Origin of the sequence: Nonomuraea sp. AD125B (assembly GCF_041402765.1) — a bacterium.
GTDB lineage: Bacteria > Actinomycetota > Actinomycetes > Streptosporangiales > Streptosporangiaceae > Nonomuraea > Nonomuraea bangladeshensis.
This window is the reverse complement of the sequence record NZ_JBGLOU010000005.1, coordinates 450,448-506,465: the sequence shown is the minus strand read 5'-3', so window position 1 is coordinate 506,465 and position 56,018 is coordinate 450,448. Positions and strand designations below refer to the sequence as shown.

The following is a 56,018-nucleotide window of genomic DNA, read 5'->3' as shown; positions in this document are numbered from 1 at the left end:
TACCTGCGCACCTACGACGACTACGAGCACCACAGCCTCAAGCTGACCGCCCACCGCACCTCCGGCCTGCGCGCCACCGGCCTGCGCGCGAGCAGTCAGGAGGCGCTGGAGCGCCGGATCGCGGCGATCAAGGACTCCGGGCTCGGCATCGGCTGGCGCGACGGCGACGCCGGGCGCGGCCCGACGTACGCCTTCCGCGACCCCGACGGGCACGAGCTGCACCTGTACTGGGAGTCGGAGTGGTACGAGGCCCCCGAGGAGCTGCGCCCGGCGCTGAAGAACCAGCCGCAGGCGTTCCCCGGCCACGGCGTGGGCGTGCGCCGCCTCGACCACGTCAACTTCCTGGCCGCCGAGGCCGCCGCGAACGGCGCCTTCGTCCGCGACGTGCTCGGCGCCCGGGTCACCGAGCAGATCATGCTCGACAGCGGCCGCATCGCGGCGCAGTGGCTGCACTTCGGCAACAAGTCGTACGACCTGGTCTTCACCGACGACTGGTCGGGCTCCTCGGGGCGGCTGCACCACATCGCGTTCGCCACCAACGGCCGCGAGGACATCCTGCGTGCCGCCGACATCTGCCTGGAGCGGGGCGTCCACATCGAGACCGGCCCGCACAAGCACGCCATCCAGCAGACGTTCTTCCTCTACGTGTACGAACCCGGCGGCAACCGCGTCGAGCTGTGCAACCCGCTCACCCGGCTCATCCTGGCCCCCGACTGGCGCGTGGTGACCTGGACCGAGGCCGAGCGCGCCAAGGGCCAGGCGTGGGGGCTGAAGACCATCGAGTCCTTCCACACGCACGGCACGCCGCCCGTCGAGCCGAGCTGACGGGCGGCGCCCGGGGATCTCAGCCCACGAACCTGGCCACCGCCGGGATGCGCCGCAGCACCAGCCGGTCGAGCAGCAGCACCGCCGCCATCGTGACCCCGGCCAGCGGGAACAGCAGCCCGAGCACCGCCATGATGGCGATCACCCCGTACGCGCTGCGCCGGTCCGTCGGCCGCGCGGGCGCACCGGCGCGGCCCCGGGGGCGGCGCTTCCACCACATCAGCGCGCCGGTCACCACGAGCGTGATCAGCGCCAGGCAGGCGGCCAGCATGACGGCCAGGTTGGCGGGCCCGTACCTGCGGCCCTCGTGCAGCGCGATGCCCTGCTCGACGAGCTTGGCGACGGTGCCGTACTCGGCCCAGCCGTACGACGTCAGCACCTTGCCCGTGTACTGGTCCACGTGGAGCGTACGGGCGTCCGACGGGTCGCGGCGCGGCTCGGCCACGACCGTGTAGACGCCGGTCGGGCCGTCCGGCAGCAGCACCTTGACGTCGCACTCGGCGCACGAGGCGACCGAGGGCCCGGCGGCGGCCAGCGCGGCCTCCACCGGCAGCGCGCCGGGCTGCAGCACCCCGCCGCCGCCCCCGTGCCCGGCGTGCTCGCCGCCGGAGCTCGGCACGGGCAGCCGCTCGGCCGCCCACGGCACCTTCGCGTCCGGGTTCCCGGACAGCTCGCCGGACAGCGGCGGCGTCGAGGTGCTCGGGAAGTCAGCGGCGCTCGGCGCGGTCGAGCCGGTCCGCTCCTGGACGCGCTGCAGCCCGTCGCCCCACACGCCGGACCACGGCAGCCCGGACATGACCAGGAACACCACGACCGCGCCCGCGCCGACGCCGACCAGCACGTGCAGGCGGAGCAGCCGGCCGCGGGCCGACCGCGACGCCCTGCTCCGGCTCCTGCGGCCGGTCCACCACAGGTACGTGCCCGATGCCACGAGGATCAGCGCCCAGCACGCGGCCACCTCCACCACCCGGTCGCCCACGGTGCCGGACATCAGCTCGCCGTGGATCGTCCGCACCACCCGCATGAACGTGGCCGCGTCGTCGATCTGCCCGAGGACCTCGCCCGTCCCGGGATGGACGTAGACCGAGACGCCCTGCGCGAACGGACCGCTGTCCGCGCCCTGCAGGATGACCCGGGTGGTGCGGTCAGGGGACGCTGGCGGGATGACGGACATCACCGGCGCGCCGGGACGCGCCCGCTGGGCGGCGGCGATCTGCTCCGACAGCGGGCGCGGCGCGGCCACCGGCTGCGCGAGCTCCCGTACGTCCTGGTAGCGCCACGCCTCGAACGGCTCCTTGAACAGGTAGATCGAGCCCGTGACGGCGAGCACGAGCAGCACGGGGGCGACGAACAGGCCCGCGTAGAAGTGCCACCGCCAGACGGCGCGGTAACGCTGGGACGAGGTGGCGGGAGGGGCGGTGGCGCTGGCGGGACGGGCTTCGACTGAGGTCATGGGGGGACTCCGTTCCTTACGGAGGGGTTCCTCGCCCGGAGGCTCCTCGCGGGAGGTTTCGCGCGCGGAGAGCTTCCTGAGGCGAAGGGGTGGGGGCGCACGGCCGGCCTGCGCGCACGGCGGTTCCTCACGTGGGCGTGCGGGCAGGGCGGCGTGGCGGGTCCGTGCCGGGTCTCCGGGCACGGCGGAGCGGCCGCGCGGCGTCGACCTGCCGCGCGAGCTGCGGAAACGGAAAGGGCTACGTCAGCGCCGGACGGGCGGTCCCCGGCGGCACATCGCCCCCGACAGGACCTGCGGCTGCCGTACGGCGACCGCGGCGGGCACGACCGGGCGGGCCACGCCGGTCTCCGGGAGCGGGGCGCGGGCGGTCAGGCCGCGCCAGAAGCCGCACACCGCGCGGGCCAGCAGCGTCAGGAACATCCCCAGCGCCGTCTCGCCCCGGTGCAGCCACCAGGCGGACAGCGCCGCGACGACCACGTGCGCGACCAGCATGCCGAGCCCCGTGGAAAGCTCGCCGCCGCCGTGCTCGTGTGCGTGATGGGAGGAGGCGGGCGCGGTGGCGTCCATGCCGAAGAGGCGGTGCATGCCGTACTGGGCGGCGAAGGCGGCCACGACCAGCGTCCCGAGCGAGCGCCTGCGGCGGGCGAGGAGGAAGGCTCCCGCTCCGGTGGCGGCGGTGGCGGCGGCGAGCAGCCCAGGGCCGACGCCGGAGCCGCCGGCCAGCGTGTGCAGGCCGAGCGCGGCGTACACGCAGACGACGGCGAACACCATCGAGCGGGGGCCGCGCAGGCCGGCCCGGCCGGCCTGCGCGCCGTCCCTGCTGTCGGTGCCGCCGAAGCGTCCTTCCTGCTCGGGTTTCACACGCGACCACCGCTCACACCGACAGATACGGGGGCGTGTCAGGAAAAGTTCAGACAGATCCGGGTTCAGCTCCGGTGCGGCGCGTCCCCCTCGTAGACCAGGCGCGGCGGCCGGCCGTCGAACAACTGGCTCACGGTGACGAACGTGTACCCCTTCCCGGACAGCGCCTTCAGCACCCGGGGGATGGCCCGCACGGTCGTCCGGTGGATGTCGTGGAACAGGATGACGCTGCCGGGCCTGGCCGACCTGATCGCCACCCTGGCGACCCGGGCGCTGTCGCGGTGCAGCCAGTCGAGGGTGTCCACGCTCCACAGCACGAGCGGACGCTTGATCCTGACGCGGAGGGCGTCGTCGAAGGCCCCGTACGGCGGCCGGACGAGCGCCGGCACGAAGCCCGCGGCGGCCTCGATCGCCTCGTCGGCGCGGGCCAGCTCGGAGCGTACGCCGGCGGCGGACAGCTTCGTCAGGTCCTGGTGCGACCAGGTGTGGCTGCCGATCTCGTGCCCGGCCGCGGCGGTGCGGCGCAGCACGGAGGGGTAGGCGGCGACGTTCTGGCCGACGACGAAGAACGTGGCGTGCGCCTGGTGGGCGGCGAGGTGGCGCAGCAGCGTGTCGGTGTACGGGCCGGGGCCGTCGTCGAAGGTCAGCGCCACGCACTTGACCTGCCGGCAGTCGACCGACCGCCTCGTGCCCTCCGCCGCGACGGCCGCACCCGCCCCGGAGCTCGCGGTGGGGCTCGGGGCGGGGTGTTGGGCGGGGTGTTGGGTGGGGTGCTGAGTGGGGTGCTGGGTGGGGCGTGGGGTGGCGCTCGGGGCAGTGCCAGTGCCCAGGGCGGGGCTCGGGCCGGCGCTGCCGGCCGGGGCCACGCCGGTGCTCCTGGCCAGGCCCGTGGCGGTGCTCCTGGTCGGCAGCGCCGGACCGATGCCGGCGCTGCCGGCCGGGGCCGGGGCGGTGGCTTGGATCGTTCCCGCGTCCAGTCGCTGGTGGACTGTCGCGCACATCGCGGAGGCCATGGCCACCACGGCGGCCACCCGCGCCGTCCCCCGCCTCGCACCCGTGCTCATCCGATCCCCCACTCGCCGGCCCCGCCCGCCGGGACCATCCCCGATCGGTTGGACATCCGCCACTCGCACCTGGTTCGCGGTGAACCGTTCTCCCGGATGCCACACTTCCCTTCTCCTGCGGTCAGACCGACGACGGCGACCGGCACCGGCACGGCGCGGAAACTTGATCCGGCGATCCGGGGCCGAGGATCATGCGGGGAATGGACTACTACCTGATCTCCACCTCGGCACATGACCGGTCCCTGGCGGGAGTCCTCGTGGAGGAGTTCGTCCTCTGTGAGGACTTCACCGCGGCCGGCATCGACAGCGCCGAGTGGGGATCGGAGACCGGGGAGTGGCTGGCCGCGCCGGAGGTCAGCAGGCTCATCCGCTCCGACGGCGCGCTCCGCGCCCGGGTACGGCCGGCGGGCCGGCGCACGGCGCGGGAGGCGTACGCGCGGCTCGGCGGGGGAGAGCTGCCCGAGGAGGAGGAGCTGCGCGAGCATTTCCGGCGCCGCCAGCCGTTGCCCACCACGGCCCCGCTCCGGCTGAGCTCGGGGGAGGCCGGGGACCGCCGCTACCGCATCCTGTTCGCCGGCGAGCTGGGCGCGGACGGGCTCGCGGCCGCGCAGGCGGCGCTCCGGCTGGAGCCCACGAACGATCCGCGGGTGGTCGGCAAGGCGTCCGTCAGCGCCGGCGGACACGGCTTCACATGGGAGCTGCGCCGCATCGGGTCGGGGATCGCCTGGTGCGTGGACGTGACCGCCCGGCTCGGCGGCGGCTCCCTGGCCACGCTGGAGGCGCTGCTGAACTACCACCGGCAGGCCGTGCGCCGGCAGGGACTGATCCCGGTCACGGTGGAGCGCTTCGCCTGAGCGCCGCCAAGGGCATGAACCACGTCGTCCCGGTGTCCGTATTGTCGGTCGTGAGGCCGTGATCCGCATGCCCGCCGTCATCGGGGGAAGAGGCGGTGGCTCACACGCGCGACTGTCCGCTCTCCTCAGGCGGGAGGCATCATGCGGAACGGCACGACGATCGCCGGCGCCCTCGCCGCGGCGCTGCTCCTGACCGCCGGCTGCACGTCAGCCGGCGGGATCGGCGGTGAGGCGCGGCCGGGCGGCGCGGGCACGCCGGCGGAGCGAGGCCCGGTGGCCAGACTGGCGATCACGCCCGCCGACGGGACCACGAAGGTCCCGCCGGACACGGGCGTCGCCGTCAAGGTGGCGCAGGGCAAGGTCACCGGCGTGAGCGTCGCCGACGCGAAGGGCCGCCAAGTGCGCGGCACGCTCGCCGCCGACGGCACCTGGCGCCCCCGGTGGCCGTTACGGCCCTCGGCCCGCTACACCGTGAGCGCCGAGGCCACGGGCGCCGACGGCAAGCCGGTCACGGCGACCGCCACGTTCACCACCCTCAAGCCGAAGCGGGTGCTGGAGAGCGGCATGTCGCCGCTGGACGGCGAGAAGGTCGGCGTCGGGATGCCCGTGCAGCTCCTGCTGTCGCGGCCGGTGACCGCGAAGGCGGACCGGGCGCGGATCGAGCGGGCGCTTGAGTTGCGCATGTCGGAGCCGGTCGAGGGCGCGTGGAGCTGGGTGAGCGAGCGCGAGGTGCAGTTCAGGCCGCGCGAGTACTGGCCGGTGGGGGAGAAGGTCACGGTCGTGGCGCATCTGGCGGGGCTGCGCGCGGGCGAGGACGTGTGGGGCACGAAGGACCGCGAGCTGAGCTTCACGGTCGGCCCCTCGCACATCACGAAGGTCAGCGCGAGCACGCACCGCGCCGTGGTGCGGGACGGCGGCAAGGTCGTCAGGACGATCCCGGTCAGTCTCGGCAAGCCCGGCGACGACAGCTACTCCGGCGTCATGATCGCGCAGGAGAAGGCCGCCACGACCATCATGGACTCCGCGACCGTCGGCAAGCCGGGCGAATACCGCATCCGTACCAAGTGGAACGTCCGCATGACCTACAGCGGCACCTTCTTCCACGCCGCCCCGTGGTCCACGGGCGCGCAGGGCAGCCGCAACGTCAGCCACGGCTGCGTCAACGCCAGCCCGGAGGACGCGCGCTGGTTCTACGAGTTCACCCAGCGCGGCGACGTCATCGAGGTCACCGGGACCTCCAGGAAGCTGCGCTTCGGCAACGGCCCGACGCCGTGGGCCAAGGCGTGGGAGGACTGGCTGGCCGGCAGCGCGCTCGGCAAGCCGGTCAGCGGGTAGGACGACGATGAGCGGAAGGGGAAGCGAGGTGGTCCTGATGAGCGGGGACCGCACGGTGGACGGCCGGCTCGGCGCCGTCGTGCTGTGGACGCTGATCTGGGTGCTGAACGCCTATGTCCTGCTGACGGGCTGAGTCTGACAGGCTGAGTCTGACAGGCTGGGCCCGCTACGGTCGGCCGCCCGGCACGACCAGCCCCGACTCGTAGGCGAGGACGACGAGCTGCGCCCGGTCGCGCACGCCCAGCTTGGTCATCGACCGGCTCACGTGCGTCTTGGCGGTGGCCGCGCTGATCACCAGGTGCGCGGCGATCTCCTCGTTCGACATGCCGCGGCCGACCAGGGAGACGATCTCGCGCTCCCGCTCGGTCAGCCGCTCCAGCCCCTCGGGGCGGGCGGCCGGGCGGGGCGGGGTGCTGACGTACTCCTCGATGAGGCGGCGCGTCACCGACGGCGACAGCAGCGCCTCGCCCTGGGCCGCCACCCGCACCGACCGCAGCAGGTCGCCCGGCTCGATGTCCTTCAGCAGGAAGCCGGACGCCCCCGCCCGCAGCGCGGCGAAGACGTACTCGTCGAGCGCGTAGTTGGTGAGGATCACCACGCGGACGCCGTCGAGCTCGGGGTCGGCGCCGATCCTGCGGGTGGCCTGGATGCCGTCCAGCAGCGGCATCCGCACGTCGAGCAGCGCCACGTCGGGGCGCAGCCGCCGGGCCAGCTCGACCGCCCGCGCTCCGTCGCCGGCCTCGCCGACCACCCGGATGTCGTCGGTCAGCTCCAGCAGCGCCTTGAACCCGGCGCGGATGAGCGGCTGGTCGTCGGCCAGCAGGACCCGGATCACCTGGCCGCCACCGCCGGCACCGGCAGGTCGGCGCGCACGCTGAAGCCGCCGGCCGGGCCCGGCCCGGCCGTCAGCGAGCCGCCCGCCGCGACCGCGCGCTCGCGCATCCCGATCAGCCCCATCCCCGGCGTGACCGTCGCGGCCTCGCCGTCGTCGTCCACCGCCAGCGTGATCCCCGCCGGATCGTAGCCGACGGCCACCGCGACCGACGCCGCGCCCGAGTGGCGCAGCACGTTGGTCAGCGCCTCCTGCGCGATCCGGTACGCGGCCCGCCCCACCCCCGGCGGCACCGGGTACGGCTCGCCGGTCACCTCGTACGACACCCGCAGCCCCGCCCGCCCGGCCCTGGACACCAGCCCGGGCAGCCCGTCGAGCCCGGCCTCCGCCTCGCGCTCAGGACCGGCCCGCCGCAGCACGCCCAGCGTGGCCCGCAGCTCGCGCATCGCCTCGTGCCCGGAGTCCTTGACCGCCGCCAGCGCCTCCCTGGCCCGCGCCGGATCCCGGTCCATCAGCTCCATCGCCACCGCGGCCTGCACGTTGACCACGGAGATGGTGTGCGTGAGCGAGTCGTGCAGCTCCTGCGCGATCCACAGCCGCTCCTCGCCGGCCCGGCGCAGCGCCGCCTCCTCGCGGGTGCGCTCGGCCTCCTCGGCGCGCTGCTCCACCGCCCGCAGGTACGCCCGCCCGCTCCGCGTCACCTCGCCGATCACGACCATCGCGACCAGCCAGCCGCTCAGCAGCGTCATCCCGTCGCCGACCGACGGGTCCTGATCGGCCAGCGCCATGAGCCCGTACACCGGCAGCGCCAGCCCCGCCGCCAGCCAGATCGCCTGCGTCCGGCGGCCGAGCGAGGCGAGGGTGTAGATCGAGGCCAGCGCGGGCCCGGCGGCGAACACGCCCGGGTAGTGGGCGGCGTAGTACACGGCGCCCGCCGCGACGGCGACGATCCCGGCCGTCAGCGGGGCCGCGCGCCGCCAGGCCAGCGACAGCGCCGTGACGGTGATCAGGATCAGTCCCGCCGGGTCGAGCGGCCGCTCGCCGGGACCGGCCCACGACAGGTTCGCGTACGTGCCGCCGACGATCCCGGCGAGGGCGCCCGCGGCGATCAGGGCGTCTGTTCTCCGGCTGCTCATGCCCACACCGTAGAGCGTCGCCGCCGGGCCGGGCGTCGTCCGGCGGGCGTACGTCAGCGGCGGGAACGGGCCGGCGTACTCCGCGGGGAGTACGCCCCAGTGCCGTCCCCCGGGCGACGCCCGGGGGAGGCCCGGTCGCGCACGATGGCGTCCCATGACCACCCCTTCCCCGATCCCCTCGTGGGTCCTGTGGCCGCTGCGCGGTCTCGCCACCGCGCACCTGGCCGGCGTGCTGGCCCAGGCGGCGCTGGCCGGGCTCTTCGTCACCGGCGACGTGGACCTGCTGGCCTGGCACCGCGACAACGCCGGGGTCACCCACAGCCTGCTGTACCTGCAACTCCTGGCGGCGGTCCTGCTGTGGCGGCCCGCCCGCGGCCCCCTGTGGCCGGCGCTGGCCAGCCTGGGGATCGTGGCGGCCGAGACGGTCCAGGTGGCGCTCGGCCAGTGGCGGGTCATCGCGCTGCACTTCCCCCTCGGCATGGCCGTCTTCGGGCTGTCGGCCGTCTTCACCGCCTGGACCTGGCGCTTCGGCCGGGGGAGCGCGGCATGAGCGGGCTGTCGAGGAGGGCGTTCCTGGGGGCGCTCGGCGCGGCCGGGCTCGCCGCCGCCGGGTGCGGGGCGCGCTCCGGCGAGCTGCTGCCCAGCCTCGCGCCCTTGCCCAGGCCGTTCACGGTGCCGCTCCCGGTGCCCGCGCCCGCCCGGCCGGTCGGCCCCGGCCGCTACGAGGTGACCCAGCGGGCGGCCGAGGCGGAGATCCTCCCGGGCCTGCGCACCCCGATCTGGGGGTACGACGGGACCTTCCCCGGCCCCACGTTCGAGCTGCGGCGCGGCCGGCCGGTCACCGTCGCGGTACGCAACGAGCTGCCCGTCCCGACCTCCACCCACCTGCACGGCGGCGTCAACCCGCCGGACGCCGACGGCTACCCCACCGACCTCGTCGTCCCCGCCGGTTACCCGGCCCACCATCACGGACACCCCGAGACCCACCATCAGGGCGTGAAGGAGTACCGCTACCCGGTGGACCAGCCCGCCGCCACCCTCTGGTACCACGACCACCGCATGGACCACACGGCCCCGCAGGTGTGGCGCGGCCTGGCCGGCCTCGCCCTGGTACGCGACGACGAGGAGGACGCCCTGCCCCTCCCCGGGGGCGAGCGGGAGCTGCCGCTGCTCATCTGCGACCGCTCCTTCGCCGCGGACGGCTCCTTCCGCTACCCCGACCACGCGGCGGGCGGGCACTTCGGCGGCGACCACATGGAGGGCGTCGCGGGCGACGTCGTCCTCGTCAACGGCGCTCCCTGGCCGGTCGCCGAGGTCACCGCGACCCGGCACCGCCTGCGCCTGGTCAACGCCTCCAACGCCCGCCGCTACCTGCTGCGGCTCGCGCCGGGCGGCACGCCGTTCGTGCAGATCGGCAGTGACGCCGGGCTGCTGGCAGCGCCAGTGGCGCACGAGGAGATCCCGCTCGCGCCCGGCGAGCGCCAGGACGTGCTGGTCGACTTCTCCGCCTACCCCGTCGGCACCGCGGTCACCCTGGTCAACGCCTTGGGCGAGGGCTCCGCCGGGAACGTGGTGCGCTTCGTCGTCGCCCGCCGCGCCGCCGACGACAGCGCCGTGCCGAAGGCGCTCTCCCGCAGGGCGATGCGTCCCGCCGACGTGGGGCCGGCGGTCGCCACCCGCCGGTTCGACTTCCGGCGCGGCGAGACCGCCTGGACGATCAACGGCGAGCCCTACCGGCCCGGCGTCCCGCTGGCCAGGCCCCGGCTCGGCACCGCCGAAATCTGGCGCTTCACCAGCGACTTCCACCATCCCGTGCACCTGCACCTGGCCCACTTCCTGGTGCTGGCACGCAACGGGCGGCCGCCGTCGGCGACGGACGGCGGCTGGAAGGACACCGTCGACGTGCGGCCGTACGAGGTCGTGGACGTGCTGGCTCGCTTCGCCGGTCACCGCGGCAGGTACATGCTGCACTGCCACAACCTGGAGCACGAGGACATGGCGATGATGGCCGACTTCGACGTGGTCTGACGCGACGGCGAAAGGCGTGATGGGGGAGACTTGCTGTCGAACGGGACTTTCGCGCTAGGAGCAGGCATGCACATCGTACGCTTCGTCAGCCCCTTGTCCGGCGCCGACGCGGTCGGCGTCGACGACGGCGAGCACGTGACCGAGCTGTCCGGCGTCACCACCGTAGGCGAGCTGCTGCGGCTGCCGGCCGCGGAGCTGCGCGAGCGCGTCACCGCCCCCGGCGGCGCCCGGCACCCCTCGGCGGCGGTGCGCAGGCTGGCCCCGGTCGACGGGCTGATGGAGGTGTGGGCGGCGGGCGTCACCTACCGGCGCTCGCGCGAGGCGCGGGTGCTGGAGAGCGAGCGGGCCGCCGACGTGTACGAGCTGGTCTACGACGCCGAGCGGCCCGAGCTGTTCTTCAAGTCCGTCGCCTGGAAGGTGACCGGCGACGGCGGCCGCATCGCGGTGCGGGCGGACTCGGAGATCGACGTGCCGGAACCGGAGCTCGGCCTGGTACTCAACGCGGCCGGCGAGATCGTCGGCTACACGGTCGTGGACGACGTCAGCTCCCGCACCATCGAGGGCGTCAACCCGCTCTACCTGCCGCAGGCCAAGATCTACCTGGGCGCGTGCGCGGTCGGCCCGGCCATCCGGCCCGCGTGGGAGGTCGCGGACCCGTACGCGCTGGACATCACGCTCACCATCGCCCGCGGCGGCGCGACCGTGTGGGACGGCAAGTCGTCCACCTCCGACCTGCACCGCCGCCTCGACGAGCTGGCCGGCTACCTGTTCCGCGCGGACGTCTTCCCCGACGGCGCGGTGCTGGCCACGGGCACGAGCCTGGTGCCCGACCTGCCGTTCACCCTCCAGGACGGCGACACGGTGACGATCGGCATCGGCGAGGTCGGCACCCTGACCACCACCGTGGTCAGGGGCCTGGAGGGCATGCGCGGATAGCGCTCCGGGTCACCAGCGGGACGGCGGCGGTGGCGGCACCACCGGCGGGCGGTCGTCGCAGGTGATCGTGTTCGGCAGCATCCACGGCGCGAGCCAGCCGCCGTCGTTGCCGCCGAGGTCGGTCAGCGTGAACTCCGAGCCGGTGGACGGGAAGCCGAAGGAGCCGCAGTTGTTCACGCCGACCGCGCCGACGTTGCGCGCGTCCACGTTCTCGAACGTCGCCGACCCCTTGACCCGGGCGCTCACCACCGACGTCCCCGTGCCGTCCACGCGGGTGTCCTTGAAGTGCACGTTCGTGATCGCGTACAGGTCCTTCACCGACCACTCGCTGACCAGCATGATCGCGTTGTAGGTGCTGTCGAGGAAGTGGTTGCCGGTGGCCCGCACGTCGGCGGCGATGTCCCGCTCCAGGGCGTAGAGCCAGATCGCGCCGAGCCCGATGTTCCAGTTCAGCTCGTACGTCCCCGCCCGCACCGTGGTGTTGCCGGAGATCGTCAGCCGCCCCTCGAACGGCTCGGCCCCGAAGCGGGAGCCGGCGTGCAGGGCGCTGCCCTCGCGGACCGGGTCGGCCACCAGGTTGCCGGAGACCGTGTTGTCCCGGCCGCCGTAGACGGCGATGCCGTTGGCCAGCGCGGGCGACTGCACGGTGTTGCGCTCGACGCGGTTGCCCGCGTCGGCGCTCTTCTCCGACCACAGGGCGATGGCGTCGTCGCCGGTGTTACGGATGACGTTGCCCGCGATGACCGAGTCCGTGACGCCGGTGTGGAAGTTGATCGCGTCGGCGACCTGGTCGACGATCATGTTGCCGGTGATCCGCAGGTTCGTCATCGGCCCGTCGAACCACATGCCGACCTTGGTGTGACGGATGTGCAGGCCCTCGATGGTGGAGTCGCTGAGCGCGCCGCCGACGCCGTTGACCTGGTCGGTGTCCACGCGTTCGCGCACGTCGCCCTCGATGGCGAAGCCGGACAGGTGCACGTTCCTGCTGCCGCCCTCGGCGGCGGGCCTGCCGTAGAAGCCGACGCCCGTGTGGACGGAGCCGTCGGGCGCGGGGGCGGGCAGCGCGACCTCGCGGCCCTTGATGATCGTGTGCCAGCTCCCCGCGCCGGCGATGGTGACGTCGTCCACGACGATGTGCCGGTTCACCTGGTACGTCCCCGGCGGCACGTACACCTTCAGTCGGGCCCGCTTGGCGAAGGCGACGGCCCGGTCGAACGCCTCCGCCGACTCGCGCCGGCCCGTGGGGTCGGCGCCGAAGGCCACCACGTTCGCCCCCGGCACCAGCCGCGGCGGGCCGACGAGCTGGGAGTCCATCAGGTCGATGACGGTCCAGGCCGCGCCGCCGCGCGCGGGCGCGGTCAGCCGTACCCGGTCGCCCGCGCGGTAGGCGCGGCCGAGCAGCAGCCGCTGCTCGTCGTAGAAGTGGTGGGGGCGGAACGGCTTGGCGACGACCGGCGGCGGCGCGGTGGCGTTCGGCACGCACGCGCACTCGGTGATCCACCAGTCGGGGTGCAGCAGGTCCGCCTGGGGGTCGTTCGAGAACGGGTACTGGTTGTAGAGCCACGAGTACTGCGAGGTCAGCGTCATGGTCCGCCGGTCGCCGCCGTTGACCGTGACCTCCAGCGGCGCGGTGATCCCGCCGCCGCCCGGCGCGTCCGGGATGCTGTAGCGCACGGTCAGGGCGTTGGCCGCGGCCGGCAGCGTGAACTCGACGTGCTGGCCGGGCGCGAGCCGCACGGCCCGGCGGCCCGACGCCTCGGACGGCAGCGTGTACGCGGTCCGGTCGGGGCCGATGACGGTGCCGTTCGTGGCGGCGTTCTCCGCCTCCTGCTCGGCGAAGTCCACCGCCGCGCCACGGCCGGCGACCAGGGCGGGGTCCAGGCCCGCTCGCGTCACCACGGGAGCCCGTCCTGCGGCGGCCGCGGGGGTGGCCGGGGCGAGCCCGGCGACGGCGAGTAAGGCCGACACGGCCAGAAGGGGGATACGGCGCATCCGGTGCTCACTTCTCTCGGGGCGTCCGAGGGTCGGGGGGTGACGCGACAGTAGGTCCCCCGCACACCGGTCCACAAGGAGATGTGCGCAACTTTCGGTTTTTCGTCAGCCTTTTGCGTGGGAGCGCAAATGGTTGCGGATTATTGCGCGCCCTGCCAGTCGCCTTGCCGGCCGCCGGCCGCGGCGGCGTCCTCGCGCAGCCGGCGGGCCCGGCGGCGCAGGTTCTCGGCGGTGGCCAGGCAGGTGTCCTCCAGCTCGGCCAGCTCGCGGCGCAGCCCCGCGGCCCGCTCGGCGAACCGTTCGGCGGCAGGCCCGGTCCAGAACGCCTCGCACTCCTGCGGGTGCGCCGGCACGCCGTCGAGCGCGCCGGTCAGGCGGCGGGCGTAGCGGGTGAAGGTGGAGGCCAGGGACTCCTTCTCGGCGGCCTGCCGGAGGAGTTGGTGCTTGCTGGTCATACGCGCTCTCCGGCTTCGCGAAAGGTCTCCAGGTCCTGCCACAGGCGGTGGCCGGCGTCCAGGGCGCCGGTCAGGCCGGACCAGGCCCGCTCGCGCAGGCCGTCCGCGCCCGCGCCCGGCTCCAGCGCGTGCCGCAGCGCCGCGGCGAGCGCCCGTTCGTAGGCGGGGTGGGTGCCGAGGGCGTAGGCGTCCAGCAGGACGCCGGTCTCCTTCTGGTGCTCGGCCAGCAGCTCCTGCAGCGCCTCCGGGAAGGAGCGGTAGGCGTGCGCGAGGTGGTGCAGGTTCCAGTCGGGACCGGCGTCCGGGCGGCGGTTCAGCAGCTCGACCGCGACCACGTTGAGGAACGCGCCCGACGGGCGGGCCAGCGCGATCAGCGTGGTCAGCACGTCGGCCGGAGCGGTCGCGGGCAGCTCGCGCCACTCCTCTCCGAGCCTGCCGGTGCGCTCGGCGGCGGCGAAGGCCCGCGCCAGCAGACCGGGGGAGGCGGAGGCCGCCCGGACGAGCGCGGCGGGCGGCAGACCGTCGCGTTCGCCGGGCACCTCTACCTCCGACCAGCCACGCAGAACGAGAACCAGGCCGCCGGGCCCGAGCGCGCCCAGCAACGCCGCCGCATAGGCCGGATCACCCACCGCTTCGCGCGGCGTCGCGGAGGCCGCTTCGCCGGGTGCTCCGTTCGTCGCCTCGCCTCCGGTGATGGCGGCAAAGGCGCGCTCGACCTCGTCGGGGCGGCCCGTGGCGAGGGCCGCGAGAACGGCCGTGGCCGTCTCGGCGGCCGCCCGCGTGGCCTCCGCCTCACAGGCGAACGGGAACACGGCCGTGAGCAGGCCGCGCTCGCGCACCGGCACCAGCTGCTCGGCGGCGTCGATGCGCCACCTGAGCTCCCGCCGCGCGTCGTGCAGGAACTCCTGCGCCCGCCGCAGCGCGGTCGCGCGGGGGGGGGGGCCGGCCCAGTCGTCGCCGGCCTCCGCCACGGCCGCGTCCACCAGCGGACGCACGCCGCCCAGCAGCAGGCTGCCGGCTTCGAGGCGGCGGATGAGGTCGTGTGCTCGGCTGGGGTCGATCCCCACGAACTCCCCCATGGTGAAACCCTCCCAGAGGGTGTGATTACCGCGTGAGTCAAACACACTCGGCGGCGGGTCGCAGGGCTTTCGCCGTCCCATGCGCAACGGGAATCACCCGGTGGCGTCCTCCTTCTCGAAGGAGCTGAGCGTGGGGTCGTAGTCGGAGGCGCCGATGTCGTACATCGGGGTCATCCAGTGGTAGAAGTTGTCGCCGCGCTCGCGCAGCAGGTCGTACAGCCTGCGCATGAGGCGGCGGCGGACCCCCGCCAGCTCGGGGTGGGTGTAGCGGTTGCTCAGCTCGTACGGGTCCGCGTGCAGGTCGTAGAGCTCGTTGACGGACTCGGGGTTGACGACGAGCTTGTAGCGGTCGTCGCGGATCATCCGCTGGGGGTAGGGAAAATGGTGGCCGTGGTACTCGGCCAGCAGCTCGCCCGGCCACTCCGGATGCTCGCCGCGCACCAGGGGCAGGAGGCTGCGGCTGTCCACGGCGGGCTCCGGGTCGCAGCCGGCCAGTTCCAGGATCGTCGCCGTGCAGTCGGTGAGGGTGACGAACTCGTTCCTGACCTGCGGCGGCGCGCCGGGCACGCGGACGATGCCGGGGATACGGTAGATGTCCTCGTACATGGCCGGGCCCTTGTCGTGCAGCCGGTGGGCGCCGGTGAACTCGCCGTGGTCGGCGGTGAAGAAGACCGAGGTGTCGTCGCTCAGCCCCAGCTCGTCGAGGCGGTCGAGGATGCGGCCGAGCTGCTGGTCGATGAGCGTCACGTAGCCCCAGTAGACCGCGATGAGCTTGCGGGTGATCTCGATGGGCAGGGTGTCGAACGCCCAGTGGGCGCTGTAGTTGCGCTGCACCGGCGGTTTGCCCTCGAACGTCTCGGCAATCGATGGCGGCAGCTCCACCAGCTCCGGGTCGTACATGTCGAAGTACTCGTCAGGCAGCAGGTACGGCAGGTGCGGCCCGAAGAAGTGCGCGGCCAGGTAGAAGGGGCGGCCGTCGGCGGCGTACCGGTCGAGGTGCTCGATCGTCCGCGTCGCCAGGTAGTGCTCGAAGGTGGCCTCGACCGGCTGGTGCAGCCGCCCGGCCAGCAGGTTGCCCGGGTTGCCGTTCGGCGTCGTCCCCCGGATCAGGTCCGAGATCTTGTACGGCGGCAGCCCCCGCTCCTCCAGGTAGGCGAGGTAGTCGGGATGGTCCACCGGGTTGTGCCAGCCGGGCAGGTCGGGGCCGTCGAAGCCGTAGGAGGCGGCGTTGCGGCGGGTGCCGCCGTGCCACTTGCCGATCAGCCCGAGCTGGTAGCCGCGCTCCTTGAGCGCGGACGGGAAGGTGAACGCGTCGTCGCGCAGGTCCTCCAGGTAGCCGACGTTGCGCTCGTAGTTGGCCAGCAGCCGGTGCCGGAACGGGGCCTGCCCGGTGAGCAGGCTGGCCCGCGCCGGCGTGCAGATGGCCGTCGGCGTGTAGAACCGGTCGAACCGGGTGCCGCTCGCGGCCAGCCGGTCGAGGTTGGGCGTGGCCACGTGCGGGTTGCCGTAGCAGCCGAGCGTGTCCACCCGGTGCTGGTCGGTCATGAGGAACAGCAGGTTCACTTGCCGTACGCCTTCTCGTAGAGGTCGCCGGTGTAGTACGACGACGGTTCGGGCAGCGACTTGAGCTGGCCGGTGCCGACGAAGAAGTCGCCGAGGCTGTTCAGCCACTTGGCGACCGTGCCGTCCTTGGTCTTGGCGACCAGGTCGGCGGTGGACATGACCTCGACGTTCGCCGCGTCCGACTTGACCTTGGCCGGGTCGAGCTTGAGCAGGGCGGCCGTCTCGTTGATGGTCTCCTCGGGGTGCGCGGCCCGCCAGTCGTTGGCCTCCTGCAGCACCTTGATCACCTTGGTGGTCAGCTCCTGGTCGGTGTCGGTGCCGCTGACGAAGGCGTTCGGGAAGGAGTTGTCGGGGTACTCGCGGGTGCTGGCGATCTCCGTCATGTCCGGCACCTTCTCCTTGATCGTGTCGATCAGCGGGTACCAGAGGCCGGCGCCGTCGATCTGCCCGGCCGAGAACGCCGACACCACCGTCGCCGGGTCCATGGGGACCTTCTGGATGTCGGCGGCCGTCATCCCGGCCTTCTTCAGTGCCAGGTTGAGCACCATGTCGCCGGAGGTGCCCTCGGGCACGCCGACCTTCTTGCCCTTGAGGTCCTGCATGCTCTTGACGCCGGGCCGGCCGATCACCCGGTCGGCGAAGCCGAGCGTGTTGATGGAGACGACCTTGGCCTTGCCGGAGGCGGGCAGCCACATGGCGCCGGGGCCGATGTAGCCGAAGTCCAGGTCGCCGGCGCCGAGTGCCTGGATCTGGAGCGGTCCATTCGTGAAGACCTTGATCTCGGGGGTGAGCCCCTGCTTCTCCCAGAGCCCCTGCTTCTGGGCGACGGCGAGCAGGCTGGCGCCGTTGTAGTCGCCGATGTAGCCGAAGCGGACGGTGGCGCCGTCGTCTGAGCAGGAGGTGACGGAGAGCGCGAGGACGCTCACCGCGGCGGCGGTGGTGAGGGCGCGGCGAAGAGAGCGCATGTCGTGTTGATCCTTTCCAGGGGGGTTCTAAGCTGCTTTGGGCTGGTGGTAGACGCCGTGCCAGACCTCGTTGCGGATGCGCGCGAACTCCGGCGACAGCCGCATCTCCTCGGTCCTCGGATACGGCAGGTCCACCTCGACGATCTGCTGGACGCGGCCGGGCCGGGCGGCCATGACGATCACCCGCCGGGCCAGGTAGACGGCCTCGTCCACGTCGTGGGTGATGAACATGACCGTGTGCTGCTCGCGGCTCCAGGTCGCGAGGAGCTGGTCCTGGAGCTGGACCCGGGTGAGCGCGTCGAGGGCGCCGAACGGCTCGTCCATGAGCAGCACCTGCGGGTCGACCGCGTACGCGCGGGCGATGGCGCAGCGCTGCTTCATGCCGCCGGACAGGGTCTTCGGCAGCGCGTCGGCGAAGTCCGACAGCCCGACCAGCTCGATCGCGTGCTCGGCGCGCCTCCTGCGCTCGTCGGGCGGCAGGTTCATGAGCTTGAGGCCGAACTCGACGTTCTTGCGCACGGTCAGCCACGGGAACAGCGCGTACTGCTGGAAGATCACCCCGCGGTCCGGTCCAGGGCCGGGGACGGGCGCGCCGTCCACCAGCACCTCGCCCGAGGTGGGCTCGGTCAGGCCGGCGGCCATGCTCATCAGCGTGCTCTTGCCGCACCCCGACGGGCCGACGACCGTGACGAACTCGCGGTCGGCGATGTCCAGGGAGACGTGGTCGAGCGCGGTGAAGACGCCGTCCTTCATCGGATAGGTCTTGACGATGTCCCTGAAGGAGATCTTGGCGTTCATCGGCGCTCCTGCCAGTCGGTGAGGCGGCGCTCGGCGAGCAGCAGCAGGCGGTCCATCAGCAGGCCGAGCACGCCGATGGCGATGAGACCCACGAAGATCGTGGACAGGTCGTAGTAGAGCTGGGCCTGCTGCATCCGGTAGCCCAGCCCCTCCTGGGCGGCGATCAGCTCCGCGGCGACCAGCGTCCCCCAGGCCGAGCCGAGCCCGACCCGCATCCCGACCAGGATGAACGGCGTGGACGCCGGGACCACGACCTTCAGGAAGATCGTCCGGTCGGACGCGCCCAGCACGCGGGCGGCGTTGATGAGCGTCTTGTCCACGTCCACCACGCCCTGGAAGGTCGAGACGACGCTGGACAGGAACGCGGCCAGGAAGATCACGAAGACCTTCGGCACCTCGCCGATGCCGAGCAGCACGATGGCCAGCGGGATGATCGCCAGGGGCGGGATGGTGCGGAAGAACTGCACGTACGGCTCCAGCAGGCCGCGCGCGGTGGCGTACCAGCCCATGAGGAAGCCGACCGGGATCGCGAGCAGCGTGCCCATGAGGAAGCCGAGCAGCACCCGGCGGAGGCTGGCGAGCGCGTCCTGGAGCAGGGTGCCGTCCGCGACCAGCTCGCCGGTCTTGGCCGCGACCTCCAGCGGGGTCGGCAGGCCCTGGACGCCGATCGTGGCCAGCAGCGTCCAGACGAGCAGGCCGAGGACGACCGCGACCAGGTTGAGCACGAGCGTGCGCCGGGGACGCCCGGCGGCGCGCCGCGCCGTCGGGGCCGCCGGCTTGCCCAGCGTGGTGAGCTGGGTCATGAACCCTCCTTCACGAGGTTGTGGTGCCGCGGGGACGGCGGGGGAGCTCCGGCGGCGAGGTCGGGGCCGGCCGGGTAGCGGGAGAGCAGGGGCGACTCGTGCAGCACCAGCGCGATGCCGCCGAGCGCGCCCGCGGCCTCGCCGAGCGTGGCCCGGCGCAGGCTGACCCGGTGCCGGGAGATCGGCATGATCCGGGCGTCGAGCGTGCGCCCGATCGGCTCCAGCAGCGCGGCGCCGGTCTCGGCCAGCTCGCCGCCGATCACGATGACGCCGGGGCCGACCGCGTTGCACAGGGCCGCGAGCACCGCGCCGATGTCCGCGCCGACCTCCGCCAGCAGGGCGAGCGCGTCCGGCTCCGCCCGCCCCACGGCCTCGACCAGGCCGCGTACGTCGTCGGCCTGGCCGCCGCGCTCACGGTAGGCGTCGAGGACGGCCCTGACCGAGGCGACGGTCTCCAGGCAGCCGGTGCCGCCGCAGGAGCACGGCCGGCCGCCCGGATCGACCACGATGTGGCCGAACTCGCCGGACAGGCCGTACGCGCCGCGGTGCAGCGACCCGTCGATCACCAGGCCGCCGCCGACGCCGTGGGACAGGCGCAGGTAGAGCACGTCCCTGCCGCCGGCGGCCGCACCCCAGATGGCCTCGCCGAGCGCGGCCAGGCGGGTGTTGTTGTCGAGCAGCACGGGCACGCCGAACCGCTCCCGCAGCAGCACCTGCGCCCGGTGGGGGAGCGGCTCCCCGGCGTCGTCCGGCCCGCCCTCGCTGCCGGGGTCGCTGATGGGGCCGACGACGCCCGCGCCGATCGCGCTCAGCGCGCCGAGCCGCAGGTCGCCGCCGCCGAGCCGGCCGATCAGCCGCTCGGCCAGGTCCACCCGCCGCTCCCACGGCAGGTCGGCGTCGTGCGGCTCGCTGGCCGCGCCGACGATCTCGTGCGCCAGGTTGACCGCCGCCACGTGCAGCGCCCGCCGGGCGAAGTCGATGCCGATCGCCTGCCCGGCGCCGGGGTTGAGCGTCAGCGTCTCGGCCGGCCGGCCCCGGCCGCGCGGGCCGTCGTCCTGCTGCCCGGCGGGCACGACGGCGCCGGTGGCGACGAGCTCGGCGAGGATGTCGTACAGCGTGGTGCGCGACAGCCGGCACAGCTTGCCGAGCTCGCCCCGGCTCAGCGGGCCGTGCTTGCGCAGCAGGCCGAGCACGAGCTCTTCGTGCCCGCGCCGGAGCTGGGACAGGGGGCCACGGGGGAGTGACATGACGGAGAGTGTGCCGAGGTCACCTCTTTTTCGTCAATAACCCGGAAAAAAACTTGTCCTGACTTATACCGACTCCGGCGGCCAGGCGAGCCCGCCCGACCCGCGCGAGTTCACGCCGCGGGCCGGGCGGGAGCCGTTCGAGCTGTTCGCCTACGGCGACGTGTAGGAGGTAGGGCCGGGTCAGTCCTTCACGGCCATCTCGCCGAGCTCGGACCAGTCGTCCTGCGGCACCGTGGTGTTGACGATGCGCGGCGTCTCCACGAGGTACTGCGGCAGATCCCGTCGGGCCTGCTCGAAGTGCGGCGACTGCACGTGCGCCGCCCCGGCCGCGTCGTCGCGGAACGCCTCCACCAGGACGTACTCGGCCGGGTCGTCAAGGCTGCGCGACCAGTCGAACCACAGGCAGCCGGGCTCGGCGCGGGTCGCCTCGGTGAACTCCCCGGTGATCTCCGGCCAGCGGTCGGCGTGCTCCGGCTTGACGCGGAACTTCGCGGTAATGAAGATCATCGAGCCTCCCTGATCGAGTGTGTCGTACGAGATCGAGTAATTTCATGCATGTCCAGTAGGAAAAGTTGACTTTCAGAAAGGAGGGCCGTAGCTTCGTACGCATGAGCCAGGGCCTCTACCTGACCCGGCGCCCGCACGTGGACCACGGCCACGTCGCCAGCGCGCAGTGTCGCTGATCACGCACCCAGGAACCCCTCACTCCCTCCCCCCGACGAGGAACCCCACCGTGATCAAGACCAGACATGCCCTCATGGCCGCGTTGCTGCCCGCCGTCCTGGCGGGCTGCGGCGGCGCCGAGGCGACCACCGGAACGTCGGAGGTGAAGGTGCTGCGCTACCAGGGCAGCCCCGGCGCCGTCACCTACGCCGAGCTGGCCGAGGAGCTCGGCTACCTCGGCGACCTCAAGCTCAAGTGGGTGGGCAACACCACCTCCGGCCCCCAGGACATCCAGTCGGCCGCCACCGGCCAGACCGACTTCGGCGGCGCGTTCAACGGCGCGATCGTCAAGCTCAAGGCCGCCAGGGCCCCCATCAAGGCAGTGGTCGGCTACTACGGCTCCGACCAGGACACCTTCAACGGCTACTACGTCAAGGACGACAGCCCGATCAGGACCGCCCGCGACCTCATCGGCAAGAAGATCGGCGTCAACACGCTCGGCGCGCACCACGAGGCCGTCATCAAGGAATACCTCAAGCGCCAGGGCCTGACCCCCGACGAGATCAAGCAGGTCCAGCTCGTGGTGATCCCGCCGGTCAACACCGAGCAGGCCGTCCGGCAGGGACAGCTCGACGCGGGCACCCTCGGCGGCGTGCTCAGGGACAAGGCGCTCGAACGCGGCGGCCTGCGGCCGCTGTTCACCGACGTGGACCTGTTCGGCCCCTTCACCGCCGGCTCGATCGTGCTGCGCGAGGACTTCATCGCCGACAACCCGACCACCACCAGGACGTTCGTGACCGGCTTCGCCAAGGCCGTCGCCTGGGCGCAGACGCACTCGCGGGCCGAGGTCGTCGGCACGTTCGAGCGGATCATCGCCAAGCGCGGCCGGAACGAGAGCGCCGAGACCGTCCGCTTCTGGAAGAGCACCGGCATCGCCGGCAAGGGCGGCGTCATCGCCCCGAAGGAGTTCGCCACCTGGATCGACTGGCTCACCCGCGAGGGCGAGCTGCGCCCCGGCCAGGTCGAGCCGGACGACCTCTACACCAACGCGTTCAACCCCTACGCCGCCGGGAGCGCCTCATGACCGAGATCGGCATCCGCAACGTCACCAAGACCTTCCACGTCAGGGACGCCGCCGAGCCGTTCACCGCGCTGTCCGGGGTGGACCTCGACGTGCGCGCGGGCGAGTTCCTCGCGCTCGTCGGGCCGAGCGGCTGCGGCAAGTCCACCCTGCTCGACCTGGTCGCGGGGCTCACCCCGCCGACGTCCGGGCAGATCCTGATCGACGGCGACCCCGTCACCGGACCCGGCCTCGACCGGGGCGTGGTCTTCCAGCAGTACGCGCTGTTCCCGTGGCGCACCGCGCAGGCGAACGTCGAGTTCGGCCTGGAGGCCAAGGCCGTGCCGAGGCGGGAGCGGGCGGCGCGGGCGCGCGAGCACCTGGCGCTGGTGGGCCTCGCCGGGTTCGAGGACCGCTACCCGCACGAGCTGTCCGGCGGCATGCGCCAGCGCGTCGCCATCGCCCGCAGCCTCGCCTTCGACCCCGACGTGCTGCTCATGGACGAGCCGTTCGCCGCGCTCGACGCGCAGACCCGCGAGTCGCTGCAGGAGGAGCTGGTCCGCGTCTGGCAGCACACCGGCAAGACGGTCATCTTCATCACGCACGGCATCGACGAGGCCGTCTACCTGGGGCAGCGGGTCGCCGTCATGACCTCGCGGCCCGGCCGGATCAAGGAGATCGTCGAGGTCGCGTTCGACTCGCGCGAGGGCGACCTGCGCGCCGACCCGGCCTTCGGCGAGTACCGTCACCACATCTGGACGCTGCTGCGCGACGAGGTCGCCGCAGCGCAGGTGCAGGAGCGAGAGGTGGCGATCACCCATGGCTGACACCCGCGCCGCACTGCCCGGCGACCTCCACTGGTACGACCTCCCTGACGACGAGGCCGACGACGACTCCAAGGACGACGTTGCGCCGCCCACCCGGCGGCGCGGTCGGCTGCCCGCGTGGCTGCGCAGGGCCGGGGTCAACACGGTCGCCGTGCTGCTCCTCCTCGCCGCCTGGGAGATCCTGCCGAGGACCGGCGTCGTGGACCCGGTGTTCGTCCCCCCGCTCTCGGACGACCTCGCCGCCTGGTACGACCTCCTCGTCACCGGCAGCCTCCCCGAGCACCTGGGGGCGTCGCTGGGCCGCTCCCTGGCCGGCTTCGGCCTGGCCGTCGTGCTCGCCATCCCGCTCGGGCTGCTCATCGGGTGGTACCGCCCGGTCGCCGACCTGCTGACGCCCCTGCTGGAGCTGTTCCGCAACACCTCGGCGGTGGCGCTGCTGCCGGTGTTCACGCTGATCCTCGGCATCGGCGAGCCCGCCAAGGTCTCCTTCGTGCTGTACGCCTGCTCGTGGCCCATCCTGCTCAACACGATCAGCGGCGTGAAGACCGTCGAGCCCCTGCTCGTGAAGTCCGCCAGGTCCATGGGCCTCGGCCCGTTCCGGCTGTTCCAGAAGGTGATCCTGCCCGCCGCCGTGCCCGCGATCTTCACCGGCGTGCGGCTGGCCGGCGCGACCTCCATCCTCGTGCTGCTGTTCGCCGAGATGGTCGGCGCGAAGGCCGGCCTCGGCTACCTCATCCTCGACACCCAGTCCAGCTTCCGCATCCCCGACATGTACGCGGGGATCATCACCATCTCCGTCCTCGGCCTGCTGCTGAACCTGCTCCTGGTCGCCGCCGAGCGCCGCTTCTCCACCTGGAGGACCACGTGACGAGAAAGCTCCACCTCAACGCCTTCCTCATGGGCGTCGGCCATCACGAGGCAGCCTGGCGGCACCCGAGCACCGAACCGGCCCGCCTCACCGACGTCCGGCACTACCAGGAGCTGGCCAGGATCGCCGAGCGCGGCACGCTCGACTCGGTGTTCCTCGCCGACGGGCTCGCCCTGCAGGGGCACGTCGGGCACAACGCGCTCGGCGGCCTCGAACCCCTCACCCTGCTGGCCGCCCTGGCCGCCGTCACCGACCACGTCGGGCTCATCGCGACCGTGTCCACGACGTACAACGAGCCCTTCCACGTGGCGCGCAAGTTCGCCTCGCTCGACCACATCAGCGGCGGCCGGGCCGGCTGGAACATCGTCACCTCCGCGGGCGAGGCCGAGGCCCGCAACTTCGGCGTCGAACGCCCCCCACACGCCGCCCGCTACGCCCGCGCGGAGGAGTTCCTGGACGTCGTGCTCAAGCTCTGGGACAGCTGGGAGGACGACGCCGTCGTCCGTGACCGCGTGGCCGGCCGCTACGCCGACACCGGCAAGATCCACGCCATCGAGCACGAGGGCGCGCACTTCGCCGTCCGCGGCCCGCTCAACGCCTCCCGCCCGCCCCAGGGCCATCCGCTGCTGGTGCAGGCCGGGTCGTCGGAGGACGGCAAGGACTTCGCGGCCCGCTACGCCGAGGCCGTCTTCACCGCCCAGCAGACCCTTGAGGAGGGGCGGGAGTTCTACGCCGACCTGAAGCGCCGGGTCGCCGCCCGTGGCCGGCGCCCCGAGGAGGTGCTGGTGCTGCCCGGCATCTCGCCGATCATCGGCTCGACCGAGCGGGAGGCGCTGCGGCTGGAGAAGGAGCTGGAGGACCTGATCGTCCCCGCGTACGGGCTGGCACAGCTCGGCCAGATGACCGGCATCGAGCTCACCGAGGACGACCTGGACCGGGAGCTGCCCGACGTGCCGGTCGAGACGGAGGGCGCGCAGAGCCGGCGCAAGCTCGTCGTCGAGCTGGCCAGGCGCGAGCGCCTCACGGTCCGGCGGCTCCTCGCCCGCCTGGCCGGGGGCCGCGGCCACCGGGTCGTCGCAGGGACGCCCGAGCAGATCGCCGACCAGATCCAGGAGTGGTTCGAGGGCGGCGCGGCCGACGGCTTCAACGTGATGCCGCCGATCCTGCCGCACGGCCTGTCCGACTTCGTCGACCACGTGGTGCCCGAGCTGCGGGCGCGGGGGCTGTTCCGGCACGCGTACGAGGGCCGCACCCTCCGCGAGAACTACGGCCTGCCCCGCCCGGCCTCGCGCTACGCCAAGGACCTGGTGGCCGCCGGATGACCACCACCTCACGCCAGGAGGCGAACCCATGACCGTTCTCACCGTCGTCGGCAACCCGAGGGCGGGTTCGCGCACCGAGGCCGTGGCCGTCGCGGCGGCCGAGGCGGTCGCCGCCCGGCTCGGCGCGTCCCTGCCGCACGAGCTGGCCGACCTGTCGGCGCTCGGCCCCCACCTGCTGGCCCCCGCCGCCTCCCCGGGGGTGGAGGCGGCGCTGGGGCTGGTGGCGGAGGCGGACGTGCTCGTCGTCGCGAGCCCCACCTACAAGGGCACCTACACGGGGCTGCTGAAGGCGTTCCTCGACCGGCTGCCCCCGGCCGCGCTGGCCGGGAAGACCGCGCTGCCGCTGCTGGTCATGGGCGACCCGAAGCACGCGCTGGCGGTCGAGGTGCACCTGCGCCCGCTGCTGGTCGAACTGGGCGCCACCGTGCCGACGCCCGGCCTGGCCTTCCTGGAGTCACAGCTCCCGGACCTGGAGGCCGTGGTGTCCGCCTGGGCCGACCGCGTCGCGCCGCAGGTCCGCCTGCCCGCGGCGACGTAGGCCCGCGCCCGTCCCCCCGGACCGGGATCTTGTCAGGCAGTCAACACGGTGTTACCTCTGGCGGAGGGCGCGCGTGATCCGCGCGTCCTCCGCCGGCCAGAGAGGACCAACGTGTCGTCAAAGTCCTGGTTACGCAGCAGCACCCTCCTCGCCGCCGCGCTCGTCGCGGCCGCACTGTCTCCCGTGGGACCGGCCCGGGGCGAACCCGGCGGGCAGGCCCCCGTCCACGACTTCCAGGCCGAGCAGCACGCCAAGCCCGACGTGGACAACCGTCAGGGCCGGGTCGAGCCGCCGCCCGGCGCGACCGCCCGCAGGGCCGGCCCCGCCGCCGAGATCCGCTGGAACAAGCTCGGCACCCCGGCCGCCGTCGTCGGCGCCGAACCCCTCGCCCAGGGTCTCGGCGCCGATCCCGAGCAGGCCGCCCGCGCCTACCTGAAGGCGAACGAGAGCGTCTTCGGCCTGTCCGCCGAGGCCGTCGACGCGCTGGAGAAGGTCGCGGTCAACCCCATCGGCGACGGCGCGGCCGTCCTGCTGCGGCAGCGTTTCGGCGGCCTGCCGGCGGGGGTGGACGGCCTGGTCGCCGTCGGCGTGGTGAACGGCGCCGTCCGGTCCGTCACCTCCTCGCTGTCACGTGCCACGCAGGAGCCCCCGGCCGCCGCGATCAGCGAGCGGCAGGCGCTGGAGATCGCGGCCAGGGACGGCGGCATCGACCTCGCCACGGCCGTCACCCAGAAGGTCACGGCGGTGGCGGTGCCCGCGCCGGACGGCGTGCACCGGGCCTACCAGGTCGTGCTGATCGGCGGCGCGGACGGCGAGCCCGCGGCGTACACGACGCACGTGGACGCGGTCAGCGGCGCGGTCCTCACCCGCGAGAACCTGGTCGACCACTTCGACCCCGAGAACCCGAAGTGGGGGGTGTTCCCCGCCACCCCGCGCGGCGACTACTACTCCTCCGCCGACACCCGCCAGACCTGGTGCCACACCGCCGGCCCCGGCTGCGACCTCGCCACCGGCGGCGACGCGGCGACCGGCAGGGCATGGGACGTGGACCACGCCACCGGCGAGCCGACCAGCACGAGCCTCGGCAACGCGGCCCGCACCTACGAGAACCGCGCCAGCGGCGACGCGTTCACCGTCGGCACCCGCTCCAACGTGCTCACCCCGAGCAGGAACTACGTCTACCCGTGGCGCAACGCCTGGTACACCGCCAAGTGCGACCCGGCCGCGCTCGACCAGCCCGGCGAGGCCGACCTGGAGGCGGCCATCGCCAACCTCAACGCCATGCACAACCGCATGCACGACTGGTCCTACCGGCTGGGCTTCACCGAGTCGGCGTGGAACATGCAGACCGACAACGGCGGGCGCGGCGGCCTCGGCGGCGACCCCGAGCAGGGCAACGCCCAGGCGGGGGCGCGGGTGGCGTCCGTACGCGACAACGCCAACCAGATCACCGGTCCTGACGGCACCGCGCCGATCACGAACATGTACTTGTGGCAGCCGATCGCCGGCTCCTTCTACGGGCCCTGTGTGGACGGCGACTACGACATGTCGGTCATCGCCCACGAGTACTCGCACGCCATCTCCGGCCGTATGATCGGCGGCCCGAACGCCGGCTGGAGCGGGGCCCAGGCGGGCGCCATGAACGAGAGCACCTCCGACCTGTTCGCCATGGAGTACCTCTACGAGTACGCCTTCCGCCCGGCGGGCGCGACCCCGTACGTGATCGGCGGCTACGTCACCGGCGACAAGCAGCGCGGCATCCGCAACTACGACATGTCGAAGTCGCTGCTCAACTACAGCGACCTCAACTACGACCTGGTGGGCCAGCAGGTCCACGCCGACGGCGAGATCTGGACGGCCACCCAGTTCGACGTGCGGGCGGCCTTCGTCAAGCGCTACGGCTCCGGCACGGACAAGCTCCAGCGCTCCTGCGCCGACGGCCGCACGCCGGTCGAGCGCTGCCCCGGCAACCGCCGCTGGGCGCAGCTCTCCTTCGACGCGCTGCTGCTGATGGCCTCGGGCGCGGTCACGTACGTCGACCACCGCGACGCCCTGCTCGCCGCCGACGCGATCCGCTTCGGCGGCGCGAACCAGGACATCATGTGGCGCGCGTTCGCCGAGCACGGTCTGGGCCGTGACGCGGCGAGCACCGGCCCGAACGACGGCGAGGCGACCCCGAGTTTCGTCAACCCGGCGGGTAAGAACGGCTCGCTGCGGCTGAAGCCGCTCGGCGAGGCGAAGGACGCGGCGCTGCGCCTCTACGTCGGCGACTACGAGGCCCGCGCCGTCCCGGTCGCCGACACCGACCCGGCCACCCCGCTCGGCGACACCGTGGAGATGACGCCGGGCGTCTACGACTTCGTGGTGGCCGGCGCCGGGTTCGGGCACCGGCGGCTGACGTTCGCGGTGCTGCCGGGCGTGACGCTGCCGCTGGCCCTGCCGCTGACCCGCAACCTCGCCGCGGCGGCGAGCGGCGCGACGGCGAGCGGCGACGGCGTCAACCAGGCCAAGCTCATCGACGAGACCGAGGCCACGAACTGGGCCTCGCTCTCCGGCGCGCCGGCCGGCAAGTCGGTGGTCGTGGACCTCGCGGGCGACGAGCCCGTCACGGTCCGCAGGGTCCAGGTGAGCGCCATGCTCCGGCCCGCGGTGACCGACCCGGCCGACCCCGGCGGGCAGAACCGCTTCTCCGCCCTGCGCGCCTTCGAGGTGCTGGCCTGCAGCGCGAACTGCGCCGACCCGGCCGGCTTCACCAGGATCCACACCAGCAAGAAGGACGTGTTCGACACCGCGCTGCCGCGCCCGCGCGGCTCGGACCTGCTGATCAAGTCGTTCGACGTGCGCCCGGCCAAGGCCACGCACCTGATGCTGCGCGTGGTCAGCACCCAGTGCACCGGCAACCCGCTGTACGCGGGGGAGCAGGACGCCGACCCGACCTCCGCGACGGACTGCGCCACGGCGAGCCCGCAGCGGGAGCAGGTGCGGGCCGCCGAGTTCCAGGCGTTCACGCACTGACGCCGAACGGCCAGAGGCCCGGCGTTCGCCGGGCCTCTGATCGATCCATCAGTAGATGCGGTACTTCTTGCCGCAGTTGTCGAACTTGCCGGCCCAGCAGGTGAACGTGTAGATCTTCTTGATCCCCCGGCCGTTCCAGGCGCCGGCCACCTTGCCGTCGAAGGCGTGGTTGAAGCGGTGCCAGGAGCCGTTCTTGTAGTACTCGAACCAGACCCAGCCCTTCTTGCCGCCGCGCTTGTCCACCCCGTACCACTTCGTGTAGACCTTGCCGTGCTGCTTCCAGGTCTTGCCGATGGTGTAGGCCTTGTGGTCGCTCGAGAAGAACTTGCCCCAGGTGGTGACGTGGGCGCTCGCGGTCGTCGAGCTGGTCGCCTGGGCGGCGGGGGCGACGGCGAGGCCGGTCAGGGCCATCGAGCCGGCGATGGTCGCCATGGCGAGGGTCTTGCGCATTGTGGGTTCCTCCCCGTGTCGGTGCTGCCGGGTGCTGTCCGGCAGCACGGACATTACGGAGATAGCGGGAGATCTTCTGTGCAGGAATCCACACGACGGAGGTGACCCACGACACACCCGCGGCCCGGCGTCACGGCCGGACCGGCATCCCCCGGTCGGCGCGGAACGGCAGGAACGACGCCTCGGAGGCCGTCCTCGCGGTGGGGGCGTCCCCGGCGAAGTCCGACCCGCAGAGCGCCACCAGCAGGTGCCTGGCCTGGGCGATGTCCATCTCGTGCAGCACGATGCCGCCTTCGTCGATCTGCTGATACTTCGTGCGGTTGACGCCGTACGAGATCAGCCGTTCGCCGTCCTCGCTGGCCAGCGACTGCGTGGCCATGCCGAACACACCGCCGTCGTGCCCCCAGAACCGGCCGCAGGGCAGGTCGGCCGCGTAGATGCCGAGGCCGTAGTCCATGGTGTAGCCGGCCGCCAGCACCGGCACCGTCGTGCGCATCTCGGCGAGCTGCGCGGGAGGCAGCAGTTCGCCGCGCAGCAGCGCCCGGTAGAACTTGTTGAGGTCGTCCATGGTGGAGGTGATCGCCCCGGCCGTGCTCGCCCACGACATGTCGTAGACGCTGAAGTCGCGGGGCGGGTCGAAGAAGCCGTACCACGACTCGTACGCGCCGGAGTGCGGCCCCGGGATGTGCGGCGAGCGCGGGAACGACGTGTGCCGCAGGCCCGCCTTCCTGATCACGTGCCGGGTGATGTGATCGGCGGCGTCGCCGCCGGTCACCTTCTCCAGCAGCAGGCCGGCGAGCACGTAGTTGGTGTTCGAGTACGACCCGGGAAGCGCCCCCGGCTCCCCGGTCGGCGTGGCGGCCAGGCCCATCCTGACCAGTTCTCTGGGGGCGACGCGGCGGAAGCGGTTGTCGTCCAGGCTCTTGACCGAGCCCTCCTGCAGCGAGGGGAACGCCGGGAGGATGTAGTCGGCGATGTGGCTGGTGTGGTTCAGCAGCATCCGCACCGTGATCCGCCGGCCGCGCTCGCCGGGGACGAGGTCGGGCAGGTAGCGGCCCACCGGCGCGTCCAGCTCGATCGTGCCCCGCGCGACCTGCTGCAGGATCGCGACCGACACGAACGTCTTGGTGATGCTGCCGATCCGGTGCACCATGTCGGGCCGGACGGGGCGGCCGGTGGCGACGTCGGCCACGCCGGACGCGCCCTTCCACGTCCGGCCGCCGTCGCGGACCTCCGAGTAGATGCCGTACATGCCGGCGGCGTGGACCGCGTCCAGCGTCCGGTCGAGCGCCTGCCGGTCCGGCCCGCCGGCCGCGTGCGCCGGTCCGGCCAGGGTGCCTGCCGCGAGCAGCGCGCCCATCGCGGCGGCCAGGGCCGCGCGCGGGGCGCTCGTGGGGAATCGGCGAGAAGTCATGGCCTCAGCATGCGCGGGCGAGGGTCGTGCGGATAAGTCGGCGATGTCACCGGTTGGGGATGACAGGGATCATGCCCCGGCGATGACATCTTTCTTGCTCCGGAGAAGAAGACAACAAACTCCGAGTGGTGAATTTGTCACCCTGAGTGCGCGAGGTGGCGGTGGCCGAATCCCGGACGGGGATGCGACGCTGCTGCCACCGCCCCGGCCGGCCTGCGAACGGGCGGCCGGGGCGGATTCCTCCGCAGTGCTCACGAAGGAAGGAATGCGACATGACTCAGGACGCCGGCCGCGTCGCGGCCAAGCGGATCAACGACCACGTGGAGCTCGTCCACGCCGACCACCCCGAGCTGGTGTTCGAGGTGCCCAGGCGGGACTGGGAGGCGTTCACCACGGCGGTCAAGTCGGGCGCGTTCGATCTCGGGACGCTGGAGCGCCTGGCCGCGGAGAACGTGGCCTGACCAGCCACTCTCCCGGTCTTCCCAAGGCGCCCGCCCCCACCGCGGGGGGCGGGCGCCGTCCATGTGGCCGGTCAGCCGCGGCCCGTCCAGTACGCGGCCGCGCGCTTCCACGCCGCGTCGCCGACCGCGCGGCCGAGCGCCCGGCCCTCCTGGTCGCCCGCCCTGAAGTGGATGCCGCCGTAGCGGCGCGAGAGCCCCGCCTGCTCGGCGGCCTCGCTGTAGGTGCGCCAGCGCAGCGTCACGTCCTGCGCCGGCGTCACCCCGGGCTCCACCTTCGACGACCCGGCCGCGACGACGGCCTGACCGCCGAAGACGTCGCTGCCGGTGAAGCGCCGCAGCACCTCGGCCGCCGCCGCGCTGAACGTGCTGTGGCCCGAGACGTACTCGCCGAACGGCGGCGTCGGGAACGTCGCCGGCTGGTAGGGCACCCACAGCGCCCCGTCCACGGTCCGCCCGCCCCACGTCGGGATCCGCTGCCCGCGGTACTGGTCGCGGATCGCGGTGATCGGCCGCCCGCTGTCGTGGTCGCGCTTGACCTCCCAGGCGGCGATCCCGGCGTCCATGCCGGCGTTGGCCAGCGCGAAGAACAGCTTCACGTCCTGGTCGAGCCCGTGCCGGTCGCGCGCCGAGACCTGCTGCGCGAACAGGCACCAGTGACCGGGCGGCGTCTCGCTGGCGGGCCCGTCGGACCAGTAGTCGGCGATCGACTTGCTCCGGTCGTCGAGGGCGGCCGTCGTCGCCACGATCTCGGCCGCCTGCGCCCGCCAGCCGGCCGACCCGTACGGCGCCGGCGCGGGAACGGCGTCGGCCAGCGCCCGCGCCGACCCGCTGAAGGAGGCCACCTGCCCCCAGTGCGGGACCAGGAACGGCGGCGTGACCAGCGCGCCCGCCGCGTTGCGGTAGGTGAGCGGCGCCCACCGGCCCGGCTGCGCGAGCGTGGTGAGCGGCTCGGCGACGACCACGGGGGCGTTGACCGGCGCGTAGCCGGTGGTGTCGGCGTACCCGCCGAGTTGGTTGGAGCCGTCGGCGTGGCGGTGGTCGAGCACGGCCTGGCAGGCGGCCAGGCCGGTCTGCGCCGCCTGGCTGTCCGGGGCGGCCGGGTCGTGACCGAGCTCGGCCATCAGGGCGTCGAACGTCGCGCGCTGCCCCGGATAGAGGTCGGTGGCCGCCAGGTGGACGGCGTAGCTGATGGCCTCGGCCTTGTTCGCCTCGGTGCGCTCGGCGGGCGGCCGGCGAAGCGTGCCGCCGAGCCGGGTGCCGACGGCCACCGCGTCGTAGGCCGCCCACGCGTCGTACGCGCAGGTGTGGGCGATGGCCAGCGCCCGCGACACCATGGGCGGCCCGAGCGTGCCGCCGCGCACGGCCGACAGCAGCGCCTGGTTCCACCGCACCACCAGGGTCGGCCCGCCCGCCCGCGCCGGGACGGCGGTGAGGGCGAGCGTGAGCAGCGTGACCAGCAGCGCGGCGGCAGGGCGGATGGTTCGTAAGTGCATGGATGTGTCCCCTCGGTCGGTTGAGCCCTCGAGGGACGATGCCATCCTCGAACGGATTTTCGAACTAGCCGGAAGGTGACATCACGGCAGCCGGAGCTCGGCGAGCACGCCGCGGTGGTCGGTGCCGGGCACGTCCACGACCTCGACCCGGCGCACCGCCATCCGCTCGTCGGCGAGCACGTGGTCGATGGCGATGATCGGCGGCACCGGCCGGTTGTTCGGCCAGGTCGGCACCAGGCCCTTGCCCACCTGCGCGGCGGCGTCGACGTAGCCGCGTTCCAGCAGCTCGCGGAAGGCCCGGTGGTCGATGCTCGCGTTGAAGTCGCCCGCCAGCACCCGCATGGCGCCCGTCGTGGCGGGCGGCGGCAGCGCGTCCAGGGCGGCGTTCCACCCCGGCTCCTTGCGCCCGAGCGGCGGGTCGGGGTGCACGGCGACGACCTCGACCGCGGCCCCGCCCGGCAGGGTCAGCGCGGCGGCCGGCATGTTGTGGCCGATCGGCCTGAACAGGTCGGGCAGCTCCTTCAGCGGCCGCCGCGCGTAGATGCCGCTGCCGATCGGGCCCGGCGCCTCCTGCAGCACCCGGTACGGCAGCAGCTGCGACAGCCCGGCCGCGTCCAGCCGCTCGGCCTGCTCCGGGCTCAGCTCCAGCGCCGTGAAGACGTCCACGGCCTCGCGGCGCACCAGGTCGACCACGGCCGCGGCGTCGGCCCTGCCGAACAGGTTGACCGTCAGCACCCGCAGCACCGGCCCTGACGCGGCCGGCTGCTCCTCGGCGGTCAGCCGCGGCGCGACGCAGGCGGCCAGCACCACGCAGGCCGTGGCCGCGACCAGCGCCGCCGGGCGGTTGCGGCGGGCGAGCAGCAGCGCGGTCAGCGCCGCGAGCACCGCGCCGTAGAGCGTCACGGTCATCAACTGGGTCAGGAACGACCCCATCTCCAGCCCGCCGGCCCTGATCAGGGCCCAGAAGGCGAGCAGCGTGACGAAAGTCCAGGACATCCACCGCCTGCGCCGCCGCCGCTTCGGCCGTTCCGCCCGCTCCGTCCGCGTCTTCCGCCCGGCTCCGACCGTCGTGCTCACTCCGCCGTCCCGTTCCCGCATGCGATCACAGCTTGAACCTTAAACGGATGAACGGGCGGACGGGCTCCCGCGTCCCTCCCGCCGCCAGGAGAGGGCCGGACGGACGTCCACGACCCCGCCGAGCCCCTTGGCGAGGTGCACGGCGGCCGTCGCCTCGGTGCGGGTCGCGGTGCGGCCGGACAGCGTCACGATGCCGTCCCGCACCTCGACCGTGATGCCGCGCCGGTCGGTCCACCGCTCGGGGATGGCGTCCTCGACCCAGCGCTTGAGCTCGGCGTCGTCCCGCGTGTACGCCTTCAGCAGGTCCCGCCGGCCCACGACGCCCAGCAGCCGCCCCTCCTCGTCCACCACCACCAGCCGCCTGACCCCGCGCGCGTCCATGAGCTGCGCGGCCGTCACCGTGGAGGTCTCCGGCGCGACCGTGACCGGCGGCGACGACATCAGCTCGGCCGCCGTCGCGCCCGCCGCCTTGCGCCGCCCGTCCTCGCCGCGCCCGGCCAGCAGCCGGCGCAGCCGGGCCCGCAGCCGCGGCCGGTAGCCCTCTCCCCGGTACAGCTCCCGGAACTCCTCCTTGCGCAGCAGGTCGGCCTCGGAGACGACGCCGATCACCCGCCGCTGCCCGTCCAGCACCGGCAGGGCGCTCACCCCGCGGCCCACCAGCAGCGCGGCGAGGTCCTTGAACGGCGTCCCCGCCTCGGCCGCGGCCACCCGGGTGGTCATCACGTCCCGCACGCTGATCCGCATCATGATCCGCTCCTACCTCCACCGCCATGGGACCGCACCGGGCCGCCCCGTCCCCAGGGCCGGAAGTCCCCCGGCGCGGAGCTTTGGTCCAGGGCGTTCGCCCTGCTGAGCGGGCTTGCGGGCGGTCGGGACTTAGGACGTACGGCCTCGGGCAGGGGACCTTCGGCCCTGTCCGGGCCGGTCGCCGGTCCGGCAGGCTCGAAGCACGGAGAGGTGACGTCGTCGTCGCAGGAAGGACAGGACATGTGCAACTACTGCGGCTGCCGGGAGTTCCCGCTCATCGGCCGTCTGTCCCAGGAGCACTGGGACATCCAGGAATGCGCCGGCGAGCTGCGGAGGGCCGTCCGCGCCGGACGGCAGGCCGAGGCCGTCGCCCTCCTGGACGAACTGCTCGCCCGGCTGCTCCCGCACACCGCCACCGAGGAGGACGGCCTGTTCGCCGAGCTGCGCGCCGAGGGCACGCTGGCCGCCGAGGTGGAGCGCCTGTGCGCCGAGCACGGGGCCATCCACGGCGTGCTCGCCGCCGTGGACCGGACCGCGCCCGACTGGGCCGCCGTGTCGGCCGCGCTGGACCTGCTGGTGCAGCACATCGACCACGAGGAGCACGGGCTGTTCCCCGCCTCCGTGATCATGCTGCCGCTGTCCACGTGGGACCGCATCACGCCGATCGCCACGGAGCACGCGGCCGGATCCGGGACGTGAGCGGCCCCGCCGGGCGCGCCTGCACGTGGGCCTGGAGCAGGATGTGGGCCACCACGTCGGCGGCCGAGTGCTCCTCGGGCAGGCCGTCGAGGAACCCCGCGTCCTGGCCGAGGGTGAGCAGCGCGGGCTCGGCGTAGCCGTCCGCGCGGTGCTGGCCGAGCCCGATGGCGGCCAGCAGGCCGTTGCACAGGCAGCGCCGCCCCTCCGCCTCCTCGGCGGGCCGGCCCTTGCGGACGTAGACGTCCACCGGCTCGGCGGGGCAGCGGTAGCCGAGCGAGCCGTCCGCCCGCTCGTACGGCGTGCGCAGATAGCCGAGGTCGCACAGCCGGGGACGGGAGTCGTACACCTCGGGGTCCGACAGCGTGCCCGGCACCTCGGCCACCTTGAAGGGGAAGCCGGTGGGCGAGGCCAGCGGGTCGTTGCGGACCTGGAGCGTGCCGGCCGCGGCCCGCTCGCGCAGCCTGCGCCGCAGCCGCGGGTCGAGCCCCGATTCCCGGCACAGCGCGAACGCCGAGCCCACCTGGACGCCGGCCGCGCCCGCCGCCCAGGCCCGTTCCAGGCCGCCGGGCGTGCCGTAGCCGCCGGCCAGCCAGAACGGCAGGCCCAGCGCGGCCACCTTGGCCAGGTCGGGCGCGTCGCGCGGGCCGTACACGGGCTCGCCGGCCTCGTCGAGCGTCATCCGGCCGCGCGGCGGCGCGCTGTGGCCGCCGGCCACCGGCGTCTCGATGACGAACCCGTCCGGCCGGGTCGCGGGGGAGCGGGCCAGGTACGCGGCCAGCACGTGCGACGACACGATCGCCAGCAGCCGGGGCCGGGCGAGCGGCGTCAGGCGGCGGCCGAGCAGCGCGACCGGGTCGAGCCCGACGGTGTGCCCGCCGCCCTCGCCGGCCACGGCGACGGAGATCCGTGCCGGGCGGTGCTCGGCCAGGTCGTCGAGCAGGCGCGGGATCTCGGCCGGGATGCCCGCGCCCACCAGCACGTAGTCCACCCCGGCCAGCAGCGCGCCGTAGGCGGCGGCGGGGGTGGCGAGCTGGATCTTCTCCAGGTAGTTCACGCCCACGGGCCCGTCGTGGCCCTCCTTGGCCAGGAACACCTCGGCGAAGTTGGCCACCACGGCCAGCTCGTCCCGCGCCCTGTTGCCACGCAGGCCGAGCCGCGGCACCGGCCGGTACGGCACCCCTTCGCCCGTGCCGCCCGGCACGAAGTAGCGGGCGAGCACGCGCTCGGCGACCTCGGGCACCGGGAAGCAGGCGAGGGCGCGGCGCAGGTGGCCGCCGGGGTCGCCGCGTTGCAGCCGGCGGGCGAGGGTGACGTCCAGCGCGGTGCCGGACACCACGCCGAGCTGCCCGGTCGCGGCCACGGCGCGGGCCAGCCGCCATCCGGACACGCCGACCCCCATGCCGCCCTGGATCAGCGCAGGCAGCCCGGGAAACAGCCGCGGGTCAGGCACCGCGTGCCTCCCGGCAGTCCAGGACCTCCGCCACGGGACGCCGGGGCACGCGCGGGACCGGCGGGCCGTAGCCCAGCCTGATCAGCATCTGCACGTGCCCGAACGGGCCGCCGGTCCGGTCGCCGCGGTGCTGCGGCGGGCGCAGGTCGAGCGGCTGGCTGAACAGCGACGCCGCCACCCCGCGCGCGGTGGCCGTGAGCAGCACCCGCTGGAGCGCCTGCCCGGCGCGCAGCCAGTCGCGTGGCCCGTCGCCGCGTGTGAACAGGGCCGCGAGCTGCGGCTCCGGCTCGAACTCCGCGGTCCCGGCGTGCCGGCCGAAGTCGCGCATCGGCAGCCGGCCGTCGCGCGGCCGGGGGCCCGCGGCGTGCTCGGGCACCCCGTCGGCCCGCGCGTCCGGCCCGGTCCAGCGGGCCAGCTCGTCCCGGTACGCCGGATCGTCCGCCAGCGTGTCGTCCGCCATGGCGATCAGCTCCAGCACCCGCCGCGCGGTGCGCCCCGAGACCGGCACCAGCGTCGCGGACTCGGCGTGCGCGGCGTGCACCAGGGCGACGACGACCTCCCGCGGCACCGGCCGGTCGTCGAAGGGGAAACGGTTGGTGCGCCGGTGCGGGATCATGTCGTGCAGCAGCTGCTCGTCCGCCGTGGGCGGCTCGCCGGGCACGGCGTGCACGGTGGCCAGCAGGTCGGGCCGGTGGGCCGGGTCGGGCAGGATCCTGACACGGGCGTCGTGCCCGGTCACCCGCACCGCGAGCCGCAGGTTGTACAGCGCGGCCCCGCAGCTCAGGCCGAGCCCGCGCCCCATCGGGTCGGTGACGGTCAGCAGCCGGTCGAGGTCGGCGTACAGCTCCATGGTGGCGTCGTCGGCGCGGTGGAAGCGCCACGGCTGGGTGTTGTGCACGGACGGCGCGGCGGCGGCGGCGCCCACGACCGCGCACACGTCGGCGGCGGACGCGAACGGCGGCTCCAGAGTGGCGGCCCGCGCGCGGCGGCCGCCCGCGCCGGGATCGGTCACCGGGGCACCCCCGGCACAGCGGTAACAGCGGACATGGGATCACCATCCCGCGCCCGGCCGGGCCGGCGGCAGGGACCAAAGTCCCTCGTATCGGGTCCCTTTAGCCCAATCGGGGGAGGATCACCGCTTACGGCCGACGCCGCCGTACATCCAGGCGGGCTCGTCAGGGAAGAGCGGGGTGTCGTGCCACTCGGAGACCGCGACGAGGCCCGGCTCCACCAGGTCGAACCCGTCGAAGTAGCGGGCGATCTGCTCGCCGGTGCGCGGGGTGCGGTGCATGGCCTGATGCGCGGTGGCGGCCAGGTAGTCCTCGGCCGTCCGCGGCGGCACGAGATCGAGCGTGAGGTGGCTGAGCACGAGGTAGCCGCCCGTGGGGAGGGCGTCGGCGTACGCCTTGACCAGCCCGGCCGGGTCGTCGGCGTCGGAGATGTGCATGAGGATGGCGACCATCATGAGCGCGACCGGCTGCGAGAAGTCGATGATCTCGCGCACCTCGGGATGCTCCAGGATGGCGGCGGGATCGCGCACGTCCGCCTCCAGGTAGGCGGTCCGCCCCTCCTCGGTGCTGGTCAGCAGCGCCCTGGCGTGGGTCATCACGATCGGGTCGTTGTCGACGTAGACCACCCGCGACTCCGGCGCCTCCGCCTGGGCGACCTCGTGGGTGTTGCCCTGGCTCGGGATGCCCGTCCCCAGGTCGAGGAACTGCCGCACGCCCAGCCGCGTCAGGTGGCGCACCGCGCGGCCGAGGAAGGCCCGGTTGTTCCTGGCGCTCTCACGGATGCCCGGCACCGCCGCCATCGTGGCCTCCGCGACCCGGCGGTCGGCCTCGAAGTTGTCCTTGCCGCCCAGCCAGTAGTCGTAGACGCGGGCCGAGTGCGGGATGTTGGGATTGATGCCCGGTGGTGCGCTCATGCCGGAAAATCCTAGATCAAACGGCTCGTCCGGCGCGGCTACTCCCGGCGGACGCCCTCATACCGTCACGAAGTCGGCGATGACCACCGTCGCGTCCTCCTTCGGCTCGACCGCGGCGAGCTCGTCGTAGAGCCGGTCCAGGCACGCGACGGGCGAGGCGCTGCCGGTCAGCAGCTCGGTCACCCGCTTGACGCCGAGCGCCTGCACGACGCCGTCCGACATCATCACCACCCGGTCGCCCGGCCGCACCGCGACGGCGCCGACCTCGGCGTCGATCCCGGCGTTGATTCCAGCGGGCCGGCCGAGGGCGCGCAGCGGCGGCCCGTCGTCGAAGGAGTGCGACGTGGTGAGCGGCGCGGGCGTCCCACCGCGCGGGCAGTGCCAGATCGCGCCGTTGCCGACGTGGGCGAAGCGCAGGCGCGGGCTCTCCCCGCCGTCCAGCACGATCAGGTCCAGGCTGCTGGCCAGGTCGCTCATGGCCGGGTTGCGTGACGCGGCGTTGCGCACGGCGCGATGCGCGGCCTGGACGTAATCGTCCAGGTCCTGCTCGCGCGGGCCCCCGTGCTGCGGACGTCCCGCGATCACGGCCGCCAGCGCCAGGGCGGCGGCCACGTGGCCCGCCTCCGGCCCGGTCCCGCCGTCGGCCGTCGCGACCAGCCGCTCCTGGATGACGTACGCGTCCGACGGCCGCCCGCGCGAACCCTCGAACGTGCCCCCCACCGCCACCAGCCGCGGCCTGGTCACCGGCATGCCCGGCGGCCACTTCCCGCGCCTGCCCTGCACGTTCATCACCGACAGGCATCCGATCAGTATCGAGATCACGAAGAACGTCATGAGGTCCCCTCCCGCCGCGCCCGTCGCGGCACCCGCAAGTAGACGCTCCTGCCACACCGGACGACTGACGGCCGATCAGCCGTCGTAGCGATATGAGGGCCTATAACGGCACATGTCGGCATGACGGCTGTTCGACCGTCATGCCGGGAAAAGCGGCCCGGAGCAGGGTGTGGAGGGGCGGTGCACCCCGCATCGCGCCGGCCCGAGGACGAACAGTTATGCGACCCATGACCCCGAACACCGCGACGGCCGGGGATCTGCCTTACCGGTTCTCCGGAAGAACCCGTTACGTATCCTTTTTGCCCATCTTGAACTGCGTTATCGTGAGACCCGTCTTGTGCTCCCATCGTGTGCGGACGGCCCATGTCTCACCCCCGCTCCACGAGGTACGACTCCGCGACCCGGCAGTTGGAGAAGGCCACCGCCAGAACGGCCGCGGGCGCGCGCAGCGCGGTGGGCGCGGTGGCGGTGCTCGCGGCCTCCTTCGGCGCCGTCCCGCCGGTCTCACTCTCCTGGCTGGTGCCGCTGCTGGCGGTCCACCTCGCCCTGACGGCGGGCTTCACGCGGGTGTGGTGGCGTACGGAGCTGGTGCCACGCCGGCTGGTGGCCGCTGATGTGGCCGTCACGCTCGCGCTCTGCCTCGCCCAGCGTTTCGTGGTCGCCGAGGAGGCCCTGGACAGCGGGGCGAGCTGGGTGTCGGGGCTGGTCACGATGACGATCATCCTCGCCGCCGTCTCCTGGCGGCCCGCGCTCGCCGTGCCGGTCGGCCTCGCCGTCGCCGGGGCGTTCGCGGCCGGCGTGCGCCTCGCCTCCGCCACCCAGGACGTCGTCGCGCCCACCGGCGTCCACCTCGTGCAACTGCTCGCCATCGTGGTGCTGATGACGCTGCTGCGCCGCTCGTTCGCCGACATCGACGCCTTCCTGGAGCGCAGCGTACGCGCCGAGATCACGCTCATGGTCGAACGGCTGCGCCGCGAGGACCAGCTCAAGCAGGTCGGCAGCATCCACGAGACCGCGTTGCACACGCTGGGCATGGTCGGGCTCGGCACCTACGACCGGCCCACGCCCACGCTGGCCGCGCAGGTCCGTACCGACCTCGCGGCGCTGGAGAAGCTGCGCGACACCCCCGGCGGCGACTCCGCGCCGATCGCGCTCGACGCCCTCCTGGACGAGGTCGCCGGGCGCGTCGACGGCCTGGACGTACGCACCAGCCTCGTCGCCGAGACCGTGCCCGGCGACGTCGCCGAGCGCTTCGCCCGCGCCGTCACCGAGGCCCTGGCCAACGTCGCCCTGCACGCCGGCGTCCGCGAGGCCGAGGTCGTCTCCACCCGGCGCGGCGGCGAGATCGTCGTGGAGGTCGCCGACAGCGGGCGCGGCTTCGACCAGGACCGGCTGCCGCCCGACCGGTTCGGCGTGCGCGGCTCCATCCTCGGCATGATGCGCTCGCTGCCCAACGGCGGCGCCCGCATCTCCTCCAGCGCCCAGGGCACCCGCGTCAGCCTGTGGTGGCGGCCATGACCGAGGAGATCGAGCAGGTGGCCCAGCGCTACGCCCGCTACACCGCGCTCGGCGCGGCCGTCATCACGGCCGTCTGGCACCTCGGCTACAACCTGACCGTCACGCTCACCGGCTGGCAGTCCTTCCGCCTGCCCTGGCTGAACCTCGCCGCCTGGCTCGCCTACGCCGCCGTCTTCGCCGTCGCCCTGCGCTCGCTGGCCCGCGACTCGCACGGCCCGTCCAGGATCCGCGAGCTGGCCGTCGCCGCCCTCGCCCTGGACGTCGCGGTGATCGCCGCGCTGCCGCCCCACGAACTGCTCGGCATCAACGACTGGGCGTGGGGCTCGGTCGGCTGGATCGGCGTCATGCTGGTGTGGGGCCGGCCGGGCTGGCGCCGCGAGCTGATCGCCTTCCTCGCCGGCAACGCCGCCATCATGCTGGCCGCCATGGCCGTCACCGGCACCCTCGACCGCGTCGCCGTCTCCAAGTACCTCGTCGTCATCGTCGGCGGCATCACCATGCAGCTCGGCTACGCGTGGGGCTGCCACCTGCTGCGCGCCCGCGCCGAGGACGCGGTCGTGCTGGCCCGCCGGCTCGCCGCCGACGACGCCCTGCGCGAGTCGGCCCAGCGCATCCACACCGACCGGCTGCGCAGGTACGCCGCCATCCGCGACGTCGCCGAGGAGCTGCTGCAGCAGCTCGCCGACGGCGCCGACCCCGGCGACCCCCGGGTGCGCGACGACTGCACGGCCGGCGCGATGCGGCTGCGCCGGCTCATCACCGAGCGCGAGGACGTGCCGGACGAGCTGGTCTCGGCGCTGCGCGAGCGCATCGAGGCGGCCGAGCGGCGCAAGGTGATGGTGACGGTGCCGCCGTTCGGCGAATTCCTGCCCCTCCTGCCGGACGGCGTACGCGAGGACCTGCTGCGGGCCCCGGTCCGGGCGCTCGACGGCGCGCGGACGCGGGCCCGCGTAACGGTGTCGGCCATGTCCACGATGGTGAGCGTGGCGGTCGTGGCCGACAACGACGACCTGCCGATCAGCCACACCCCCGTGCGTGAGCCGAGCGGCGTGGTCGTCACCTATCAGCGGCAGGGAGGGGAGGTATGGGTCAACAGCATCTGGCAACGGAGCCCGGTGCCGAGCCGGTGACGGTGGCCCTGGTGGAGGACCACCAGGTGGTGGTGGACGGGGTGCGCTCCTGGTTCGGGCCGTCGCCCGGCCCGGTGGCGCTGGTCGCCCAGGGGCCCACCATCGAGGCCGTCGCGGGAGTGACGGCCGACGTGCTGCTGCTCGACCTCAACCTCAACGGCACGATGGTCATCGACCGGGTCTCCGAGCTGTGCCAGGGCGGGCAGCGGGTCATCGTCTTCTCCGAGCACGAGGAGCCCGAGACGGTGCGCGCCGTGCTCGACGCGGGGGCCTCGGCCTTCATCGGCAAGGGCCGCGCCACCCGCGAGTCGTGCCTGGAGACCATCATGAAGGTCGCCGCCGACCGGCCCACCGTCACGCCCCCGATGGCCCAGGCCATCGCCACCGACGAGCGCCCCCACCGGCCGCAGCTCTCCGACAAGGAGCGGGAGGCGCTGCTGTTCTGGTTCCAGTCGATGTCGAAGGCGTCGGTGGCGGCCCGGATGGGCATCAAGGAACGGACCGTGCGTCAGTACATCGACCGGGCCCGCGTGAAGTACGCCGCCGCCGGCCGGCCCGCCCCCACCAAGGAGAAGCTGCTCGTCTGCGCCATCCAGGACGGCCTCATCCAGCCCGACGAGGTGACCATCTACACGTCGCTGGCCGTCCGCACGTCTCCCGAACCCCACTGAAACGCCTGGCCTCGGTCCTTCCGGCAGGAGGGGGCCGGCAGGGCCGAGGTCCAGGTCACGCGGCGAACGCGGCGGGGTCGACAGCCAAGGGGAAGGGCCGGCTCAGCTCGGCGACGGACCCGGCTCTATACACGGCGGGCGGTCCGTAGGCGTCGCCGTCGAGCTCATATACGTAGAGCGCAGGCCCTTCGTCCGGCTCGACCCGCCAGTAGACCGGGATGCGGGCCTGCGCGTAGGCGAGGGCCTTCCCGTCGTCGGGAGAGGTGAGCAGATCCTGGACCGTGTAGGAGGAATCGCGGGGACAGTCGGGCTCGATCGGTTCCATCGTGGTCACGCGACGCAGTATCCGCGACCCTGTCCGCGCTCACATGCGTTTTCGCCGAGTTGATCACGCTGGGTGACCGGGCGGCGGTGAAAGTTTCACCTAGCCGGAAAGCCCTTTCCGCTGCTCATGCCCGGTCATCCCGCACCTGACAAGCGCGCTCACTTGGTTGCGGGTGGCGCGGTCAGATAACGTCCGGCCAGGAGCGCTCCTCGCCACCGGAACCCCCCGACCGGAAAACGGAGACCGCACTATGCCCCGAGTCGCACCGAACCGCTGGGCGCTGCGCGCCCTGGCCCTGCTGATGTCCCTGGCGATGATCGTCGTCGTCCCGATGGCCGAGACCGCCTCCGCGCACGGCTCGGTCGTGGACCCGGCCTCGCGCAACTACGGCTGCTGGCTGCGCTGGGGCAGCGACTTCCAGAACCCGGCCATGGCCCAGCTCGACCCGATGTGCTGGCAGGCGTGGCAGGACAACACCAACGCCATGTGGAACTGGAACGGCCTCTACCGCGACAACGTCGCAGGCAACCACCAGGCCGCCATCCCCAACGGGCAGCTCTGCAGCGCCGGCCGGACCCAGGACGGCCGCTACCGCTCCATGGACACCCCCGGCGCCTGGACGGCGGCGGCCATGAGCAGCACCTTCAACATCCGCCTCACCGACCAGGCCAGGCACGGCGCCGACTACATCCGAGTCTACATCACCCGCCAGGGCTACAACGCGCTGAACACGCCGCTCGGCTGGAACCACCTGGAGCTGATCAAGGAGACCGGCAAGTACGCCCCCAGCGACACGTACATGATCAACGGGATCAGCAAGGGCTCGCGCACCGGCCGCCACGTCGTCTACACGATCTGGAAGGCCTCACACATGGACCAGACGTACTACTTCTGCAGCGACGTCACGTTCAGCTGAGCCTCCCCGCCCCTCGGCACGACTGCCCGCCGGGCGCGCTCCGCCGCGCCCGGCGTCCGTGCTTCTCACTCTTGGACGCACCCGCACGGGGCCGTGACCAGCGTCCCGGCCTCCTCGTCCACGTGCGCCACCGTCCGCGCGCCCAGGCAGGCCCGGCAGCCCAGCGCAGCCGCGACGTACGGGTCCGTCCACACCTTGTGCTTCCAGGCCGGCGGCGGCGCCGGGGGCGGCATGGCGCCACGTTCGGCCGGCTCATTCGCTCCGCCCACCTGGCCGCGGCCACCGCAGAACCGGCACGCGAGGAAAAGCGGGCCGAGCAACTGGCCGCGTTGGCCGCCGCACTCGGGGCAGACGATGGGATCCGTCACCTACGGCCGGTCCCGCTGCACGTCGTGCACTGTACCCATCTGCGTTCCTGGTCCTTGTTGCCGTTGAGCTCCATCCACTCGCCGCCCGCGCCGAGGCAGGTGCGGCAGATCGGAGGTTCGTCATCCTCGCTCTTGCCCATACCCGGACGGTAGCCGAGCCAACGCGCCCCGTCTGTCACTCCAGTGGGAGGGAGCCTGTATCGAGCCGGGTTCGGCAACCCTGGCCCCGTCATTGACGGGTCACTGCCTGGTGAACGTCCACCGGCCGTCAGCGTGAACACCGACCAGGAACGTGCCATTCGGAAGCAGCACCTCGCCCCGGTAGGAGCCGATCTCGTTGACGAGCGTGTCCTGGTTCGTGCCGCCGTAAGCGTGCACGATGAAGTTGCTGCTCCCCGAGTGGTCAGCCTTCACCGTGGTCAAGCCCGCGCTTTTCGGCGACAGGAGCAGCACTTCGTCCCCACGGCCGCACACCCGACCACGCGTCGAAGGCCGGACAGCTCGGAGGCCGCTACTTGGGTCGCTCCAAAAGTAGCCCTGCTATCCGACCGGGGCAGGTGCGTCCTCTGACGCCTTGCAGCACACCTGACAGTCCCGTGACACTTCCCGACAGTCGTGCACCAGCCCTCCGTGTGGCGCGTCCTACCCCTCCCATGCCCCTACTCCCCAGGAGCCCCTCATGCGTCTTCGCTTACGCGCCCTGGCCGCTTTGACGGTTCTCTCCGCCGTGTTCTTGGCCACCCCGCCCGCCCAGGCCGCGTCCACCCTCACCGCGACGGCGGCCACCTACCGGGGCGAGGGTGACGACGTCGTCCGCATCCCGGCCACGTCGGTGCCCAGCATCGTGAAGGCCACCTACCAGGGCGAGTCCAACTTCATCGTGTGGGCGCTCGACAGCAGCGGCAAGCAGGCCGCTCTTGTCGCCAACGCCGTCGGAGACTACAAGGGCACCCGCGCCTTCAACACCATCGGCACGCGCAAGATCCGCTCGTTGGAAGTGACCGCCGACGGCGCGTGGACGCTGCAGGTCCTCCCGATCACCAAGGCCCGCTCCTGGTCGATCAATGTCAAGGGCACCGGGATGGACGTGCTGCGACTCGCCACGCCCACCAGGGCAGCCCGCCCGATCACCCTCCGGCACCAGGGCGAGTCCAACTTCATCGTGTGGTCGCTTGACGCGCGCGGCCGATCCACGAAGCTGCTCGCCAACAAGATCGGAAACTACCGGGGCCGCGTGATGCTCCCGGCAGGCACCCGCTACGCCACCATCGAAGCGGACGGCACCTGGTCGATCGCCCGCTGATCCAAGGTCGGAGAGAGGATTCGAGTCGCAGGCACGACGTCGTACGCCGTGCGTAGCGGCACGGCTACTTTCACCGATGCACTCAGTGGTCTCGAACCACAACTGACACGGAGAACCCATGCGCCTCCTGCGAACCGCCGTCGTCCTCTCGCTCGCCGCCCTCCTGGCAGCGTGCGCCAGCAGCACCACGGACAAGGACGCCGCCGCTGTCGTGACCGCTCTCGCCGAACAGGGACTTCCGGTCAAGCTGAGCGTCGCCTACGACGAGAGCACCGACCCCAACCACCTGCTCGGACGGCCGAACGGATACACCTCCAAGGCCGCCTTCACCGACTCCCGTATCGACGCCTCCCAAGTCGCCGGCGACAAGGGAGACGTCGGTCTGGGCGGCGGAGTCGAGGTGTTCGACGACGCGGCCACCGCCGAGAAGCGCGCTGAGTACATCAAGGCCGTCGCCACAGCGCCGATGCTCGCCGAATACACCTACATCGCCGGGAACGTCTTGGTGCGGGTGTCGAAGCACATCACGCCCACCGACGCGAAGGCGTACGAGGACGCGCTCGCCAAGATCGTGCAGTGAGGTAGCGGCCGCCGGCAGGAGCGGTCAGACGAGCGACCCGCGCCAGCGTCAGGTTCCATCGCTCGTTCATGACCACGAAGTGATCGAATGCGGCCTCGTCCTCGGATCAATGCACGGGCGCCGGCAGGCTTAAGCTGTGCCCGCTGGGGTCAGGGTGTCGCGAGAGGTTGCCGGGTCGCCGCGCGGGGTACTGGCATTGGCGTTCACTGCCGAACCGCCCCCCGGCTCGCCCGACCTGATGGACCGTTCATGACCTTTCCCACGTTCGTCTCCACCGAGCAAGACCCCCGCGCCCGAGGCAAGGAGCTCGGGGCGGCCCGGCGCGCGGCCGTGGCCGCCAACTTCGCCGGCTACGCCGAGTTGTTCGCCGCCGCCGGGGCGGGTGCGTCGCGGGTGCGGGCGTGGGGGGAGCGGGCGCTGGACAGCAGTGCGGCCTGGGCGCCGCGGCTGGCCGAGGAGATCGCCGGGATCGCGTCCGGCGCCGGGCTGGAGCCGTGGCAGGTGGCCGTGGTCAACGCGCGTACGGAGATCCTGGCGGCCGTGGACGCGGGCGGCGAGGGGGAGTGCTCGACGTCCGTCGTGCTGCCCGGTGACGGGAGCGCGCCGCGGACCGTCCAGACCTGGGACTGGCACGACCATCTGCGCGACGCGCCCATGCTGTGGGAGCTGGAGCCGTTCGCCGGGCACGTGGTGCGTACGTTCACCGAGGCCGGCGCGCTGGCCAAGATCGGGGTGAACACGGCCGGGCTCGGCATCCACTTCAACCTCCTGCGTCACCGCTCCGACCACGCCGGCATCGGCGTGCCGGTGCACCTGATCGCCCGCCGCATCCTGGACGAGGCCGCCACCGTCGAGGAGGCCGCGGCCCTCGCCCGTTCGGCCACGGTCTCGGCCTCGACCGTCATCACCGTTGTCACCGCGCGGGCCGCGGCCTCGATCGAGATGTCCCCGGCCGGGGTGGCCGTCGTGCCGAGCGGCCAGGACGGCGTCCTGCAGCACTGCAACCACTTCCTCGACGCGGCCCTCGCCGAGGAGGAGCGGCACTCCAGCGACCGGCCCACCACGTACGAGCGGCTGCGGCACCTCAGCGCGCACGTCGCGGGGCTGAGCGCGGCGGACCCGACCGCCCGCGCCCGCGCCATGCTCAGCCACGCCCCCGGCCACGCCCCCGTCTGCGCGCACCCCGACCTGACCCAGCCGATCCACCAGCGGTGGGAGACGCTCGCCACGATCGCGCTCGACCTGCCGGCCGCGCGGCTGCGGGTGCACCGGGGCGGGCCGTGCCGGGTGGCGGAGGAGACCTGGCAGGTCTTCTAGCGGGCGCCCCGGTACGAACCGGGCGGTGCGCTCCGGTTAGGGTGCGTTGACCATGGACGTTCCGGAGGGCGCCCTCGACGGGCTGCTGGTGGCCGACTTCAGCCGGGTGCTGGCCGGCCCGTACGCCACGATGCTGCTGGCCGACCTCGGGGCCGAGGTCGTCAAGGTGGAGCGGCCGGGCACCGGGGACGACACCCGCGAGTGGGGGCCGCCCTACGGGCCGGACGGCGAGGCCACGTACTTCCTGGGGGTCAACCGCAACAAGCGCTCCATCGCGCTCGACCTGCGGGCGGACGCCGAGGTGGCGCGGGCGCTCGCGGCCCGCGCGGACGTCCTGGTGGAGAACTTCCGCCCCGGCACGATGGACCGGCTCGGCCTCGGCTACGACGCGCTGCGCGCGCTCAATCCCGGGCTCGTCTACTGCTCCATCACCGGCTTCGGCTCCGGCGCCGGCGCCGGGCTGCCCGGGTACGACCTCATCGCGCAGGCCGTCGGCGGCCTGATGAGCGTCACCGGCGACCCGGACGGCCCCGGCACGAAGGCGGGCGTGGCGCTGGTGGACGTGATCACCGGCCTGCACGCGGCGCTCGGCGTCATGGCCGCCCTGCGCCACCGCGAGCGTACGGGGGAGGGGCAGCGCGTCGAGGTCTCGCTGCTGTCGTCGCTGCTGTCGGCGCTCACCAACCACGCCTCCGCGTACGCCGCCGCCAGCGTGGTGCCGCGCGCGATGGGCAACCGGCATCCGAGCATCGTTCCGTACGAGGTGTTCGAGACCGCCGACCGGCCGCTCGTGATCGCCGCGGGGAACGACCGCCAGTTCCAGGCGCTCTGCCGCGTGCTCGACCGCCCCGACCTGGCCGCCGACCCTCGCTACGCCGGCAACGCCGGCCGCGTCACCGCCCGCGCCGAGCTGGTGGACGAGCTCAACGCCGCGCTGCGCGGCCGTCCGGCGGACGCCTGGTTCGAGCTGCTCACGGCCGCCGGGGTGCCGTGCGGGCCGATCAACGACCTGTCGGCCGCGTTCGGGCTCGCCGCGGACCTCGGCCTGGAGCCCGCCGTGGACCTCGACGGCGTCGGCCAGGTCGCGAACCCCATCCGCCTCGCCGCGACCCCGCCGTCCTACCGCCGCCGACCGCCCGCCCTCGGCGCGGACGAGGCGTGGGTGCGCGCGCTCCTGGAGGGCGATCCGGGCCGGGAGTAACGCTGGGCGCGCGTCGGCGGATGTTCTCCATAATCGGCCCAGTGGTCGGCGCGGTCTCCGGGACGGACGGTGTGGAACGTGACAGTGCCCCCAGCGCCCTCGGCGCCCCCGCCGCCCAAGAAGGACCATCGCGTCCAGATCGTCGTCGCGATCATCGGCGCCTGCGCGGCGATCCTCGCGGCCCTCATCCCGGTGGCGATCAGCCGGTTCGACGACCCCGAGCCGACCCCGTCGCCCACCACGGCCACGCCGACCAGGGACGTCACGCCGATCGGGGACGTCACGCCGGCCGGGGACGAGACGCCGGCCGGGGACGAGACGCCGGAGACCACGCCGCCCGGTCCCGACCCCGCGCTCGCCGTGCCGGAGGACTACCGGGGCTCCTGGAGCGGTCAGGTGGACTGGCGTCCGCCACTCCAGGGCTCCTACAGCACGACCCTGACCATCTCCGCCGGCTCCCTGGGCGGGATGGTCGGCCAGTTCAGCGCCCAGGGCGACACGTGCCGTGGCGCGCTCTGGCTGGAGGCCGGCGGCGGGCCGATCGTGCTGCGACTGAAGACGACGTACGACGGGGGCGGCTGCTCCAGCCTCGCCGACGTGAAGCTGACCCTGGACGACGACGGCGACCTGCGCTACGAGCTGATCGCCGCCCAGTTCCCCCAGGGGTTCGTCAACCAGCCCGCGCCGCCCGCCACGGGCACCCTCACCCGCGACTAGCGGGCCAGGTCCAGCACCGCGCGCACGACCTCGTCACCGGCCAGTGAGCGAGGTGATCGAGTCGCCGAAGACGTACTCGCAGGAGGAGGCGGTGCGCTCGTACAGCAGGCGGGACAGGTCGCCGCGCCTGATCTCGATGTCGCGGCCGGTGAACTCGCCGGGGATGACGGCCAGGGTGCGGCCGCGCTCGCGTGCTGCCCGGCCACGAGCAGCCGCCGCCCGTCGCGGGCCGGCCGCTCGAACCGGTGGACGTCGACGTCCTCGGGGGAGACGGCGAGCCGGTAGCCGGCGCCGTGGAACTCGATCAGGTCGGCCGGCAGGTTGCGCCTGAGCCGGGAGATCTGGCCTGGACGGCGTTCGCCGCGCCCGCCGGGGGCCGGGTCGCCTCCGGCCGGACGCACCTCCAGCGGCCCCAGACTGCCGAACTGTATGACGCCGATTGTCCAGCATCGTACGCACTACCCGAGTACGGATGGGTGTGACCAGCGGTAACACAAATGTCGGTATGCCTACCGATGAACATACGTATTTTCCCGCGATGAACGAGCGCTTAGCGTCTGGCGACAACAAGGCGAAACGGTCCGCATGCTCATCCGTCTCCCTTTATCACCCCCCACTTTCCCTCATGTCCCGCGACCCAGGAGACCCCTGACCGCGGTGGCCCGCGTGCGCCCACAAGGCGGCAACGGCCGGAGGGAGAACGCCGAAAGGAGCACCACAGCGTGAAACGCCAAGCCTTACTCGCGGCGGTCGCCGGCTTAGCCACGGCCGCGACCCTGACGCTGCAAGCGTCACCCGCGAGCGCCGCGCCTCCCGGGGCCACCCGGGGCCAGGACAGCGGCGCGTCCGCGCGTGCGGCGGCAGACCCCGCGTCGCTCGCGGCAGCAGTCGCAGACAAGGCGGTGTCGAGCGGGCTCGACGAGCTGCGCAGAGGGCCCGACGAGGCCTACAGCCGCGTCGCCGTCACCCCCGGTTCGAACGAGATGTTCTACGTCGCCTATGAGCGCACCTACAAGGGGCTGCCCATGGTCGGCGGCGACGCCGTCGTCGTCACCGACGCGGCGGGCCACGTCAGGGACACCGTAGCCGCCACCGGCCCGATCTCCCGCGACGTGGCGACCAAGGCCACGATCAGCGCGGCCAAGGCCACGGCCGTGGCCAAGTCCAGGCTCTCGCGCGTGGACGACAGCGCGGCCCCGCGCCTGGTCGTGCTCGCCCGGGGCGAGCAGCCCGCGCTCGCGTGGGAGGCCAAGGTCAGCGGCCTCGCGAACGGCAAGCCGAGCATCCAGAACGTGTACGTCGACGCCCGCACCGGCAAGGTCGCCGACGCGGTCGAGCTCGTACGCGAGGGCAGCGGCAACGGCTTCTACAACGGACAGGTCACGATCAACACGAGCGGCTCGGGCAGCTCGTACTCGATGACCGACACCACCAGGCCGGGTATCCAGTGCGGCGGACAGGGCGGCACCGCGTACACCGGTACCGATGACGCGTGGGGCAACGGCCAGGGCACCAACCTGGAGACCGCCTGCGTGGACGCGCTCTACAGCGTCCAGCGCGAGTGGGACATGCTCAGGGACTGGCTCGGCCGCAACGGCATCAACGGCAGCGGCAGGGGCTTCCCCGCCCGCGTCGGCCTGAGCGACGTCAACGCGTACTGGAACGGCAGCTACACGAACTTCGGCCACAACCAGGCCAACACCCAGCAGGCCACCCCGATCGACGTCGTGGCCCACGAGTTCGGCCACGCGATCTTCCAGACCACCCCTGGCGGGGCCGGGTCGGGCAACGAGAACGGCGGCATCAACGAGGGCACCGGCGACATCTTCGGCGCGCTCACCGAGGCCTACGCCAACAACCCGAACGACCCGCCGGACTACCTGGTGGGCGAGGAGGTCAACCTCGTCGGGCAGGGCCCGATCCGCAACATGTACAACCCGGGCGCGCTCGGTGACCCGAACTGCTACTCCTCCTCCATCCCCAACACCGAGGTGCACTCGGCGGCCGGCCCGCTGAACCACTGGTTCTACCTGCTGGCCGAGGGCAACAACCCCGGCGGCGGCAAGCCGTCCAGCCCGATCTGCTCCGGCGGCCCGTCGTCGGTGACCGGCATCAGCATCCAGAAGGCCGGCAAGATCTACATGGGCGCTCTCAACCGGAAGACGTCGTCCTGGCGTTACACCAACATCAGGGCGGCCTCCGTGGCCGCGGCCATCGAGCTGTACGGCGCCAACAGCGCCGAGTGCAACAGCACCAAGGCGGCCTGGAGCGCGGTCAGCGTGGCGGCGGCCTCCGGCGAGCCCGCCTGCGGCACCGCCCAGTCCGACTTCTCGCTGTCGCTCAACCCGACCTCGGGCAACGCGCGGCCCGGCGGCACCGCGACGGTCACGGTCGGCACCCAGACCACCTCGGGCAGCGCCCAGACGGTCAACCTGACCGCCTCCGGGCTGCCGAGCGGGACCACCGCGAGCTTCAACCCCTCGTCGGTGACTTCCGGCAACTCCTCGACGCTGACGCTGAACGTCGGCTCCTCGACGGCGCAGGGCACGTACCAGATCACGGTCACGGGCACCGGCTCGACCACGCACAGCGCGACCTACTCGCTGACGGTCGGCACCGGCGGCCCCACCGACCAGGTTCCTGACGTCAGCGTCACCAACGTCAAGGCGCACCTGTCGCAGCTCCAGAGCATCGCCACCAGCAACGGCGGCACCCGCAGGTCCACGGGCCAGGGCTACCTCCAGTCGGTCTCGTACATCGAGCAGAAGCTGCAGGCGGCCGGGTACACCGTGGTCAGGCAGAGCTGCAGCGTCTCCTACTGCACCAGCGGCGCGGGCCCGAACCTGATCGCCGACTGGCCGGGCGGCGACGCCGACCAGGTCATCATGTCCGGCGCCCACCTGGACAGCGTGTCCGCGGGACCCGGCATCAACGACAACGGCTCCGGCTCGGCCAACCTGCTGGAGGTCGCGCTGACGCTGGCCCAGAAGAACCCCACGCTCACCAAGCACGTGAGGTTCGGCTGGTGGACCGACGAGGAGCAGGGGCTCAACGGCTCCGAGGCGTACGTCGCCTCGCTCAGCTCCACCGAGCGGTCGAAGATCAAGGTCTACTACAACTACGACATGACCGGCTCGCCCAATGGCGGTTACTTCATCAACAACATCACCACCACGGGCGCGGCCTACCTGAAGGAGTTCTACGACAAGCTGAACCTGCAGCCCGAGGAGAACACCGAGGGCGCCAACCGCTCCGACGACGCCTCCTTCCGCAACGCCGGCATCCCGAGCTCGGGTGTCGCGGCGGGCGCGAGCGCGACCAAGACGTCGGCGCAGGCGTCCAAGTGGGGCGGCACGGCCAACCGGGCCTACGACTCCTGCTACCACTCCTCGTGCGACACCACGTCCAACATCAACGACACGATCCTCGACCGGGCGGCCGACGCGGCCATCTACGCGATCTGGAAGCAGGCGGTCGGCGGCACCACGCAGCCGCGTGACTTCTCGCTCTCGGCGAACCCCGGCTCGGGCACCGTGCAGGCCGGCGCCACGGCCACGACGACGATCGGCTCGACCACCACGAACGGGATCGCCCAGACGGTGAACCTGTCCGCGAGCGGCCTGCCGACCGGCGCCACGGCCGGCTTCGACCCGGCCGGCATCACGTCGGGCGGCTCGTCCACGCTGACGATCGCGACCTCGCCCACCACCCCCGCGGGCGCCTACGCGATCACCGTGACCGGCACGGGCGAGACGACGTCGCACACCACGACGTACAACCTGACCGTCCAGGGCACCTCGGCCGGCCGGACGTTCACCAACGACACCGACTACCGCATCAACGACTACGCCAACACCCAGAGCTCGATCACGTCCACCGCGACGGGCGCGGCGACCTCACCGGTCCAGGTGTCCATCACGATCAACCACACCTGCGCCGAGGACCTGGACATCTGGCTCCGCGGCCCGAACGGCACGTGGTACGTGGTCGACGCCTACGGCGGCACCACCTGCACCGAGTACGGCACCAGGACCTTCTCGGTCCCGGTGAGCCAGCAGGCGGCCGGCACCTGGGTGCTCGACATCGAGGATGTCTACGCCGGTGACACCGGCTACCTGGACTCCTGGAGCATCACCGTCTAACCGCCGGACTCGGGGGACGTGGGCCCCGGCCGGTCGTCCGGCCGGGGCTCCTTCACGTCGTTGCGGGTGCGCACGCCGAGCTTCTGCAGCACCCGCGCGACATGCGTGTCCACCGTCCGCCGCGACAGGAACAGCACCTCGGCGATCTCCCTGTTGGTCCGGCCGAGCGCGACGAGCCTGGCCACTTCGGCCTCCCTCGGCGACAGCACGCCGCTCCTGCCCTTCCTGCCCCGGCGCGGCGCGCTGCCCGGCCCGATCTCGCGCAGCAGGTGGCGGCAGCGGGCGGCGTCGTGGGTCGCGCCGAGTCCCGCGTACCGCTCGCAGGCGTCGGAGATCAGGTCCGCCGCCCGTGCCCGGTCGCCCATGGCCAGCCGCGCGCCCGCCTCCGCCTCGGACGCCCGTGCCATGCTGTACGGCCGCGGCATCGCCTCGTAGGCCGCCCGCGCCTCGGCGTGACACCGGGCCGCCTCCTCGTGCCCGCCCCCGGCCCGGGCGAGGGCGCCCCGCGCGGTGGCGAGGCCGGCGTGCGCAGACGGCGCGTCCCTGCCCTCGATGCCCGCCCCGAACTCGGCCACCAGGTCGGCCGCCTCGCCCGTCCGCCCGGCCTTGAGCAGCGCCTCGACGGCGGGCGGGACGAGCTGGTCGCCCCACACCCACATGCCCTTGCGCCGCAGCCTGGCCACCGCGCGGTCGGCCTCGGCGAGGGCCTCGTCCAGGCAGTCGCGGGTCAGGTGCAGCTCGATCAGGCCGCCGGAGGCGAAGGCCGCGACCGGCAGGAACCCGGACTCGACGTCGTTCACCCCGGCCGAGACCAGGTGCTCGATGGCCTCCTCCCACTCGCCCCGCGCGAGGGCCAGCATGCCGAGCGCGAGCCGGGCGTCGGAGGCGAGCAGCGGCGCATCCGGCGTCATCTCGACCGCCGTGACGGCCCGTTCCCGCAGCCCCTCCCAGTGCCCGGTCAGCAGGTCGAGCCTGATCGACGACAGCTCCACCAGGAACTCCGGGTACAGCGCGCCCGTCTCCTCGGCGATCCGCCTGCTCTGGTCGGCGAAGCGCTCGGCCGCCGCGTAGTGGCCGAGCCCGATGGCCGCGTCGAACAGGTTGGAGTAGCCGCGCGCCACCTGCCTGCGCACGGCCGCCGACGGGTCGTTGGCGGGCAGGGCCGCGGCCAGCTCGAGCGCGTCCGGCGAGCCGAGCATCATGGCGAGGCTCACCTTGTTGGCGTGCACGGCGGCGGTCAGCTCGGGGTCCTGGTCCTCGACCGTGGCGAGCAGCTTCTCGGCCTGGTTCATCCACTCCTCGTGCGTGGCGAGCGGTTCGTCGCCCCAGGGCGGCATCGCCAGCAGGGCGAGGCCGCGGGCGGCGAGGCTCGGCCGGTCGTGCAGGTCGGGGAGCGCGAGCAGGATCTCCTGGCGTCCCGCGGCGACCGCGCCGGCCTGGTTGGACAGCAGCACGCCCAGGTTGAGCCGGGCCTCGCCGCGTACGTGCCGGGACAGGAAGTCCTCGGCCAGCAGGTGGCGCAGGGAGCGCACCACGCGCCGGTAGGACAGCCCGATCGCGGCGACGCGGCTGAGCCGCAGCGCGAGCGGGCCGCGCGCGTCGTGCGGCAACTTGGGGTCGGCGAGCATCGCGGCCAGCACCTCGACCGCGAGGGGGATGTCGCCGATCGCGGCGGCGCGGTCGGCGGCGGCCGGGCCGTGCCGCTGCCAGGCGGCGAAGTCGCCCGCCCGCCTGGCGTGGTAGGCGAGCTGGACGAGCGGCGGCGGGTCGAGCGCCGACAGCGCGGTCACGGCCCGCTGGTGCGTGAGCCGCCGGTCGGGGCCGGGGATCGCCTCGTAGACGGCCTGCTGGGCGAGGGAGTGGCGGAAGCCGTACTGGCCGTCCTCGTGTTCGAGCAGGACGCCCGCCTTGAGCGCCTGGCTCAGCCCGTCACCGGCCGGGTGGCCCGAGACGGCGGCGATGAGCTGCTCGTCGGCGGCGAGGCCCAGCACCGCGGCGGCGTGCACCGCGTGCAGTGCGGCGGGCGAGAGCCCGGTGAGCTGCTCGGCCATCGCCTCGCGCAGCAGCGGCGGCACCGCCATGCGCTCCAGGACCTCGGGCTCCTCCTCGCCGCCGACCAGCTGGCCCTCGTCGTCGAGCAATGAGCGCACCACCTCCTCGATCACGAACGGCACCCCCGCCGTGCGGTCGCGCAGCTTCGTGACGAAGTCGGACGTCAGCGTCGACCGGCCGAGCAGCGCGCGGGTCAGGTTGCGCACCCCTTCGACGTCGAGCGGCGTGAGCGTGATCACCTCGCTGCGCACCCCCGCCGGCCGCCGGTAGGCGTGCCCGAACGGCAGCCCCGGCACCGGCAGCCCCTCCCTGCGGAACGTCACCACGAGCGCCAGCCCTGGGGGCGGCTGGTCGGTGAGGAAGCGCAGCAGGTCGCGGGTGCCGTCGTCGGCCCAGTGGAGGTCCTCGACCACGAGCACCACGGGCCCGGCCGCGGCCAGCAGCGCGTGTACGGCGCGGAACAGGCGGTGCCGCTCGGCGCGCGGGTCGTCGAGCGGCGGCGGCGAGGGCGCGGGCGGCAGGTGGCCGGCGAGCTCGGGCAGGTAGCCGCGGAGCGCGCCGGTGACCGGGTTGAGCGTGGCCGTCTCCGGCAGCGCCCCCGCGACGTGACGCAGGGCGTCGAACACCGGCCCGTACGGGAACGGCTCGCGGATCTGGTGACAGTGGCCGGTCAGGACCGTGTGCTCTCCTTCAGGCAGGAGGTCGAGCGC

Annotated in this window: 52 protein-coding genes (2 of these 52 only partly in view); 24 read left to right on the top strand and 28 right to left on the bottom strand. The window is 73.1% G+C overall.

The features are described from left to right. Positions 1–825, top strand: the 3' portion of a protein-coding gene (locus ACBR40_RS16805; protein WP_371249315.1) for a catechol 2,3-dioxygenase. Its footprint begins 132 nt before the window's first position; 825 of the gene's 957 nt are visible here — the last part of the coding sequence; its start codon lies off the left edge, out of view; it ends in the stop codon at positions 823–825. Between the two features lie 19 nt (positions 826–844). Here ACBR40_RS16805 and ACBR40_RS16800 read toward each other — a convergent pair whose 3' ends face one another. The 3 genes from ACBR40_RS16800 to ACBR40_RS16790 all read right to left on the bottom strand — a co-directional run bounded on the left by ACBR40_RS16800 (position 845) and on the right by ACBR40_RS16790 (position 4,203). Next, complete coding sequence (locus tag ACBR40_RS16800; protein ID WP_371249314.1) at positions 845–2,278, bottom strand: PepSY-associated TM helix domain-containing protein; 1,434 nt, start codon at positions 2,276–2,278, stop codon at positions 845–847. A 243-nt stretch (positions 2,279–2,521) separates the two neighbouring features. Continuing rightward, the gene (locus tag ACBR40_RS16795; RefSeq protein WP_344204631.1) at positions 2,522–3,139 is read right to left on the bottom strand and encodes an MFS transporter; all 618 of its coding nucleotides are present in this window, start codon (positions 3,137–3,139) and stop codon (positions 2,522–2,524) included. A 65-nt stretch (positions 3,140–3,204) separates the two neighbouring features. Then, positions 3,205–4,203, bottom strand: coding sequence for a polysaccharide deacetylase family protein (locus tag ACBR40_RS16790; protein WP_371249313.1), 999 nt, complete (start codon positions 4,201–4,203; stop codon positions 3,205–3,207). Between the two features lie 200 nt (positions 4,204–4,403). Between ACBR40_RS16790 and ACBR40_RS16785 the strand changes: the two genes are divergently transcribed. After that, positions 4,404–5,057: a hypothetical protein gene (locus ACBR40_RS16785; RefSeq protein WP_344204628.1), complete on the top strand. Its 654-nt coding sequence runs from the start codon at positions 4,404–4,406 to the stop codon at positions 5,055–5,057. Positions 5,058–5,198: 141 nt separating this feature from the next. Further along, entirely contained in the window at positions 5,199–6,392 is a 1,194-nt protein-coding gene (locus tag ACBR40_RS16780; protein WP_344204627.1) for an Ig-like domain-containing protein, read from the top strand. A gap of 166 nt (positions 6,393–6,558) precedes the next feature. Here ACBR40_RS16780 and ACBR40_RS16775 read toward each other — a convergent pair whose 3' ends face one another. Further along, a complete protein-coding gene (locus ACBR40_RS16775; RefSeq protein WP_344204626.1) occupies positions 6,559–7,227 on the bottom strand; it encodes a response regulator transcription factor in 669 nt (222 codons plus the stop codon). Continuing rightward, positions 7,224–8,516, bottom strand: a complete 1,293-nt coding sequence (locus ACBR40_RS16770; RefSeq protein ID WP_371249312.1) for a sensor histidine kinase — start codon at positions 8,514–8,516, stop codon at positions 7,224–7,226. The genes ACBR40_RS16775 and ACBR40_RS16770 overlap by 4 nt, the downstream gene beginning before the upstream one ends. On the opposite strand from ACBR40_RS16770, the gene ACBR40_RS16765 reads away from it, so the two are divergent. The 3 genes from ACBR40_RS16765 to ACBR40_RS16755 all read left to right on the top strand — a co-directional run bounded on the left by ACBR40_RS16765 (position 8,515) and on the right by ACBR40_RS16755 (position 11,324). Continuing rightward, positions 8,515–8,910 carry a hypothetical protein gene (locus ACBR40_RS16765; protein WP_344204623.1) on the top strand — a complete coding sequence of 132 codons (396 nt, stop codon included), beginning with the start codon at positions 8,515–8,517 and terminating at the stop codon, positions 8,908–8,910. The two genes, ACBR40_RS16770 and ACBR40_RS16765, sit on opposite strands and share 2 nt — an antisense overlap. Then, a complete protein-coding gene (locus tag ACBR40_RS16760; RefSeq protein WP_344204621.1) occupies positions 8,907–10,388 on the top strand; it encodes a multicopper oxidase domain-containing protein in 1,482 nt (493 codons plus the stop codon). Before ACBR40_RS16765 ends, ACBR40_RS16760 begins: the two co-directional genes overlap by 4 nt. Before the next feature lie 66 nt (positions 10,389–10,454). Then, positions 10,455–11,324 carry a fumarylacetoacetate hydrolase family protein gene (locus tag ACBR40_RS16755; RefSeq protein WP_344204619.1) on the top strand — a complete coding sequence of 290 codons (870 nt, stop codon included), beginning with the start codon at positions 10,455–10,457 and terminating at the stop codon, positions 11,322–11,324. Positions 11,325–11,333: 9 nt separating this feature from the next. Here the strand turns inward: ACBR40_RS16755 and ACBR40_RS16750 are convergent, their stop codons facing one another. The 9 genes from ACBR40_RS16750 to ACBR40_RS16710 all read right to left on the bottom strand — a co-directional run bounded on the left by ACBR40_RS16750 (position 11,334) and on the right by ACBR40_RS16710 (position 20,733). Next, positions 11,334–13,316 (bottom strand): glycosyl hydrolase family 28-related protein, encoded by a 1,983-nt coding sequence (locus ACBR40_RS16750; protein WP_371249311.1) that lies wholly within the window; start codon positions 13,314–13,316, stop codon positions 11,334–11,336. A 140-nt stretch (positions 13,317–13,456) separates the two neighbouring features. Continuing rightward, positions 13,457–13,771: a WXG100 family type VII secretion target gene (locus tag ACBR40_RS16745; protein WP_371249310.1), complete on the bottom strand. Its 315-nt coding sequence runs from the start codon at positions 13,769–13,771 to the stop codon at positions 13,457–13,459. Beyond that, a complete protein-coding gene (locus tag ACBR40_RS16740; RefSeq protein WP_371249309.1) occupies positions 13,768–14,850 on the bottom strand; it encodes a hypothetical protein in 1,083 nt (360 codons plus the stop codon). The genes ACBR40_RS16745 and ACBR40_RS16740 overlap by 4 nt, the downstream gene beginning before the upstream one ends. Before the next feature lie 93 nt (positions 14,851–14,943). Continuing rightward, a complete protein-coding gene (locus ACBR40_RS16735) occupies positions 14,944–16,413 on the bottom strand; it encodes a sulfatase-like hydrolase/transferase (RefSeq protein WP_371249308.1) in 1,470 nt (489 codons plus the stop codon). Beyond that, positions 16,410–17,378 (bottom strand): aliphatic sulfonate ABC transporter substrate-binding protein, encoded by a 969-nt coding sequence (locus ACBR40_RS16730; RefSeq protein WP_371249307.1) that lies wholly within the window; start codon positions 17,376–17,378, stop codon positions 16,410–16,412. The genes ACBR40_RS16735 and ACBR40_RS16730 overlap by 4 nt, the downstream gene beginning before the upstream one ends. A 27-nt stretch (positions 17,379–17,405) precedes the next feature. Further along, positions 17,406–18,176, bottom strand: a complete 771-nt coding sequence (locus ACBR40_RS16725; protein WP_371249306.1) for an ABC transporter ATP-binding protein — start codon at positions 18,174–18,176, stop codon at positions 17,406–17,408. Continuing rightward, on the bottom strand, positions 18,173–18,979 hold the full coding sequence (locus ACBR40_RS16720; RefSeq protein ID WP_371249305.1) for an ABC transporter permease: 807 nt from the start codon (positions 18,977–18,979) through the stop codon (positions 18,173–18,175). Before ACBR40_RS16720 ends, ACBR40_RS16725 begins: the two co-directional genes overlap by 4 nt. Further along, positions 18,976–20,226: an ROK family protein gene (locus ACBR40_RS16715; RefSeq protein WP_371249304.1), complete on the bottom strand. Its 1,251-nt coding sequence runs from the start codon at positions 20,224–20,226 to the stop codon at positions 18,976–18,978. The genes ACBR40_RS16720 and ACBR40_RS16715 overlap by 4 nt, the downstream gene beginning before the upstream one ends. A gap of 180 nt (positions 20,227–20,406) precedes the next feature. Then, positions 20,407–20,733, bottom strand: a complete 327-nt coding sequence (locus ACBR40_RS16710; RefSeq protein WP_344204611.1) for a putative quinol monooxygenase — start codon at positions 20,731–20,733, stop codon at positions 20,407–20,409. Between the two features lie 226 nt (positions 20,734–20,959). Here ACBR40_RS16710 and ACBR40_RS16705 point away from each other — a divergent pair, with 226 nt between their 5' ends. The 6 genes from ACBR40_RS16705 (at position 20,960) to ACBR40_RS16680 (ending at position 28,519) form a co-directional block, all read left to right on the top strand. Then, positions 20,960–21,973, top strand: a complete 1,014-nt coding sequence (locus tag ACBR40_RS16705; protein WP_371249303.1) for an ABC transporter substrate-binding protein — start codon at positions 20,960–20,962, stop codon at positions 21,971–21,973. Next, positions 21,970–22,776, top strand: coding sequence for an ABC transporter ATP-binding protein (locus ACBR40_RS16700; protein WP_344204607.1), 807 nt, complete (start codon positions 21,970–21,972; stop codon positions 22,774–22,776). The genes ACBR40_RS16705 and ACBR40_RS16700 overlap by 4 nt, the downstream gene beginning before the upstream one ends. Next, on the top strand, positions 22,769–23,644 hold the full coding sequence (locus tag ACBR40_RS16695; RefSeq protein ID WP_344204606.1) for an ABC transporter permease: 876 nt from the start codon (positions 22,769–22,771) through the stop codon (positions 23,642–23,644). The genes ACBR40_RS16700 and ACBR40_RS16695 overlap by 8 nt, the downstream gene beginning before the upstream one ends. Beyond that, complete coding sequence (locus tag ACBR40_RS16690; protein WP_371249302.1) at positions 23,641–24,966, top strand: LLM class flavin-dependent oxidoreductase; 1,326 nt, start codon at positions 23,641–23,643, stop codon at positions 24,964–24,966. The genes ACBR40_RS16695 and ACBR40_RS16690 overlap by 4 nt, the downstream gene beginning before the upstream one ends. A gap of 28 nt (positions 24,967–24,994) precedes the next feature. Further along, positions 24,995–25,504 carry an NADPH-dependent FMN reductase gene (locus ACBR40_RS16685; RefSeq protein ID WP_329582285.1) on the top strand — a complete coding sequence of 170 codons (510 nt, stop codon included), beginning with the start codon at positions 24,995–24,997 and terminating at the stop codon, positions 25,502–25,504. A gap of 111 nt (positions 25,505–25,615) precedes the next feature. Further along, the gene (locus ACBR40_RS16680) at positions 25,616–28,519 is read left to right on the top strand and encodes a M36 family metallopeptidase (protein WP_371249301.1); all 2,904 of its coding nucleotides are present in this window, start codon (positions 25,616–25,618) and stop codon (positions 28,517–28,519) included. Positions 28,520–28,567: 48 nt separating this feature from the next. On the opposite strand, the gene ACBR40_RS16675 is transcribed toward ACBR40_RS16680, so the two are convergent. Both ACBR40_RS16675 and ACBR40_RS16670 read right to left on the bottom strand, forming a co-directional pair. Continuing rightward, a complete protein-coding gene (locus ACBR40_RS16675; protein WP_371249300.1) occupies positions 28,568–28,969 on the bottom strand; it encodes a hypothetical protein in 402 nt (133 codons plus the stop codon). Between the two features lie 130 nt (positions 28,970–29,099). Further along, positions 29,100–30,383, bottom strand: a complete 1,284-nt coding sequence (locus tag ACBR40_RS16670; RefSeq protein ID WP_371249299.1) for a serine hydrolase domain-containing protein — start codon at positions 30,381–30,383, stop codon at positions 29,100–29,102. Positions 30,384–30,655: 272 nt separating this feature from the next. Between ACBR40_RS16670 and ACBR40_RS16665 the strand changes: the two genes are divergently transcribed. Further along, entirely contained in the window at positions 30,656–30,844 is a 189-nt protein-coding gene (locus ACBR40_RS16665; RefSeq protein ID WP_344204598.1) for a hypothetical protein, read from the top strand. A gap of 71 nt (positions 30,845–30,915) precedes the next feature. On the opposite strand, the gene ACBR40_RS16660 is transcribed toward ACBR40_RS16665, so the two are convergent. From ACBR40_RS16660 to ACBR40_RS16650, 3 genes are all read right to left on the bottom strand, one after another. Beyond that, positions 30,916–32,337: a vanadium-dependent haloperoxidase gene (locus tag ACBR40_RS16660; RefSeq protein WP_344204596.1), complete on the bottom strand. Its 1,422-nt coding sequence runs from the start codon at positions 32,335–32,337 to the stop codon at positions 30,916–30,918. 81 nt (positions 32,338–32,418) lie between these two features. Continuing rightward, positions 32,419–33,435, bottom strand: coding sequence for an endonuclease/exonuclease/phosphatase family protein (locus ACBR40_RS16655; RefSeq protein WP_371249298.1), 1,017 nt, complete (start codon positions 33,433–33,435; stop codon positions 32,419–32,421). An 18-nt stretch (positions 33,436–33,453) separates the two neighbouring features. Continuing rightward, complete coding sequence (locus tag ACBR40_RS16650) at positions 33,454–34,161, bottom strand: CBS domain-containing protein (protein ID WP_371249297.1); 708 nt, start codon at positions 34,159–34,161, stop codon at positions 33,454–33,456. 240 nt (positions 34,162–34,401) lie between these two features. Between ACBR40_RS16650 and ACBR40_RS16645 the strand changes: the two genes are divergently transcribed. Further along, positions 34,402–34,860 (top strand): hemerythrin domain-containing protein, encoded by a 459-nt coding sequence (locus tag ACBR40_RS16645; protein WP_344204590.1) that lies wholly within the window; start codon positions 34,402–34,404, stop codon positions 34,858–34,860. Here ACBR40_RS16645 and ACBR40_RS16640 read toward each other — a convergent pair. From ACBR40_RS16640 to ACBR40_RS16625, 4 genes are all read right to left on the bottom strand, one after another. Further along, on the bottom strand, positions 34,817–36,310 hold the full coding sequence (locus ACBR40_RS16640; RefSeq protein ID WP_371249296.1) for a nitronate monooxygenase: 1,494 nt from the start codon (positions 36,308–36,310) through the stop codon (positions 34,817–34,819). The genes ACBR40_RS16645 and ACBR40_RS16640 overlap by 44 nt on opposite strands. Next, entirely contained in the window at positions 36,303–37,322 is a 1,020-nt protein-coding gene (locus ACBR40_RS16635) for a nitroreductase family protein (protein WP_344204586.1), read from the bottom strand. The genes ACBR40_RS16640 and ACBR40_RS16635 overlap by 8 nt, the downstream gene beginning before the upstream one ends. 120 nt (positions 37,323–37,442) lie before the next feature. Further along, complete coding sequence (locus ACBR40_RS16630; RefSeq protein WP_344204584.1) at positions 37,443–38,234, bottom strand: SAM-dependent methyltransferase; 792 nt, start codon at positions 38,232–38,234, stop codon at positions 37,443–37,445. A gap of 57 nt (positions 38,235–38,291) precedes the next feature. After that, positions 38,292–39,068, bottom strand: a complete 777-nt coding sequence (locus tag ACBR40_RS16625) for a PP2C family serine/threonine-protein phosphatase (RefSeq protein WP_371249295.1) — start codon at positions 39,066–39,068, stop codon at positions 38,292–38,294. 363 nt (positions 39,069–39,431) lie between these two features. Between ACBR40_RS16625 and ACBR40_RS16620 the strand changes: the two genes are divergently transcribed. The 3 genes from ACBR40_RS16620 to ACBR40_RS16610 are packed head-to-tail and all read left to right on the top strand — an operon-like array spanning position 39,432 to position 42,387. Continuing rightward, positions 39,432–40,586, top strand: coding sequence for a sensor histidine kinase (locus ACBR40_RS16620; RefSeq protein ID WP_371249294.1), 1,155 nt, complete (start codon positions 39,432–39,434; stop codon positions 40,584–40,586). After that, complete coding sequence (locus ACBR40_RS16615) at positions 40,583–41,716, top strand: hypothetical protein (protein ID WP_371249293.1); 1,134 nt, start codon at positions 40,583–40,585, stop codon at positions 41,714–41,716. Before ACBR40_RS16620 ends, ACBR40_RS16615 begins: the two co-directional genes overlap by 4 nt. Beyond that, positions 41,671–42,387 carry a response regulator gene (locus ACBR40_RS16610; RefSeq protein WP_371249292.1) on the top strand — a complete coding sequence of 239 codons (717 nt, stop codon included), beginning with the start codon at positions 41,671–41,673 and terminating at the stop codon, positions 42,385–42,387. The genes ACBR40_RS16615 and ACBR40_RS16610 overlap by 46 nt, the downstream gene beginning before the upstream one ends. A 55-nt stretch (positions 42,388–42,442) precedes the next feature. On the opposite strand, the gene ACBR40_RS16605 is transcribed toward ACBR40_RS16610, so the two are convergent. Next, positions 42,443–42,712, bottom strand: coding sequence for a Uma2 family endonuclease (locus tag ACBR40_RS16605; protein WP_371249334.1), 270 nt, complete (start codon positions 42,710–42,712; stop codon positions 42,443–42,445). Positions 42,713–42,962: 250 nt separating this feature from the next. On the opposite strand from ACBR40_RS16605, the gene ACBR40_RS16600 reads away from it, so the two are divergent. Continuing rightward, positions 42,963–43,628: a lytic polysaccharide monooxygenase gene (locus ACBR40_RS16600; protein ID WP_344204573.1), complete on the top strand. Its 666-nt coding sequence runs from the start codon at positions 42,963–42,965 to the stop codon at positions 43,626–43,628. Between the two features lie 65 nt (positions 43,629–43,693). Here ACBR40_RS16600 and ACBR40_RS16595 read toward each other — a convergent pair whose 3' ends face one another. After that, entirely contained in the window at positions 43,694–43,861 is a 168-nt protein-coding gene (locus ACBR40_RS16595; RefSeq protein WP_371249291.1) for a hypothetical protein, read from the bottom strand. A gap of 375 nt (positions 43,862–44,236) precedes the next feature. Continuing rightward, a complete protein-coding gene (locus tag ACBR40_RS16590) occupies positions 44,237–44,419 on the bottom strand; it encodes a hypothetical protein (protein WP_371249290.1) in 183 nt (60 codons plus the stop codon). Between the two features lie 256 nt (positions 44,420–44,675). On the opposite strand from ACBR40_RS16590, the gene ACBR40_RS16585 reads away from it, so the two are divergent. From ACBR40_RS16585 to ACBR40_RS16565, 5 genes are all read left to right on the top strand, one after another. Beyond that, a complete protein-coding gene (locus ACBR40_RS16585) occupies positions 44,676–45,299 on the top strand; it encodes a hypothetical protein (RefSeq protein WP_371249289.1) in 624 nt (207 codons plus the stop codon). Positions 45,300–45,417: 118 nt separating this feature from the next. Then, entirely contained in the window at positions 45,418–45,879 is a 462-nt protein-coding gene (locus tag ACBR40_RS16580; RefSeq protein ID WP_371249288.1) for a hypothetical protein, read from the top strand. Positions 45,880–46,128: 249 nt separating this feature from the next. After that, entirely contained in the window at positions 46,129–47,196 is a 1,068-nt protein-coding gene (locus tag ACBR40_RS16575; protein ID WP_371249287.1) for a C45 family autoproteolytic acyltransferase/hydolase, read from the top strand. A 52-nt stretch (positions 47,197–47,248) separates the two neighbouring features. Further along, positions 47,249–48,397 (top strand): CaiB/BaiF CoA transferase family protein, encoded by a 1,149-nt coding sequence (locus ACBR40_RS16570; RefSeq protein WP_371249286.1) that lies wholly within the window; start codon positions 47,249–47,251, stop codon positions 48,395–48,397. Positions 48,398–48,475: 78 nt separating this feature from the next. Next, positions 48,476–49,114, top strand: a complete 639-nt coding sequence (locus tag ACBR40_RS16565) for a hypothetical protein (RefSeq protein ID WP_371249285.1) — start codon at positions 48,476–48,478, stop codon at positions 49,112–49,114. Here ACBR40_RS16565 and ACBR40_RS16560 read toward each other — a convergent pair. Then, positions 49,111–49,515: a hypothetical protein gene (locus ACBR40_RS16560; RefSeq protein WP_371249284.1), complete on the bottom strand. Its 405-nt coding sequence runs from the start codon at positions 49,513–49,515 to the stop codon at positions 49,111–49,113. The two genes, ACBR40_RS16565 and ACBR40_RS16560, sit on opposite strands and share 4 nt — an antisense overlap. Before the next feature lie 321 nt (positions 49,516–49,836). On the opposite strand from ACBR40_RS16560, the gene ACBR40_RS16555 reads away from it, so the two are divergent. Then, the gene (locus ACBR40_RS16555) at positions 49,837–53,256 is read left to right on the top strand and encodes a M28 family peptidase (protein ID WP_371249283.1); all 3,420 of its coding nucleotides are present in this window, start codon (positions 49,837–49,839) and stop codon (positions 53,254–53,256) included. On the opposite strand, the gene ACBR40_RS16550 is transcribed toward ACBR40_RS16555, so the two are convergent. Beyond that, positions 53,253–56,018, bottom strand: partial view of an AAA family ATPase gene (locus ACBR40_RS16550; protein ID WP_371249282.1) — the 3' portion only. 138 nt of this gene lie beyond the right edge of the window; 2,766 of the gene's 2,904 nt are visible here — the last part of the coding sequence; its start codon lies off the right edge, out of view — the gene reads right to left on this strand; the stop codon is at positions 53,253–53,255. The genes ACBR40_RS16555 and ACBR40_RS16550 overlap by 4 nt on opposite strands.

Coding starts and splice junctions, on each gene's coding strand:
- ACBR40_RS16600 (WP_344204573.1), top strand. CDS start 42,963: ATGCCCCGAGTCGCACCGAACCGCTGGGCGCTGCGCGCCCTGGCCCTG.
- ACBR40_RS16685 (WP_329582285.1), top strand. CDS start 24,995: ATGACCGTTCTCACCGTCGTCGGCAACCCGAGGGCGGGTTCGCGCACC.
- ACBR40_RS16610 (WP_371249292.1), top strand. CDS start 41,671: ATGGGTCAACAGCATCTGGCAACGGAGCCCGGTGCCGAGCCGGTGACG.
- ACBR40_RS16585 (WP_371249289.1), top strand. CDS start 44,676: ATGCGTCTTCGCTTACGCGCCCTGGCCGCTTTGACGGTTCTCTCCGCC.
- ACBR40_RS16730 (WP_371249307.1), bottom strand. CDS start 17,378: ATGCGCTCTCTTCGCCGCGCCCTCACCACCGCCGCCGCGGTGAGCGTC.
- ACBR40_RS16675 (WP_371249300.1), bottom strand. CDS start 28,969: ATGCGCAAGACCCTCGCCATGGCGACCATCGCCGGCTCGATGGCCCTG.
- ACBR40_RS16645 (WP_344204590.1), top strand. CDS start 34,402: ATGTGCAACTACTGCGGCTGCCGGGAGTTCCCGCTCATCGGCCGTCTG.
- ACBR40_RS16725 (WP_371249306.1), bottom strand. CDS start 18,176: ATGAACGCCAAGATCTCCTTCAGGGACATCGTCAAGACCTATCCGATG.
- ACBR40_RS16760 (WP_344204621.1), top strand. CDS start 8,907: ATGAGCGGGCTGTCGAGGAGGGCGTTCCTGGGGGCGCTCGGCGCGGCC.
- ACBR40_RS16755 (WP_344204619.1), top strand. CDS start 10,455: ATGCACATCGTACGCTTCGTCAGCCCCTTGTCCGGCGCCGACGCGGTC.
- ACBR40_RS16700 (WP_344204607.1), top strand. CDS start 21,970: ATGACCGAGATCGGCATCCGCAACGTCACCAAGACCTTCCACGTCAGG.
- ACBR40_RS16770 (WP_371249312.1), bottom strand. CDS start 8,516: ATGGGACGCCATCGTGCGCGACCGGGCCTCCCCCGGGCGTCGCCCGGG.
- ACBR40_RS16715 (WP_371249304.1), bottom strand. CDS start 20,226: ATGTCACTCCCCCGTGGCCCCCTGTCCCAGCTCCGGCGCGGGCACGAA.
- ACBR40_RS16630 (WP_344204584.1), bottom strand. CDS start 38,234: ATGAGCGCACCACCGGGCATCAATCCCAACATCCCGCACTCGGCCCGC.
- ACBR40_RS16710 (WP_344204611.1), bottom strand. CDS start 20,733: ATGATCTTCATTACCGCGAAGTTCCGCGTCAAGCCGGAGCACGCCGAC.
- ACBR40_RS16740 (WP_371249309.1), bottom strand. CDS start 14,850: ATGGGGGAGTTCGTGGGGATCGACCCCAGCCGAGCACACGACCTCATC.
- ACBR40_RS16655 (WP_371249298.1), bottom strand. CDS start 33,435: ATGCGGGAACGGGACGGCGGAGTGAGCACGACGGTCGGAGCCGGGCGG.
- ACBR40_RS16695 (WP_344204606.1), top strand. CDS start 22,769: ATGGCTGACACCCGCGCCGCACTGCCCGGCGACCTCCACTGGTACGAC.
- ACBR40_RS16765 (WP_344204623.1), top strand. CDS start 8,515: ATGACCACCCCTTCCCCGATCCCCTCGTGGGTCCTGTGGCCGCTGCGC.
- ACBR40_RS16780 (WP_344204627.1), top strand. CDS start 5,199: ATGCGGAACGGCACGACGATCGCCGGCGCCCTCGCCGCGGCGCTGCTC.
- ACBR40_RS16745 (WP_371249310.1), bottom strand. CDS start 13,771: ATGACCAGCAAGCACCAACTCCTCCGGCAGGCCGCCGAGAAGGAGTCC.
- ACBR40_RS16595 (WP_371249291.1), bottom strand. CDS start 43,861: ATGCCGCCCCCGGCGCCGCCGCCGGCCTGGAAGCACAAGGTGTGGACG.
- ACBR40_RS16620 (WP_371249294.1), top strand. CDS start 39,432: ATGTCTCACCCCCGCTCCACGAGGTACGACTCCGCGACCCGGCAGTTG.
- ACBR40_RS16625 (WP_371249295.1), bottom strand. CDS start 39,068: ATGACGTTCTTCGTGATCTCGATACTGATCGGATGCCTGTCGGTGATG.
- ACBR40_RS16785 (WP_344204628.1), top strand. CDS start 4,404: ATGGACTACTACCTGATCTCCACCTCGGCACATGACCGGTCCCTGGCG.
- ACBR40_RS16650 (WP_371249297.1), bottom strand. CDS start 34,161: ATGATGCGGATCAGCGTGCGGGACGTGATGACCACCCGGGTGGCCGCG.
- ACBR40_RS16670 (WP_371249299.1), bottom strand. CDS start 30,383: ATGACTTCTCGCCGATTCCCCACGAGCGCCCCGCGCGCGGCCCTGGCC.
- ACBR40_RS16800 (WP_371249314.1), bottom strand. CDS start 2,278: ATGACCTCAGTCGAAGCCCGTCCCGCCAGCGCCACCGCCCCTCCCGCC.
- ACBR40_RS16615 (WP_371249293.1), top strand. CDS start 40,583: ATGACCGAGGAGATCGAGCAGGTGGCCCAGCGCTACGCCCGCTACACC.
- ACBR40_RS16660 (WP_344204596.1), bottom strand. CDS start 32,337: ATGCACTTACGAACCATCCGCCCTGCCGCCGCGCTGCTGGTCACGCTG.
- ACBR40_RS16605 (WP_371249334.1), bottom strand. CDS start 42,712: ATGGAACCGATCGAGCCCGACTGTCCCCGCGATTCCTCCTACACGGTC.
- ACBR40_RS16580 (WP_371249288.1), top strand. CDS start 45,418: ATGCGCCTCCTGCGAACCGCCGTCGTCCTCTCGCTCGCCGCCCTCCTG.
- ACBR40_RS16790 (WP_371249313.1), bottom strand. CDS start 4,203: ATGAGCACGGGTGCGAGGCGGGGGACGGCGCGGGTGGCCGCCGTGGTG.
- ACBR40_RS16750 (WP_371249311.1), bottom strand. CDS start 13,316: ATGCGCCGTATCCCCCTTCTGGCCGTGTCGGCCTTACTCGCCGTCGCC.
- ACBR40_RS16575 (WP_371249287.1), top strand. CDS start 46,129: ATGACCTTTCCCACGTTCGTCTCCACCGAGCAAGACCCCCGCGCCCGA.
- ACBR40_RS16720 (WP_371249305.1), bottom strand. CDS start 18,979: ATGACCCAGCTCACCACGCTGGGCAAGCCGGCGGCCCCGACGGCGCGG.
- ACBR40_RS16570 (WP_371249286.1), top strand. CDS start 47,249: ATGGACGTTCCGGAGGGCGCCCTCGACGGGCTGCTGGTGGCCGACTTC.
- ACBR40_RS16665 (WP_344204598.1), top strand. CDS start 30,656: ATGACTCAGGACGCCGGCCGCGTCGCGGCCAAGCGGATCAACGACCAC.